The sequence below is a fragment of the Ruegeria meonggei genome (assembly GCF_900172215.1).
Taxonomy (GTDB): domain Bacteria; phylum Pseudomonadota; class Alphaproteobacteria; order Rhodobacterales; family Rhodobacteraceae; genus Ruegeria; species Ruegeria meonggei.
This window is the reverse complement of the sequence record NZ_FWFP01000002.1, coordinates 393,667-450,627: the sequence shown is the minus strand read 5'-3', so window position 1 is coordinate 450,627 and position 56,961 is coordinate 393,667. Positions and strand designations below refer to the sequence as shown.

At 58.5% G+C, this 56,961-nt stretch carries 53 protein-coding genes (2 of these 53 cut by a window edge); 34 read left to right on the top strand and 19 right to left on the bottom strand.

Annotated features, from left to right (window positions below; genetic code table 11):
• Positions 1-159, bottom strand: partial view of a membrane dipeptidase gene (locus RUM8411_RS04885; RefSeq protein ID WP_085821512.1) — the beginning only. 819 nt of this gene lie to the left of the window's left edge; 159 of the gene's 978 nt are visible here — the first part of the coding sequence; the start codon lies at positions 157-159; its stop codon lies off the left edge, out of view.
• Positions 159-1,604, bottom strand: a complete 1,446-nt coding sequence (locus RUM8411_RS04880; RefSeq protein ID WP_085821607.1) for an aldehyde dehydrogenase family protein — start codon at positions 1,602-1,604, stop codon at positions 159-161. Before RUM8411_RS04880 ends, RUM8411_RS04885 begins: the two co-directional genes overlap by 1 nt.
• 103 nt (positions 1,605-1,707) lie before the next feature.
• Here RUM8411_RS04880 and RUM8411_RS04875 point away from each other — a divergent pair, with 103 nt between their 5' ends.
• Positions 1,708-2,580, top strand: a complete 873-nt coding sequence (locus RUM8411_RS04875) for a LysR family transcriptional regulator (RefSeq protein ID WP_085821511.1) — start codon at positions 1,708-1,710, stop codon at positions 2,578-2,580.
• Between the two features lie 128 nt (positions 2,581-2,708).
• Here RUM8411_RS04875 and RUM8411_RS04870 read toward each other — a convergent pair whose 3' ends face one another.
• A complete protein-coding gene (locus tag RUM8411_RS04870; RefSeq protein ID WP_085821510.1) occupies positions 2,709-3,317 on the bottom strand; it encodes an NAD(P)H-dependent oxidoreductase in 609 nt (202 codons plus the stop codon).
• Positions 3,318-3,442: 125 nt separating this feature from the next.
• On the opposite strand from RUM8411_RS04870, the gene RUM8411_RS04865 reads away from it, so the two are divergent.
• From RUM8411_RS04865 to RUM8411_RS04845, 5 genes are all read left to right on the top strand, one after another.
• Positions 3,443-3,817 (top strand): winged helix-turn-helix transcriptional regulator, encoded by a 375-nt coding sequence (locus RUM8411_RS04865; RefSeq protein WP_085821509.1) that lies wholly within the window; start codon positions 3,443-3,445, stop codon positions 3,815-3,817.
• A 236-nt stretch (positions 3,818-4,053) separates the two neighbouring features.
• Positions 4,054-5,004 (top strand): ABC transporter substrate-binding protein, encoded by a 951-nt coding sequence (locus RUM8411_RS04860; protein ID WP_085821508.1) that lies wholly within the window; start codon positions 4,054-4,056, stop codon positions 5,002-5,004.
• A 77-nt stretch (positions 5,005-5,081) separates the two neighbouring features.
• A complete protein-coding gene (locus tag RUM8411_RS04855; protein WP_085821507.1) occupies positions 5,082-6,119 on the top strand; it encodes a quaternary amine ABC transporter ATP-binding protein in 1,038 nt (345 codons plus the stop codon).
• Positions 6,112-7,701, top strand: coding sequence for an ABC transporter permease (locus RUM8411_RS04850; protein WP_085821506.1), 1,590 nt, complete (start codon positions 6,112-6,114; stop codon positions 7,699-7,701). Before RUM8411_RS04855 ends, RUM8411_RS04850 begins: the two co-directional genes overlap by 8 nt.
• Before the next feature lie 54 nt (positions 7,702-7,755).
• A complete protein-coding gene (locus RUM8411_RS04845) occupies positions 7,756-8,730 on the top strand; it encodes an arginase family protein (RefSeq protein WP_085821505.1) in 975 nt (324 codons plus the stop codon).
• Here the strand turns inward: RUM8411_RS04845 and RUM8411_RS04840 are convergent.
• Both RUM8411_RS04840 and RUM8411_RS04835 read right to left on the bottom strand, forming a co-directional pair.
• Positions 8,727-9,695 carry an agmatinase gene (locus tag RUM8411_RS04840; RefSeq protein ID WP_085821504.1) on the bottom strand — a complete coding sequence of 323 codons (969 nt, stop codon included), beginning with the start codon at positions 9,693-9,695 and terminating at the stop codon, positions 8,727-8,729. The two genes, RUM8411_RS04845 and RUM8411_RS04840, sit on opposite strands and share 4 nt — an antisense overlap.
• A 73-nt stretch (positions 9,696-9,768) precedes the next feature.
• Positions 9,769-11,289 carry a trimethylamine methyltransferase family protein gene (locus RUM8411_RS04835; RefSeq protein ID WP_085821503.1) on the bottom strand — a complete coding sequence of 507 codons (1,521 nt, stop codon included), beginning with the start codon at positions 11,287-11,289 and terminating at the stop codon, positions 9,769-9,771.
• A gap of 185 nt (positions 11,290-11,474) precedes the next feature.
• Here RUM8411_RS04835 and RUM8411_RS04830 point away from each other — a divergent pair, with 185 nt between their 5' ends.
• Positions 11,475-13,910, top strand: coding sequence for a GcvT family protein (locus RUM8411_RS04830; RefSeq protein WP_085821502.1), 2,436 nt, complete (start codon positions 11,475-11,477; stop codon positions 13,908-13,910).
• Positions 13,911-14,000: 90 nt separating this feature from the next.
• Positions 14,001-14,972, top strand: coding sequence for a LysR family transcriptional regulator (locus tag RUM8411_RS04825; RefSeq protein ID WP_085821501.1), 972 nt, complete (start codon positions 14,001-14,003; stop codon positions 14,970-14,972).
• On the opposite strand, the gene RUM8411_RS04820 is transcribed toward RUM8411_RS04825, so the two are convergent.
• Positions 14,969-15,994 carry a LacI family DNA-binding transcriptional regulator gene (locus RUM8411_RS04820; RefSeq protein WP_085821500.1) on the bottom strand — a complete coding sequence of 342 codons (1,026 nt, stop codon included), beginning with the start codon at positions 15,992-15,994 and terminating at the stop codon, positions 14,969-14,971. The genes RUM8411_RS04825 and RUM8411_RS04820 overlap by 4 nt on opposite strands.
• Positions 15,995-16,132: 138 nt before the next feature.
• Here RUM8411_RS04820 and RUM8411_RS04815 point away from each other — a divergent pair, with 138 nt between their 5' ends.
• From RUM8411_RS04815 to RUM8411_RS04765, 11 genes are all read left to right on the top strand, one after another.
• A complete protein-coding gene (locus RUM8411_RS04815) occupies positions 16,133-16,318 on the top strand; it encodes a hypothetical protein (RefSeq protein WP_085821499.1) in 186 nt (61 codons plus the stop codon).
• Between the two features lie 24 nt (positions 16,319-16,342).
• The gene (locus RUM8411_RS04810; protein WP_085821498.1) at positions 16,343-17,488 is read left to right on the top strand and encodes a TRAP transporter substrate-binding protein; all 1,146 of its coding nucleotides are present in this window, start codon (positions 16,343-16,345) and stop codon (positions 17,486-17,488) included.
• A gap of 111 nt (positions 17,489-17,599) precedes the next feature.
• Positions 17,600-18,112: a TRAP transporter small permease gene (locus RUM8411_RS04805; RefSeq protein WP_085821497.1), complete on the top strand. Its 513-nt coding sequence runs from the start codon at positions 17,600-17,602 to the stop codon at positions 18,110-18,112.
• An 11-nt stretch (positions 18,113-18,123) separates the two neighbouring features.
• Positions 18,124-19,452, top strand: a complete 1,329-nt coding sequence (locus RUM8411_RS04800) for a TRAP transporter large permease (RefSeq protein ID WP_085821496.1) — start codon at positions 18,124-18,126, stop codon at positions 19,450-19,452.
• 12 nt (positions 19,453-19,464) lie between these two features.
• Positions 19,465-20,772 (top strand): histidinol dehydrogenase, encoded by a 1,308-nt coding sequence (gene hisD, locus RUM8411_RS04795; RefSeq protein ID WP_085821495.1) that lies wholly within the window; start codon positions 19,465-19,467, stop codon positions 20,770-20,772.
• On the top strand, positions 20,765-21,526 hold the full coding sequence (locus tag RUM8411_RS04790; RefSeq protein WP_085821494.1) for an SDR family NAD(P)-dependent oxidoreductase: 762 nt from the start codon (positions 20,765-20,767) through the stop codon (positions 21,524-21,526). The genes hisD and RUM8411_RS04790 overlap by 8 nt, the downstream gene beginning before the upstream one ends.
• Positions 21,523-22,503, top strand: a complete 981-nt coding sequence (locus tag RUM8411_RS04785) for a zinc-dependent alcohol dehydrogenase (RefSeq protein ID WP_085821493.1) — start codon at positions 21,523-21,525, stop codon at positions 22,501-22,503. The genes RUM8411_RS04790 and RUM8411_RS04785 overlap by 4 nt, the downstream gene beginning before the upstream one ends.
• A gap of 23 nt (positions 22,504-22,526) precedes the next feature.
• Positions 22,527-22,937: a universal stress protein gene (locus RUM8411_RS04780; RefSeq protein WP_085821492.1), complete on the top strand. Its 411-nt coding sequence runs from the start codon at positions 22,527-22,529 to the stop codon at positions 22,935-22,937.
• A gap of 48 nt (positions 22,938-22,985) precedes the next feature.
• Entirely contained in the window at positions 22,986-23,492 is a 507-nt protein-coding gene (locus tag RUM8411_RS04775; RefSeq protein WP_085821491.1) for a decarboxylase, read from the top strand.
• Positions 23,489-24,043, top strand: a complete 555-nt coding sequence (gene comE / locus RUM8411_RS04770) for a sulfopyruvate decarboxylase subunit beta (protein WP_085821490.1) — start codon at positions 23,489-23,491, stop codon at positions 24,041-24,043. Before RUM8411_RS04775 ends, comE begins: the two co-directional genes overlap by 4 nt.
• A complete protein-coding gene (locus RUM8411_RS04765) occupies positions 24,043-25,143 on the top strand; it encodes an alpha-hydroxy acid oxidase (RefSeq protein WP_085821489.1) in 1,101 nt (366 codons plus the stop codon). The genes comE and RUM8411_RS04765 overlap by 1 nt, the downstream gene beginning before the upstream one ends.
• 15 nt (positions 25,144-25,158) lie before the next feature.
• On the opposite strand, the gene RUM8411_RS04760 is transcribed toward RUM8411_RS04765, so the two are convergent.
• The 5 genes from RUM8411_RS04760 to RUM8411_RS04740 form a co-directional block, all read right to left on the bottom strand.
• Positions 25,159-25,899 carry a maleate cis-trans isomerase family protein gene (locus RUM8411_RS04760; protein ID WP_085821488.1) on the bottom strand — a complete coding sequence of 247 codons (741 nt, stop codon included), beginning with the start codon at positions 25,897-25,899 and terminating at the stop codon, positions 25,159-25,161.
• The gene (locus RUM8411_RS04755) at positions 25,896-26,978 is read right to left on the bottom strand and encodes a pyridoxal phosphate-dependent aminotransferase (protein ID WP_085821487.1); all 1,083 of its coding nucleotides are present in this window, start codon (positions 26,976-26,978) and stop codon (positions 25,896-25,898) included. The genes RUM8411_RS04760 and RUM8411_RS04755 overlap by 4 nt, the downstream gene beginning before the upstream one ends.
• Positions 26,975-28,624: a hydantoinase B/oxoprolinase family protein gene (locus RUM8411_RS04750; protein WP_085821486.1), complete on the bottom strand. Its 1,650-nt coding sequence runs from the start codon at positions 28,622-28,624 to the stop codon at positions 26,975-26,977. The genes RUM8411_RS04755 and RUM8411_RS04750 overlap by 4 nt, the downstream gene beginning before the upstream one ends.
• Complete coding sequence (locus RUM8411_RS04745) at positions 28,621-30,720, bottom strand: hydantoinase/oxoprolinase family protein (RefSeq protein ID WP_085821485.1); 2,100 nt, start codon at positions 30,718-30,720, stop codon at positions 28,621-28,623. The genes RUM8411_RS04750 and RUM8411_RS04745 overlap by 4 nt, the downstream gene beginning before the upstream one ends.
• 272 nt (positions 30,721-30,992) lie before the next feature.
• Positions 30,993-32,957: a 3-hydroxyacyl-CoA dehydrogenase NAD-binding domain-containing protein gene (locus RUM8411_RS04740; RefSeq protein WP_085821484.1), complete on the bottom strand. Its 1,965-nt coding sequence runs from the start codon at positions 32,955-32,957 to the stop codon at positions 30,993-30,995.
• 145 nt (positions 32,958-33,102) lie between these two features.
• Here RUM8411_RS04740 and RUM8411_RS04735 point away from each other — a divergent pair, with 145 nt between their 5' ends.
• The 14 genes from RUM8411_RS04735 to pcaF all read left to right on the top strand — a co-directional run bounded on the left by RUM8411_RS04735 (position 33,103) and on the right by pcaF (position 46,799).
• On the top strand, positions 33,103-35,397 hold the full coding sequence (locus RUM8411_RS04735) for a bifunctional salicylyl-CoA 5-hydroxylase/oxidoreductase (protein ID WP_085821483.1): 2,295 nt from the start codon (positions 33,103-33,105) through the stop codon (positions 35,395-35,397).
• The gene (locus RUM8411_RS04730; protein WP_085821482.1) at positions 35,394-36,125 is read left to right on the top strand and encodes an SDR family NAD(P)-dependent oxidoreductase; all 732 of its coding nucleotides are present in this window, start codon (positions 35,394-35,396) and stop codon (positions 36,123-36,125) included. Before RUM8411_RS04735 ends, RUM8411_RS04730 begins: the two co-directional genes overlap by 4 nt.
• Positions 36,122-36,589: a MarR family winged helix-turn-helix transcriptional regulator gene (locus RUM8411_RS04725; RefSeq protein ID WP_085821481.1), complete on the top strand. Its 468-nt coding sequence runs from the start codon at positions 36,122-36,124 to the stop codon at positions 36,587-36,589. Before RUM8411_RS04730 ends, RUM8411_RS04725 begins: the two co-directional genes overlap by 4 nt.
• Complete coding sequence (locus RUM8411_RS04720; protein WP_085821480.1) at positions 36,579-37,379, top strand: enoyl-CoA hydratase family protein; 801 nt, start codon at positions 36,579-36,581, stop codon at positions 37,377-37,379. The genes RUM8411_RS04725 and RUM8411_RS04720 overlap by 11 nt, the downstream gene beginning before the upstream one ends.
• A complete protein-coding gene (locus RUM8411_RS04715; RefSeq protein WP_085821479.1) occupies positions 37,379-38,533 on the top strand; it encodes an acyl-CoA dehydrogenase family protein in 1,155 nt (384 codons plus the stop codon). Before RUM8411_RS04720 ends, RUM8411_RS04715 begins: the two co-directional genes overlap by 1 nt.
• Positions 38,533-40,164, top strand: coding sequence for an AMP-binding protein (locus RUM8411_RS04710; RefSeq protein WP_085821478.1), 1,632 nt, complete (start codon positions 38,533-38,535; stop codon positions 40,162-40,164). The genes RUM8411_RS04715 and RUM8411_RS04710 overlap by 1 nt, the downstream gene beginning before the upstream one ends.
• Positions 40,165-40,284: 120 nt before the next feature.
• Positions 40,285-41,415 (top strand): ABC transporter substrate-binding protein, encoded by a 1,131-nt coding sequence (locus tag RUM8411_RS04705; RefSeq protein ID WP_234995132.1) that lies wholly within the window; start codon positions 40,285-40,287, stop codon positions 41,413-41,415.
• 51 nt (positions 41,416-41,466) lie between these two features.
• Positions 41,467-42,387, top strand: coding sequence for a branched-chain amino acid ABC transporter permease (locus RUM8411_RS04700; protein ID WP_085821475.1), 921 nt, complete (start codon positions 41,467-41,469; stop codon positions 42,385-42,387).
• Positions 42,384-43,370 carry a branched-chain amino acid ABC transporter permease gene (locus RUM8411_RS04695; RefSeq protein ID WP_085821474.1) on the top strand — a complete coding sequence of 329 codons (987 nt, stop codon included), beginning with the start codon at positions 42,384-42,386 and terminating at the stop codon, positions 43,368-43,370. Before RUM8411_RS04700 ends, RUM8411_RS04695 begins: the two co-directional genes overlap by 4 nt.
• Entirely contained in the window at positions 43,363-44,112 is a 750-nt protein-coding gene (locus RUM8411_RS04690) for an ABC transporter ATP-binding protein (RefSeq protein ID WP_085821473.1), read from the top strand. Before RUM8411_RS04695 ends, RUM8411_RS04690 begins: the two co-directional genes overlap by 8 nt.
• Positions 44,109-44,795 (top strand): ABC transporter ATP-binding protein, encoded by a 687-nt coding sequence (locus RUM8411_RS04685; protein ID WP_085821472.1) that lies wholly within the window; start codon positions 44,109-44,111, stop codon positions 44,793-44,795. Before RUM8411_RS04690 ends, RUM8411_RS04685 begins: the two co-directional genes overlap by 4 nt.
• Positions 44,795-45,202 carry an acyl-CoA thioesterase gene (locus RUM8411_RS04680; protein ID WP_085821471.1) on the top strand — a complete coding sequence of 136 codons (408 nt, stop codon included), beginning with the start codon at positions 44,795-44,797 and terminating at the stop codon, positions 45,200-45,202. Before RUM8411_RS04685 ends, RUM8411_RS04680 begins: the two co-directional genes overlap by 1 nt.
• Entirely contained in the window at positions 45,199-45,594 is a 396-nt protein-coding gene (locus RUM8411_RS04675; RefSeq protein ID WP_085821469.1) for a RidA family protein, read from the top strand. The genes RUM8411_RS04680 and RUM8411_RS04675 overlap by 4 nt, the downstream gene beginning before the upstream one ends.
• Entirely contained in the window at positions 45,591-46,799 is a 1,209-nt protein-coding gene (pcaF, locus tag RUM8411_RS04670) for a 3-oxoadipyl-CoA thiolase (RefSeq protein ID WP_085821468.1), read from the top strand. Before RUM8411_RS04675 ends, pcaF begins: the two co-directional genes overlap by 4 nt.
• A 47-nt stretch (positions 46,800-46,846) precedes the next feature.
• Here pcaF and RUM8411_RS04665 read toward each other — a convergent pair whose 3' ends face one another.
• The 5 genes from RUM8411_RS04665 to RUM8411_RS04645 all read right to left on the bottom strand — a co-directional run bounded on the left by RUM8411_RS04665 (position 46,847) and on the right by RUM8411_RS04645 (position 52,629).
• Positions 46,847-47,596 carry an outer membrane protein gene (locus tag RUM8411_RS04665; RefSeq protein WP_234995131.1) on the bottom strand — a complete coding sequence of 250 codons (750 nt, stop codon included), beginning with the start codon at positions 47,594-47,596 and terminating at the stop codon, positions 46,847-46,849.
• Between the two features lie 63 nt (positions 47,597-47,659).
• On the bottom strand, positions 47,660-48,904 hold the full coding sequence (locus RUM8411_RS04660) for a DUF3179 domain-containing (seleno)protein (RefSeq protein ID WP_085821467.1): 1,245 nt from the start codon (positions 48,902-48,904) through the stop codon (positions 47,660-47,662).
• Positions 48,905-48,950: 46 nt separating this feature from the next.
• Positions 48,951-50,618 (bottom strand): sulfatase-like hydrolase/transferase, encoded by a 1,668-nt coding sequence (locus RUM8411_RS04655; RefSeq protein ID WP_085821466.1) that lies wholly within the window; start codon positions 50,616-50,618, stop codon positions 48,951-48,953.
• A 105-nt stretch (positions 50,619-50,723) separates the two neighbouring features.
• The gene (locus tag RUM8411_RS04650) at positions 50,724-52,361 is read right to left on the bottom strand and encodes a sulfatase-like hydrolase/transferase (RefSeq protein ID WP_085821465.1); all 1,638 of its coding nucleotides are present in this window, start codon (positions 52,359-52,361) and stop codon (positions 50,724-50,726) included.
• Positions 52,362-52,371: 10 nt separating this feature from the next.
• Positions 52,372-52,629: a hypothetical protein gene (locus tag RUM8411_RS04645; protein WP_085821464.1), complete on the bottom strand. Its 258-nt coding sequence runs from the start codon at positions 52,627-52,629 to the stop codon at positions 52,372-52,374.
• Positions 52,630-52,868: 239 nt separating this feature from the next.
• Here RUM8411_RS04645 and RUM8411_RS04640 point away from each other — a divergent pair, with 239 nt between their 5' ends.
• Positions 52,869-54,080 (top strand): tetratricopeptide repeat protein, encoded by a 1,212-nt coding sequence (locus RUM8411_RS04640; RefSeq protein ID WP_234995130.1) that lies wholly within the window; start codon positions 52,869-52,871, stop codon positions 54,078-54,080.
• Positions 54,081-54,224: 144 nt separating this feature from the next.
• Here RUM8411_RS04640 and RUM8411_RS04635 read toward each other — a convergent pair whose 3' ends face one another.
• The 3 genes in view from RUM8411_RS04635 to RUM8411_RS04625 are tightly spaced (each overlapping or abutting the next) and all read right to left on the bottom strand, a layout consistent with a single transcriptional unit that may run on beyond the window.
• Positions 54,225-55,199, bottom strand: coding sequence for a sensor histidine kinase (locus RUM8411_RS04635; protein WP_085821462.1), 975 nt, complete (start codon positions 55,197-55,199; stop codon positions 54,225-54,227).
• Positions 55,196-55,873 (bottom strand): response regulator transcription factor, encoded by a 678-nt coding sequence (locus tag RUM8411_RS04630; RefSeq protein ID WP_085821461.1) that lies wholly within the window; start codon positions 55,871-55,873, stop codon positions 55,196-55,198. The genes RUM8411_RS04635 and RUM8411_RS04630 overlap by 4 nt, the downstream gene beginning before the upstream one ends.
• Positions 55,870-56,961: the 3' portion of a DUF4153 domain-containing protein gene (locus tag RUM8411_RS04625; protein WP_085821460.1), read on the bottom strand. It continues 474 nt past the right edge of the window; 1,092 of the gene's 1,566 nt are visible here — the last part of the coding sequence; its start codon lies off the right edge, out of view — the gene reads right to left on this strand; its stop codon occupies positions 55,870-55,872. The genes RUM8411_RS04630 and RUM8411_RS04625 overlap by 4 nt, the downstream gene beginning before the upstream one ends.

Genomic DNA, 56,961 nt, shown 5'->3' with positions numbered 1-56,961 from the left:
TTGTTCAAACCAGCGGTTCCATTTCTCAAAGTTCAGAACCGTTTCCCGAAAGTTCTCGTGATAGGCGATGGTGACGTGGATCGCGTCCACGCCGCCTTCGCGCAGTTGCCGGAAAATCTTTTCCGACCAGTTGGCATATTGCAGCCCGTCGATGCGCATCAGACCGGGTTCCCCGCGCTGATATATGCGGTTTTGACGGTGGTGTAGAATTCAGCCGCCGCTTTACCCTGTTCGCGCGGACCGTACGAGCTGTCGCCACGTCCACCAAAGGGCACGTGGTAATCAGTGCCTGCAGTGGGCAAGTTCACGGTGACTACGCCAGTGCGCGCGTTACGGCGGAAATGCGTGGCCCGGGCGAGGCTTTGTGTGACGATGCCCGAGGTCAGGCCAAAGTTGGTGTCATTCACGACGCTCAGCGCCTCGTCATAGCTGTCGACCTTGATGACCGAAGTGAGCGGCGCAAACATCTCTTCTCGGTTGATGCGCATATCGTTGGTAGAGTTCAGGAACACACCGGGCGACATGTAATAGCCGTCATGCGGCATATCCAGACGCAGCCCGCCACAGGCCAGTTCAGCCCCTTCGGATTTGCCCAGATCAACGTAGGCGAGGTTTTCGCTCAGCTGCTGTTGGCTGACGATCGGGCCCAACTGAACGCCTTCTTCCAGTGCGTGGCCCACTTTCATGGCTTGTGCGCCCGCGACGAGTTTCTCGACAAAGGCATCATGTACGCCCGCGTGGACCACAAGCCGCGACGACGCAGTACATTTCTGACCCGAGCCGCCAAAGGCACCGCCAAGCGCCAGTGTCACGGCCAAGTCCAGATCGGCGTCGTCCATCACGGCCAGCGCGTTTTTCGAGCCCATCTCCATCTGAACCTTGGTCAGGTTCTGGATCGCGGCTGCGGCGATGCCTTTGCCCACAGGAACCGAGCCGGTAAAAGAAATTGCGTTGACCTTGGGGCTTTCAACCAAACGCTGACCAATCGACCGGCCCGAGCCCATCACCAGGCTGAACAGGCCTTTGGGGATGTCCTGACGTTCAATGATCTCGGCCAACGCCACGGCGGATGCAGGGGTGATGTTTGCCGGTTTCCAGACCACCGCGTTGCCGTAACACAGCGCTGGCGCGATTTTCCAGGATGCGGTGGCTGTGGGGAAGTTCCACGGGCTGATGATAGCCACTACGCCCACAGCCTCGCGCCGAACGTCGACCTCAACGCCGGGGCGGACGCTGTCGGCATTCTCACCCAGTTGGCGGAGGCATTCGGCAGCGTAATAAGTAAAGAACTGACCGGCGCGATACACCTCGCCCTTGCCTTCGGCCAACGGTTTGCCTTCCTCGCGGGACAGCAGAGTGCCCAGCTCTTCGGCGCGGGACATCAACTCGTTGCCGATATTCATCAGAACGGCTTGTTTGCGCTCCATCCCGTAGGCGGCCCATTCCGCCTGAGCCACTTGCGCCTGATCCAGTGTCGCGTCCAGCTGATCAGCGCCGGCCTGCGCAAACATGCCAACCAAGTCGCTCAGGTCCGATGGGTTGCGGTTTTCAATCTCGGCTTCGCCTGCCAGCCATTCGCCAGCGATCAGGTTCAGTTTGGTCACGGTGCCCCCCAAAGGTTCACAAAAGGATTTGGCACAGGATGGCCTTTTTGGGCAATATCAGTCAAACTCAATTAAATTGATTTGACTTCAAAAGGATTGAAGTATGGCCTTGAAGATCGAAACCCTGCGCTGCTTTTGTGTGGTCGCACAAACCGGCAATCTGGTCGAAGCGGCAGACCGGCTGGGGCGCACGCAGTCCGCCGTGTCCATGACTCTCAAGCAGTTAGAGGATCATCTGGGTAAAAAGCTGTTCGAGGGAGAGCGTAAAAACCGCCTTTCGGCTTTGGGTCAGCAGGTTTTTGAAACGGCCCTGAAGCAAGTGCGCCAGTTTGATCAATCTGTTCTGGATATCGAAGCAGCGGCCAGTGCCGAGCAGGGGTTGTTGCGTATCGTGTCTGTCCCCTCGGTCGCGGCGCTGGTGTTTCCAAGAGTGCTCGCCCATATGACTCGGTCCCATCCCGGGTTGAAGATCGAACTGCGCGATACCGATACCCAGCAGGTGCTGGATGCGCTGGTCGAAGGCAAGGCGGATATCGGGATCGCATCGGGGCACCAAGCCCTGAACAATGTGCGGGCGGTGCCGCTGTTGCAGGACCGGTTCGGCCTTGTTTGCGCCGCGGACCACCCCTTGATCGCGCGGCCTGATCCGCCGAGCTTGGCGGATGTGACATCGGTACCGTTCATCCGGAACGCGCTGTGCGATCTTATTCAGTCACAGCGGTTTCTGGATGCCATCGCCCGGGCTGATGTCACGGTACACAACACGCATTCGCTGATCACGATGGTACGCACCGGGGACTGGGTGACCGTTTTACCGCAAACGGTGGCCGAGTTTATCCCTGAAGCCACCGCCTTTCGCCCGATTTCCGATCTGAGCCATCAACGACAGGTCTATCTGTATGTCAGCGAGAGAACCCGGTTCCAGTCCCTCGCAGACGAAGCCGCGGAGTTCATTCTGTCGCAAAGCCTGGGCTAGCCTTGAGGGGTGAATACCCGTCAGCCCTTTTTCACGTCATCCTATACGTCATGGCCACTGGGGCAGCGATCTGCGGAAAGAAAACTCGGCCCGCTCTTTCGCTGCCCTCGCGGTCAAAGGCGTGAACTTCAGGCAGCGACGGTTTCCACTTCTGTAAACGCGTTTTTCAGATGGGCTTCAAACCGGTTGAAATCAGTCTCGATGGTCGGGTTCTTCATAACGTCAAATACTGTGAAAGTAGGCAGGGGCTGCAGGCCAATGAACTTGGCCGTCAGGTGCAGCGGGCGCATCAGGTCATCTACGCTGCTGCCTGCAAAGAACGGCTCGGCCTTGTTGTCAAAGGCCTCTTTTGGCGCGTTGAATGTGACCGATAGCATGTACTTCTTGGTGTTCAGCTTGCCGCCCATGCCGTAATTCTGCTTGGGGGCATCAGATGTCCGGCCGTCCCCGTCGGCAAACCGTCCGTCCATTGCCGAGGTATAGACCTCGTCCATGTACTTTTTGAAAGGCCACGGCACGCCCATCCAATTCACAGGGAACTGCATCAGAATTGTGTCTGCCCACAAATGCGCGTCGACCTCAGTCTTTGGGTCATACCCGTCGGCTACGGTGGTGATGCGGACCTCGTGACCCAGGTCAGTCAAGATGCTGCGCGCCTGTTCGGTTAGGCTGGCATTCAGTTTTCCGGGAGCACCTTCATAGGGTTGCGTGCCGTTCAAAATCAGGATGTTGCTCATGTCCGTGTCCTATATGTTGCGTGAATCCCTTGACGTGTCGCGGGTTCGAGGTGAAATTGTGTACTTAGGTTTCGAAAATCAACCAGTATACTTTTGGTAACCTTCAAACTCATGAGGGGTATGTGATGTCTGCAAGGCTCAAGTCGGATGAAGCACAGAAAAAACAGGCTGACCGCGGGTGTTTCCAGCCATGCTCGATTGAAACTGGAATGCGCATTCTGGGCGGTAAATGGACCGGATCCATTCTGTGGCACCTGAAAGACGGGCCGGTCCGGTTCAATGACCTGTCACGAATGATTGGCGGGGCCAGTAAGAAGATGATCACTGAACGGCTTCGCCAACTCGAGGCTCAAGGCCTGGTGGATCGAAAAGTCATGCAAACCTCGCCAGTGTCCGTGGAGTACTCCCTAACCGACTTTGGATGCTCTGCGCTGGGCTTTCTTGAGAAACTGCGTCAATGGAGCGAAACTCTGCCTGACCAGTTTTCAGTCGCCGACTGACGGTGTTTTGCAAAAAACCGAAACTAAACTATGATGATATCGCATACTTGGTTTTGTCTAAGGTAAGCCTTGATGGCCGATATGATCACATGCTTCAATTTTCTGGCCAAACCAGCGCAACGGGCCGCTGGCCGAAAGCTTGGGAAGCATCGCCTTCTCGACACTATTTGTAAGGTGCACACTGCCCCAGGGGTAAGAAAAACATGCGCCACAAATGCCCAACATGGAGATACAAAATGAAAAAACTAGCTACATTACTGGGAGGCGCATCAATGGTGATCGCCGGGCCGGCAATGGCTGCGGACATCGTGATTGGTGTGCCGAATTGGCCGTCGGTCAATGCGACGGCGCATATTCTCAAAGTAGCAATTGAACAGAACCTTGGGCTTGAGGTCGAACTGCAAAACGGGACCAACCCGATCGTGTTCGAGGCCATGGATTCTGGTGCCATGCACGTCCACCCCGAGGTTTGGATGCCGAACCAGCAGAATCTGCATGACACTTATGTCACTGACAAAGGCACTGTGACATTCAACGCCAATGGCGTCGAAGCGTTTCAGGGTATGTGCGTCGACAAGGCGACGGCAGAGGCCAATGACATCAAGTCGATCGAAGATTTGACCAACCCCGACAACGCCGCGCTGTTTGACAGCAATGGCGACGGACAGGGTGAGCTGTGGATTGGTGCGCCGGGTTGGGCCTCGACCAATGTCGAGAAAATCCGCGCGAAATCCTATGGCTATGATCAGGTTTTTGAGCTGACCGAGATTGACGAGACTGTTGCCTACGCAAACCTCGACAACGCGATCAAAGCCGGTGAGCCATGGGTCGGGTTCTGCTATACGCCGCATTACGTGTTTGCCTTGCATGATATGCAGATCCTGGAAGAACCGGCTTATGACGCAGCCAAATGGAATGTTCTTCAGCCCACGGACGATCCGGACTGGCTCGAGAAATCCGATGCTGGGGTTGCATGGGATCTTGCCTACCTTCACCTGCATTTCGCCAAGTCGTTGGAAGACGAGCATCCCGAAGTGGCCACCCTGTTGTCCAACATGAAACTGGACACTGATACAGTGTCGGCCATGACCTATGCGCTGGTGATCGAAGGCAAAGAACCAGAGGCCTATGCGCAAGAATGGGTTGGTGCGAACGAAGATGCCGTTCTGGGCTGGATGTCCGAGTGATTGACATCGACCGGAACTGAAACTCGGGCAGGCCGTCGGGATCACCCGGCGGCCTGTTTTGCATCAAAGGGACAAGTATGACCGAAACAGTCGTTAAACTGACGGATGTCTGGAAGATCTTTGGCGCACGTGCCGAAGAAGCCATGACCGCAGTACGGGACGAGGGGATAGGAAAACCCGAAGTCCTTGAGAGATTTGGTTGCGTAGTCGGCGTGCAGGGCGCGACCTTCGACGTGCCTCGGGGCGAGATTTTCTGCATCATGGGCCTGTCGGGGTCCGGCAAGTCGACACTGGTGCGCCATGTGAATCGCCTGATCGAACCCACCGCCGGAAAGATCGAGATCCTGGGCCATGACGTGTCCAAGATATCCGAGGCTGAACTGCGGCGCATTCGGGCGCAACAGATCGGGATGGTGTTTCAGCACATGGCACTGATGCCGCACCGCTCGGTCCGCGATAACGTGGCTTATCCGCTGGAGATTCGCAAAGTCTCGAAATCCAAACGTTGGGCGGTGTCCGACCACGCGCTGGGTTTGGTAGACCTGACCGGGTATGAGGATCGTTTGCCCAAGGAACTGTCAGGCGGGATGCAACAGCGGGTCGGGATCGCCCGTGCGCTGGCCTCTGATCCGGAAATCCTGTTGATGGACGAACCGTTCTCGGCCCTTGACCCTTTGATCCGGCTGCAATTGCAGGATCAGTTCAAGGCACTGGTGGCCCAGTTGCAGAAAACAACACTGTTCATTACCCATGACCTGGACGAAGCCATTCGCATCGGTCACCGGATTGCGATCATGAAAGACGGTGTGATCGTGCAGATCGGAACCCCGGAAGACATCGTCATGAACCCCGCCGACGACTATGTGCGCGAATTTGTGCAGGGGATTTCCAAGCTGAAGTTGGTCAAGGCGCATTCGATCATGGAGCCTTTGGAAAGCTATTCCGGCCCAACCGAGGGCGCACTGCGCGCAGATGAGGGCGCTGATCTGGACCAGTTGATTGACCTTGCCGTCAATACGGATTTGCCGGTCATCATCACCGATTCAGGCAACGACATTGGTGTCGTCACAAAGCCGCGTCTGCTGCGTGGTATTCAGGGGGGCAAAAATGACTGATGCAACCACAGAAGTGAAAGTAACCGCCGCCTCGGATATCGAAGTTGATCACGAGGCGCTGGACCGTTCGATCCACGAGTTTGCAGGTCCAAACGGCGAGTACTATGTCAAATCGTTTCACAAAATCCACGATGCCACCAGCGGTTTGCCCAACACATTCAACCACTGGGCGGCAATTCTGGGCCCGTTCTGGTCCGCTTCCCGCGCAATCTGGGGGATGTTCTGGGCCTTCCTGATCCTCGAAATCATTGCCTGGGTGCAGATCGGACGCGGCGCGTGGGGCAACCCCGGCGCCGATCTGGCGGAACGCGCCACCCGTCAGCAGGACCGCGCAAACGAATTGCTGGGTCGGGCAGCTGATGCCACCGAAAAGGCGGATATCGACCGGTTCACCAAACTGGCTGAGAACATCCAAAAGGCGGCAGATTCCAGTTTCGAAAAAGCGGCTGCGGCGCAGTCCGAGGCTGTGGGCATCATGATCACCGGCTTGCTGATGCTGCTGGTGTTCAAACTGGTGCAGGGGTTTTATGCGGACCGGGTCTATGAAAAGCAGTACTCGAACTGGCGAACGGATCCGGCCACTACCGAAAGCGGACGATCCACGCGCAACACCGTGCTAGGCGCCGTATTGATCGCTGCGATTGGGCCTTTGATTGTCTACAAGTTTACGGTCAACGCCTCTTTGGCCATGCTGGACGCCTTCCCTGAAAAAGAAGTGTCGGCGCTGTTTCTGGGTGAGGATGGCGGCACGCTGTTCTCCGCTCTTGCAAGCTGGATGGAGGCGCAGATTGACGCCGCAGCCGCAGCCGGTGGTGACGTCTTTGACGGCATTGTCGGCGGGGTCCGGACGGTTCTGGACGGGCTGACCATTGCGCTGATCGGGTCGCCCTGGCCTGTTGTCATGCTGGTGATCTGTGTCACCGCGTGGCGTGCTGCGGGGCCGCGTGTCGCGATTTTCACCGCGTCTTCCTTGGCCTATATCGCGCTGCTGGGATACTGGGATGTCGCAATGGAGACCGTGGCGCTTGTGGGTGCCGCGGTGCTGCTTTGCGTTGTATTCGGTATCCCGCTGGGCATCTGGTTTGGGAAATCCGCGCGCGCCTATCGCGGGGCGGAACCAGTACTGGATCTGATGCAGACGCTTCCGGCCTTCGTGTACCTGATCCCGATCATCGCCTTTTTTGGCACTGGTAACCCGCCGGGCATTCTGGCCACGATCATCTTTGGCATGCCGCCGGTTATCCGACTGACGGCGCTTGGGATGCGCGGGGTGCCCGACAGTATCAAAGAGGCTGCTGTGGCCTTTGGAGCTTCGAAATGGCAGTTGCTGAAGGACGTGGAAATACCTCTGGCCTTGCCGTCGATCATGACCGGGGTGAACCAGACCATCCTGATGTGCCTGTCGATGGTTGTGATCATCTCGCTGATTGGCGGCGGTGGTCTGGGCAAGGAAATCCTTGAAGCGCTGCAATACGCGGCCAAGGGCCCCGGCCTGCTAGGGGGCTTTGCGATCCTGTTCCTGGCTATGGTCATGGACCGGATTGTTCAGGGCGCCTTCCGTCGAGAAGACGAGAAACTCTAAAATCCGACGCCCCCGGTTCTGATCGGGGGCGTTTTTCTTTGAACGGGGCAAGAAATGGCCGACCGCTACGAACAGTCCATGATGGAAAACCTATACTGGTGGGGCGTGCCCACCTTGTTTCGCTGTCCCAATGTCGGGCCGCAGGATCAGGATATCGCGCTGGTCGGGGTGCCACATTCTACCGGCAATGGTACCACTGAACGGGATCAGCATCTGGGTCCGCGCGCCCTGCGCCATGTCTCGGCCGTACAGCGCCGGGTGCATTCGCTGTTCGAAATCGACCCTTGGAATAGCGCAAAGATTGCCGATGTGGGCGATGTGCCGTTTCCAAAAGCCAATGACAACGAAGACTGTATCGAACGCATCACCACCTTTTTCAAAGACATCGACGCGGCAGGCGCACGCCCCGTCTCGGTTGGCGGGGATCACTCAATCACCGGAGGGATCGTACAGGCGCTGGGCGGTGGAAAATTGGCCGGCGGTGAGCCGATCAGCCTTCTGCATCTCGACGCGCATACGGATGTGTTCACCAAGGTTGACCACTTTCTGGGTGCGAAGAAATCAGCGGCCCATTGGGGGGCCTATCTGGCAGATCAGGGACAGGTCGATCCGACCCGGTCAATGCAGATCGGGCTGCGGGGGCATCCGCGCAGTCTGGACTGGCTGCAACCCTCTTATGATTATGGTTACAACATCGTCACCATGCGTGAGTTCCGCCAGCGCGGGCTTGCGGATGTGGTGGCGCAGACCAAAGAGGTTCTGGGCGATCGCCCGGTCTATATCACCTTTGATCTGGATTGCCTCGACCCGAGCATCGCACCCGCGGTTTCAAATCTGGAGCCCGGCGAAAAGGGGTTCGACATTGATGAGGCCGTGGGCATCCTGCGCGCCGCGCGCGGGCTGAATATCGTGGGCGGAGACGTCGTCTGCATGATGCCCACCAAGGACAGCCCCAACAACATCACCGCCCTGACAGCGGCTGCGGTGATGTTCGAGATGATCTCAATGATTGCTGAAAACGTTCGCTAGCGCCGCGCCTCCACCGCCTGTGCCAGAACACAAAGCAGTTCGAACATCAGCGAGATGCCCAGCCAGGCGGTGCCACCACTGGCGTCAAAGGGCGGAGAGACCTCGACCAGATCGGCCCCGACAAGGTTCAGGCCGCCCATCTTGCGAATAACCTGCTGGGCCTGGAAACTGTTGGGGCCGCCAATCTCTGGCGTCCCGGTGCCTGGGGCATAGGTCGGATCGACAAAGTCGATGTCATAGGTGCAATAGGTCGGAGCCGTGCCGACAATCTGCCGGACCTCGGCCATGACATCATCGATGCCGCGGTCAAACAGCTCTTCAATGCGGATGATGCGAATGCCTTGGGCCTCACCCCACTCGATATCCTCGGTGTTGTACGCGGTGCCACGGATGCCGACCTGAACAAAGCGTTTGGGGTCGATCAGACCTTCTTCGACCGCGCGGCGGAAGGGGGTGCCATGGGTGAATTTGTGGCCGCCAAAGTAATCGTCGAACAGATCAGTATGGCTGTCAAACTGGATCAGCCCCAATGGCCCTGATGCGGCCAACGCGCGCAGAACGGGTAGGGTGGTCAGGTGATCACCCCCGGCCGTCAGCGGCGTGATGCTTCGGGCCAGTAAGTCCGAGTAGAACGTTGTGACCCGGTCAAGCGTATCGTGGATATCCACCGGGTTCGGCGCGACATCCCCAAGATCCGCGCAATTGACCAGCGAGAAGGGCGCAACACCGGTGACTGGGTTCATCGCCCGGATCATGGTGGAAAAGTCGCGCAACTGGCGCGGACCATGCCGTGCACCGGGGCGATTGGTCGTGCCGCCGTCCCATGGGATGCCGATCAGACCCAGCTCAACCTCGCTAATACGGTCATGATCCAACGGCATGTTTGGCAAGCGCATAAATGTCGGGACACCGGCGAACCGGGCAAGCTCCATCGCTGATACCGGCTGAAAAAACGAATTGGTCATAAGTGCCCCATCATTTTCAGGTTTCTCAGAGGACCCTAGCGGCTGATCCACGGCGAGGGAATGCCTGATGCATTCAGCTTAGGATGCGGAACCGTTTGCGGATTTCCGCGTCCTGTTCTGCGGTCAGGTATCGGGGGTGATGTGTCTCCAGAACTTCTTTCGCGGCCTGACGGGCCGAGGACCAGGCATCTTTTGCACCCTCTATCTGCCACGTTCTGGGTTCTTGCCGGTCGGCGAGTTCGGGGTAGAAATAGTCACGCTCCATCGCCGCATAAGTATGGGCGCTGCCTAGAAAATGCCCGTCACCCAGAACCGACTGGCAGATCGCGTCAAAGCCAAGGTTCTCTTCGCTGACTTCAATCCCGCGCAGGGCGCGATAGGTGTGAGAGTGCATTTCGTTGTCCAGAACAAAGGCCTCAAAACTTGCCCCCAACAGCGAGGCCGTCATGCCCGAACTTTCATAGATCAGGTTCGCGCCGGCCAGTGCAGCAGCCAGTGAGGTGATGCCTTTTTCGGCCCCATATTGTGCGTCGATCGCCTTGGCGTCGGTCATCGACGCCGCCACGCCCGAAGGCAGGCCCAACCAGTTTGTGATCTGAGCAGAAGCCGCGTTCAGGATGGCGGTTTCCCCACTACCTCCGGCAAAGGACCCGGTGCGCAAGTCCACGATGAAGGGCCAGTTTGAAAACACCATCGGAAAGCCCGGCTTGATCGTGTTGACCATAACCAGGCTTGCCAATGTCTCGGCCAGGGACTGTGCCAAAAATCCGGCCATCGTCGCTGGTGCTGTCGCGCCCGCCTGCGCGGCGGTGATGCAGGACATAGGGATGTTGTGGGCAACGCATTCGTAAACCACGTCCACCGCATCCTCACCATAGCGCAGCGGGGAAATCACCGGGCTGATATGGGCTTTCAGAAAGGGTCGTTTGGCAAACTCGCCCGGACCTCCGGCCACGATATCCAGCATCTCTACAATCGGCGCGACATGTTCGGCCAACGTGAACGAGGTCGCAACCGGCTTGGTTGTGTTGCGCACCAGTGCGTAGACCGTGTTGATATCCAGGTCGCTCACATCCGGCACGTCGGTTGCCACGCAACAGCGTGTGAACCAGCTGACATTTGCCAGTGTATCCTGCAACCGGGTGAAGTCATGCAAGTCGGTCAGGGTAGACGGGCGATAGAGCCCGCTGTCGATATCCAACGTCTGAACGGCTGCCCCGCCGGTGCCAAAATACACGCGGTCGCCGCCCACATCGATAGACCGGCCCGCATCCCGCCCGTGAAAGGTAAAGGTCTTGGCAGCGGTCGCAATAGCGCGTTCGACCATAGCAGGCGGGAAAAGCAGCCGATCTTGTGTGCCCGGTAACGCGCCTGCCGCCCGCAGGTCCGCGGCAAGCCGATCAGGGACATTGCCCATACCGAGGGTTTCCAACAGGCGTAGGGCGGTGTCGTAAATCTGATCGATCTCGGACGGGGTCAAGGGCTTGAACGCACCACCGCTCTGGCCCGGTGGGCAAGGGTCCACCACAGGCTTGGCCGCACGTTGCGCGTGACGGGCCTGGCGGCCGCTGCGTCTTACACCCTCAGATGGCATCCAGTCTCTTTCCCATGGTTTCGTGTGTTGCACCGTAAGATGCAATTCGCACCTATCGCAAAGGCGAAGTTTGAATATCAGAATCCTCAATCGCAGTTTCGTTTTTCTAACACAGGCCACAGCTTTCTTGTCCGCCTGTCCCATTTTTCCGCAAGACTTGTGCCGAACCAAAAGGAGCAGGGTCAATGAAGTCGCGCACCCAAGTTGTTGTGATCGGTGGCGGGATCGCCGGATGTTCGACACTGTACCACCTGACGCAGGAAGGCTGGACCGATGTGGTTTTGGTCGAACGGAACGAGCTGACCTCGGGCACCACCTGGCACTCGGCAGCGCAGGTGACCAATTTCGGGATGAACCAGACGATGGTGGGCCTGAAGACCCACTCGATCCAATTGTACAAGGAACTGGCCGAGGATCCGGACTATCCGATCAATTACCACCACGGGGATGGTGGTATCCGCCTGGCCAATACCGAGGCGCAGATGCAGGGCTATCGCCACTTCGCCTCGATGGCCCAGGGTATGGATGTACAGTTTGAGGTGATTGATGCCGCAGAATGCGCCCGCCGCCATCCTCTGATCTCGACCGAGAACCTGATCGGCGGGCTGTGGGACCCGATGGATGGGGATATCGATCCGGCGCAGCTGTGCCAGGCATTGGCGCGTCGGGCAAGAAAAGCAGGGGCCGAGGTCTATCGCAACACGCCGGTGACCGCCCTGACACAGCACAGCGATGACACCTGGACCGTGCATACTGAACACGGTGATATCGATTGTGACATCGTCGTGAATGCCTGCGGTTACAGGGTAAACGAGGTCAGCGCGATGATGGGCGTGCATCACCCGGTCGCGTCGATGGAGCATCAGTATTTCCTGACCGAAGAGATCCCGGCCATTCGGGATGCGGGTCACAGAATGCCGCTGCTGCGCTGTCCGATCAGCGACTATTACTGCCGTCAGGAAAAGAACGGGCTGTTGCTGGGGTTCTATGAACAGGATTGCAAAACCTGGGGTATGAACGGGATCGACCCGAACTTTGTCAATGCGCTGTGCCCCGACGATCTGGACCGGGTGACGGATGTGCTTGAGGGAGCCTTTGCCCGCATGCCCGCATTGATGGACGTTGGGGTTCATACCATCGTCAACGGCCCGATCACCTATACGATCGACGGTGCACCGTTGGTGGGGCCGATCCCGGGTAAGCGCAACGCGTTTTGCATCATAGGCCTGCGCGCAGGCCTGGGCGAAGGCGGTGGTCACGGGTGGTTGCTGGCCCAACAGATCGTGCATGGTGAGGCCTGCTATGATACTTGGTGCATCGACCCGCGGCGGTTCGCGGGCCACGCCAATGTAGAGCTGACAGCGCTGAAGGCGATTGAGGACTATCAAAATGAATTCCGGTTCCACTTTCCGCACGAACACCGCCCGGCTGGCCGACCGGCAAAGACGACGCCTTTGACACCGGTGCTTGCGGCAGAGGGGGCTGAGTTTACCGTGGTCAACGGGTGGGAGCGTGTGGACTACATCAAGCCCTCGCCCGATTTCTCCCCCACGCTCAGTTTCGATTTTGACGAAACCTTCGATATTATCGCAGCCGAAGTGGCCAACGTGCAAACCGGCGTCGGGCTGGCCGAGGTCAACGGGTTCAACCGGATTGAGATCACGGGTGCCGACCGCCACAGCTTTTTGGACTGGATGTTCTGTGGCACTGTCACGCGGCGGGATGGACGGGTCGGGCTGGGCTACCTTCTGAACCGTCACGGGATGGTCAAAGGAGAGGCAACTGTCGCCAATCTGGCGGCCAGCGACCGAGGACCTTCCCGAGTATGGTACGGCTCTGCCGCGGCGAGTGAGCTTCATGACATGGACTGGTTGAGCCAGCATGTGCGGCGGGGCGAGGATGTCCATCTGCGCAGTCTGACCAACGATCAGACCATTCTGGTTCTTGCAGGGCCTAAGGCACGGGACGTTCTGTCTGCCTGTACGCGGGGCGACTGGTCAGCGGCAGCATTCCCCTGGCTCAGCGTGCGCGAATGCTTCATCGGGATTGCCCCCGCCACGGTGATGGGTGTGAGTTTCTCAGGTGAGCTGGCCTATGAAATCCATATACCGAACGCCTCGCTTTATGCGGCATATCTGGTGCTGCGGCAGGCTGGTGACACCCATGGGCTAAAGCTGTTCGGCGCACGCGCGGTGGATTCGATGCGAATGGAGAAGAGCTTTTTGCACTGGAAAGCTGATCTGATAACCGAGTTTGATCCTTTCGAGACCGGGTTGGACCGGTTTGTGAAACTGAACAAAGGCGCATTCATCGGGCGTGAGGCCCTGCAGAAACGACAGGCAGGCAGGCCACATAAGAAACTGGTCGCGTTGCAAATCGATTCAGCCACCAGACCCGCACATCCGGGCGCTTCTTTGATACACGGTGAACATGTCGTCGGTACGATCACGTCAGGCGACTGGGGACACCGCACCGGAATGAACCTGGCGTATGCGTTTGTCGACCCTGAATTGGCAGAGATCGGGACGGGGATGGAGTTGGACTCCTGCGGGCAGACTGTGCCTGCGACGGTCATCGCACCCTCGCCCTATGACCCGGAATTCAGGCGGATGAGGGGGTAAACTCGGCGCGGCTTCTACATTTCTTCATTGCCGCACGGGCAAATCTTTGCTTCGATAGTTTCGAAGTAATCGAAACAGCGGTTGTGTACGGTGTCGAAATCTCTGAGCCTTCGTTGGCTGGAAGTCTTTCAGCTGGTTGCCAAGTCAGGCTCGATCCAACAGGTCGCGTCTGAAACCGGGCTGTCGATCAGCACCGTGTCGAACCACCTGCGCAGCCTCGAAGGTGCCCTGGGTCTTGATCTTGTTGACCATGGGCGCCGCCCGATGGGCCTTACCCCTGCCGGTGAAGTCTTTGCGCGCTATGTGCGCGACGGGCTGACAGTACTCAAACGTGGTGAGGCTGAGATTCGGTCCGGGAACTGGCGGCACGCAACGGATTTGCGTCTGGCTCTGATCGACGATTTCGACAACCAGATTGCTCCTGATCTGTTCCGCTTTCTGGCGCAGGCTCTGCCGCGTTGCAACTTTCGCCACTTCACGCGGCCCAGCCACGAGATCATTGCCAAGCTGCAGGAACACAAACTGGATGCCGGGGTCGCTACACGCCCGTCCGAGCGGACCGTAGGGCTGATCGAATACCCGCTGATGCGCGACCCGTTCATCGTGATTCTGCCAAAATCCTACGAAGATGCACCCGAAGACTTGTTTACCCCCGATGCTAGCCTGCCACTGCTGCGGTATTCGCGGGACTATATGATCGGGAAGCAAATCGAAATTCAGCTGGCCCGCAGCAAACACAACCTACCAAATCGGTTCGAGCTGGAATGCAACCAATCCATAATGGGTCTGGTTGCCGAAGGCAGTGGTTGGGCGATTACAACAGCCGCTTGTTTTCACCGCGCCCAAAAATTCCATGACAGCGTTCAGGCCATTCCGTTCCCGGGCAGGAACTTTGTGCGGACCGTCTCGCTTTTCACAACGGAAGTATACCCAGAGACGACCTCGGCCCTGATCCAGAAGGTTATGACAAAGCTGATCCGGCAGCATTTCACCGACCCGATGTGCGCAACCCATGCCTGGTTGAGGAACGATTTTCGAACGATGGACACGGATGCGGCCTAAGGTTTGGCGGGGCGTCCAAGGGATTGACGTTCAACAATTGTTGTCGGCAGCCGCAGCGCCGTGCCGTCCGCCGTTTTTTCCACCATCCCAACCAGCTCTAACGCGGCCTTCCGGCCCATGTCCCGATGCGGCACATGCACTGTCGTCAGGGCGGGGGTGGCGATCCGGGCCAATTCGATATCATCAAACCCGGTGATCGAGACATCCTGGGGCACCCTGAGGCCCATCTCTTGCGCTCGGCGAATTGCACCTACCGCCAGTACATCGTTCCCGCACAAAACGGCTGTCGGTCGGGTGCCCTTGGACATCAGGTTGGAAAACGCCGCTGCTCCGTTTTCGATCTCATAAGGGGTTTCGATGATCCGCAGGTCCGATACGGCCAGTTCGTTCTGCGCCACCGCATCACGCACACCTTCGACCCTTAGGCGGGCACGATCATTGCCCGCACTGATGCCGGAAATCATACCGATCCGTTTGTGACCCAACCCGATCACGCGGTTTGTCAGCTCGAACATAGCTGCGCGGTTGTCAAAGCCGATCGACGGAACCTGAGCGTCAGGCAAGTATGACCAGGCCACAAGCACCGGGATTTTCCGCCGATCCAGATATTCATAGATTTTTGGATCGCGATCATGCCCGATCAGCAACAGCCCGTCCGCGCCGCGTGCGACCAGGGTGCGAATCTGTTCTTCTTCTAGGTCGGGCTTGTAGGCAGAACTTGAGACCAGCAGCGTATAGCCGCGCTGGTGCAGCTCTTCCTGAAACGCCTGTAGCCCGCGGGCGAAAATCGCGTTCTCCATTGTGGGGATGATCGCGCCTATGGTGAAAGTGCGTTTCGCCGCCATCACTTGCGCAGCAAAGTTCGGAGTATAGCCCAGCGTGTCAACTGCGGACAAAACCCGTTGGCGCGTCGCTTTGACCACTCTGTCAGGACTGTTGAGGCAACGCGACACAGTTGCTGTCGAAACCCCAGCCATCCTGGCCACATCCTCCAGCGTCGGCGCGGACCGAAGTTTCGACATTTTCAAACTCGCAATTCGCTTTTGCCTATAAGTTTAGACTTTACCAAGCGCCAATGGAAGTGGCTCATGTAAGCGCTTGCATTTTTTATGTAAGCGCTTACAAATGGGATTGAGCCGAATCCAAAGGGAATCCCTGAAATGTTTTTGACTGCATCCGCCATCGTGTTTGCCATCTACTTTGCGAACGTGGCCTTGGGCGCTTTTGCAGCCAGTGCATTCCTTGGGGACGTAGGAGAGATGTTGGTTCTGTTCGCGGCCTCGATCCTATTCGTTGTCGCAATTTTGAAAAAAGAAGCTGACCGCGACGCAGAAAGCGACGGCTGACTTTTCTGCTTGGGAGGGCACTAAATGAACAACGACAGAAACAAGCTTGCGTCAGAAGAACGCCGCAACTTCCTGAAGCTGAGCGCCGGGGGTGCGTTCACTGCTGCTCTGGTTGCCGGGGCTGGCGGCGTGTTGTGGTCATCCGAGGCCGCGGCGCAGACAGCCAAGGAAGAAAGCGAGCGCGAGAAGGCCGCTGATCACGTCATGACGATTGCGACCGCTTATGTTCTGGGGGCGTCGCGCAGCTATCCGATCATGCAGCTGGATCTGAAGGAAAACATCCAGAACGCCAGCAACGGCAAGGTCTATGTCAAGCTGGCCCCGGGCGGGCAGCTGGGCGCGGGTGGCGCGTTGGTGCAGAAGGTTCAGGGTGGCACCATTCAGGCCGCACAGCACTCGCTGTCGAATTTCGCGCCGTTTGCGTCAACCGTTGATCTGATCAACATGCCCTATCTGTGTGGTTCGAACCAGCGGTTCACAAACCTTGTCCATTCCGACACATGGAAAAGCGAAGTACACCCCAAGGTCGAGGCCGCAGGGTTCAAAGCACTGTTTTACGTGGTGATCGACCCGCGTGTTGTGGCCGTGCGTCAGGGGGGTAACCCCATTGTCACGCCGGGCGACATGAGCGGTGTGAAATTCCGCGTGCCGGGATCAAAAATGCTGCAGCAGTATTACCGCATGGTCGGCGCGAATCCGACACCTGTGGCCTGGGGCGAGACACCTTCGGCAATCAAACAGGGTGTCGCAGATGCGCTGGATCCCTCAGTAGGTGCGCTTTATGTCTTTGGCTTCAAGGACATCCTCAGCAATGTCACCTTCACGCAGGCGGTGCCGGACAGTCAGGTTTATTCCTGTAACCTTGAATGGTTCAATTCGATGCCTGCCGATGTGCAGGAAGGCATCATGTGGGGCGCGGAAATGACCAGCCACCAGAACCTGTCCAAAGTGCCATCAGCCCGTGCTTATGCCATGGCCGAGCTGAACAAGGCCGGTGTGCAATTCCAGTCGCTGACAGATGATCAACTGGCGGAATGGCAAGATGTTGGTGGCTATCAGCGGTCTGAATGGGATCCGTTCAAGACTGAACTGGCCGGATCGATGGATAAGTTCGACAAACTGGTCGAAGCGGCTGGAACGCAGGGCAAATACTACGTTCACGACGCCTAAAGCTGCCGTGACGGGCGCCGATCGGGCACCCGGTTTTACCACTCACAGCCAGGCCTGAAAGGGCCCGAACCAGAAGGCTTTGGCCTGGCTGTTCTATCGTCGAGGGACGTGATGACCATTTTTCAGAATATAGACCGAAACGCAGAGCGTTGGTTGCTGCTGGTGTTCTACACGATGCTGGTCATCACCATGGCTATTGAGGTTCTGAGGCGGGAGATCTTTGCCTTTTCCTCAATTTGGGGCGAAGAAATCGTCCGTTATTCCTTTATCTACCTTGCCTGGATCGGGGCCGCTGCGGCGGTCAAGGAACGGGCACATATTCGCATCGACGTGATCATGCATTACCTTGGGCCGCGCCCCAAGGCGTTGCTGTATATCTTCGGTGATCTGGTGATGTTTGGCGTGGCAGTCATTGCGCTCTACTGGTCGTATGAGGCGGTGCATGTCTCGGCCAAGTTTGGGTCTGTAACGGATGGTTTACGGATCTCCAAGGTCTGGTTCCTGATGGCCGTTCCCACCGGATTTGCCCTGATGATCTGGCGTTTAATCCAGTCCTTCATGCGTGATTTGAAATCCCTTCGTGACGGCACCCCCGTCTTCGAAGGTGACAAGCTGTTTGACTGAGGAGAAACAGAATGCTCTGGGGTACCCTCAATCAATCCGTTGAACTGGGCTGGGATTTTTACCTGCCTGTCATCCTGTTCGTTGCCCTGATTGCGATGGCGGTTCCTGTTTGGGCCGCGATTGGAACGGCTGCGATCGTCATGCTGGTCATGTCCGGCGATCTGCCGCTTAGCCTTGTCGGAGAAAGCCTGTTTACCGGCATCGACGCCTTTGCCTTAACCGCTGTCCCGCTGTTCATCCTGACCGGAGACGTTCTGGTCCGAACGGGACTGTCCCGAAAATTCCTGGACGTGGCCGAGGCATTGACCTGTTTCACCAAAGGTGGCTTTGGGTCGGCGACCGTTCTCGTTTGTGGTATGTTTGCCGCGATCTCGGGCTCAGACGCTGCGGGGGCTGCTGCTGTGGGGCGTATGACCATCAACCGGCTGGTCGAAAGCGGCTATCCACGCCCCTATGCCTGCGCGTTGGTGGCTGCAGGTGCCTGTACCGGCATTCTGATCCCGCCGTCTATTGCCTATATTATCATCGGCCTTGTTCTGGGGATTTCCGCCTCGACCTTGTTTCTGGCAGCTCTTATTCCCGGCCTGGCCATTTTGCTGTCGATCCTGATCACCAACCTTATCGTGAACCGCATTTATCTGTACGAGGGCGGCGGGGTGATGACGTTTGGTGAATGGCTGGCCAATCTGGGCAAAGCGCTGAAGTCCGGATGGTACGCGTTTATCGTCCCCGGGATCATCTTCTACGGTATCTTCTCGGGTCGCCTAACACCGACCGAGGCCGGTGCGACCGCCGTTGTCGTCACCATCGTCATGGGCTTTATCATGCGCACTCTGACGCTGGCGGATTTCCCGTCGATGCTGGTCAGCTCGGCCAAAGTGAACGGTGTGATCCTGCCGATCATCGCCTTCTCGGCGCCGCTGGCCGAGGCGCTGGCGATCATGGGCGTGCCGCAGGGGTTCGTAGCGTCGATCACGGCGCTGACGGACGATCCTTACGTTTTGATCCTGTTGATGATCGGCATTCTGATTGCGGCTGGCTGTGTGATGGAAACAACGCCCAACATCGTGATCCTTGCACCAATCCTCAAACCGCTCGCGGATAATATCGGCATGAACGAAATCCAGTTCTGCATCATGATGATCACCGCGCTGGGCGTGGGGTTCATTACGCCGCCGCTGGGACTGAACCTGTTTGTCGTATCTGGCATTACCGGTGAGTCCATTCTGAAGATTGCAGCCCGTGCGGTGCCCTTTGTATTGACGATGCTGATCGTCGTTCTTCTGATCGCTTATGTTCCAGCGGTTTCAACAACCCTACTTCCTGCAATTTACCAATAGGACTTGCTGACTATGCCTCGTGACTATTTGAAAAAGGCGACCCTGACCGCTCAATCCCATGCCACCGAGGTGCATGATACGGTCAAAACCATCCTTGCTGATATCGAAGTAGGCGGTGACGCCAAGGCGCTGGAATACGCGGTCAAGTTCGACAAGTTCGAAGGCAACGTCTTGATGACACAGGCCGAAATAGACGCCGCAATTGCTCTGGTTCCAGAAAAGCTGAAGGCTGATATTCGGTTTGCTCATGATAATGTGCGCCGCTTTGCGGAAACCCAAAAAGCAACGGTGTCGGATGTCGAGATGGAGATCGTGCCCGGCTTTGTCGCTGGTCAAAAGGCGATCCCGGTCGATGCGGCGGGCTGCTACGTTCCTGGCGGGCGATATAGCCATATCGCCAGCGCGATCATGACTGTGACGACGGCCAAGGTTGCTGGGTGCCGCCACATCACCGCCTGTTCTCCGCCGCGCCCTGGCGAAGGGGTTGCACCTGCGATTGTCTATGCTGCGCATATCTGTGGCGCTGACAGCATTCTGGCTATGGGCGGCGTGCAGGGCGTTGCCGCGATGACCTACGGCCTGTTCGGCCTGCCGAGTGCCAATATTCTTGTGGGCCCGGGCAACCAGTTTGTAGCCGAAGCAAAACGCATTCTTTACGGCACAGTTGGCATCGATATGATCGCGGGTCCGACGGATAGCCTGGTGCTTGCCGATGCCACTTCGGACGCGCTTGTGGTGGCGACCGATTTGGTCAGCCAGGCCGAGCATGGCTATAACTCGCCCGTTTGGCTAATCACGGATGATCGCGCGCTGGCGCAAAAGGTGATGGATCTGGTGCCAACACTGATCGAGGATCTGCCCGAGTTGAATCGCGAAAACGCCTCGGCCGCGTGGCGCGACTATGCCGAGGTGATCGTCTGTTCGGACCGCGAAGAGATGGCGGCCTGTTCGGACGAATACGCCCCCGAACATTTGACCGTTCAGGCCGAGGATCTGGATTGGTGGTTGAGCCGGCTAACCTGCTACGGCTCATTGTTTCTTGGAGAAGAAACGACGGTATCTTACGGCGACAAAGCGACGGGTACCAACCACGTGCTGCCGACCTCTGGTGCGGCCAGTTACACAGGTGGGTTGAGTGTCCACAAATACATGAAGATCGTGACATGGCAGCGGGCCACGCGGGAAGGGTCCAAGTCTATTGCTGTGGCCACTGCCCGCATATCGCGCCTGGAAGGAATGGAAGGTCACGCCCGCGCGGCAGATGTGCGTCTGGCCAAGTATTTCCCGGATGAACAGTTCGACCTGACCGCAGATGGATGACCCCCGTACGCTATTTGACCTGACTGGGCGGGTGGCTTGTATAACCGGGGCAAGCTCTGGCCTTGGTCGCAGGGTTGCCAAAGCGCTGGCTGCCGCTGGTGCGCAGGTGGTCGGTGTTGCCCGCAGGGCCGAGGCGTTGGATGATCTGAAGGCTGAAATCGGTGACAAAGCCGGTACCGTCGTGGCAGACATCGCTGAACGCGCACAGATCGGAACGCTGGTAGACGAGGTCAACGCTAAATTCGGCGCGCCTGACATTGTGATCCATGCGGCCGGGGTTAATACACGCGAAGCGGCGGACGATGTGACACCACAAGGGTGGGACAGGACCCTGTCTCTGAACCTCAGCGCGCCGTTCTTTCTAAGTCAGGCCATGGTGCCTGCAATGAAAAAGCGCGGATGGGGGAGGATCGTTAACTTTGCCTCACTGCAGACGACCCGGGCGTTTCCCGGGGGGATTGCCTATGGCGCCACTAAGGCCGGGATCGGGCAATTGACCCGCGCAATGGCCGAAGCGTGGTCGCCGCATGGCATTACCGCCAACGCCATCGGGCCAGGGTTTTTTCCCACGGAACTGACACAGGCTGTCTTTGATGACCCTGAGCGTGCCGCACGCAACGCCGACCAGACCTGTATCCGGCGCAATGGCCGGATGGAGGATATCGACGGGCCGATCCTGTTTCTGTGCTCTAAGGCGTCGGATTACGTAACAGGTCAGGTCCTGATGGTCGACGGGGGGTTCACCGCAAAATGAAAGCGCTGGTCTATGAGGGTGTTGAACAGGTGGCATTTCGGGACGTTCCGGACGCATCCCCGCGCGAGGGTGAGCATCTGATCCGCATTGAGGCCGTTGGTATCTGCGGATCGGACATGCACGCGTATCTGGGTCATGATGCGCGCCGTCCCGCGCCCTTGATCCTGGGCCACGAGGCTGCAGGTGTGATAACAGGTGGTTCGCGGGATGGGGCCCGGGTGACGATCAACCCTTTGGTCAGTTGCGGCGCCTGTACGGCCTGTTCCGAGGGGCGCGAGAACCTGTGCCCTGACCGCCAGATCATCTCGATGCCGCCGCGCGAAGGGGCCTTTGCCCAATACGTTGCCATGCCTGAGACCAATCTGGTTACGGTGCCGGATCATGTGAGCTTTGCCCGGGCTGCGTTGGCCGAGCCCTTGGCTGTCAGCTGGCACGCGGCGCGTCTGGGCCTTGAGGCGCTGCATCCGGGAATGGACAAAACGGCTTTGGTGATTGGCGGCGGCGCCATCGGTGTGGCTGCTGCCCTGGCATTGATGGCCATGGGGTCGGGCGATGTTGTGATCGTTGAACCCAGCGAATTGCGGCGCAACTACCTACAGGGCGTTGGCGGTTTCAATGTGGCCGCAGAAACAGAGGATACGTTTCCCTTGGTGGTCGACGCAGTTGGATTTGCGGCAACCCGGGCATTGGCCTCTGCACGGGTTCAACCGGGCGGCGTGATCGCACATGTTGGGCTGGGCGAGGACACCAGAGGGTTGGATATCCGCCGTATGACCTTGCAAGAAATCACATTTGTCGGCACCTATACTTACACGGCCGAGGATTTCCGCCAGACAGCACGGGCCATATTCGATGGTCGCCTGGGCCGTCTGGACTGGATCGAAGAACGGGCGTTGTCCGATGGGGCTGAGGCGTTCCGGGACTTGCGCAAGGGGGCTGTCGCGGCCCCGAAAATCATCCTCGCACCATGGGTCTAGGCCCGGCAATAACGGAGGTATTCATGTATAAGAAAATTCTGGTTCCCATGGCATTGGATCACGGTATTTCGCAGCACACGTTGCAGGTGGCCCGAGCTTTGTCAGCGGATGGTGCCGAGATCGTTGCACTGCACGTCTATGAGATGCCGCAGGGCTCGGTCAGTGCGTATCTTGACAAGGACACGGTGGCCGAAGGCTTTCGCGCGGCGGGCAACCTGCTGCGGGAAAAGGTCTCGGGGCTGGATGGCATCAAGCCTGAAATTACTCGTGGGCACACCGCGCGGACCATTATCGACTACGCCAACGACAACGATGTGGATTGCATCGTTATCGGCTCGCACAAGCCGGGCCTCAGCGATTACTTCCTGGGATCAACTGCGTCACGGGTTGTGCGCCATGCCGGCTGTGCCGTGCATGTGCATCGCAGGGTTTAATCAATTAATCGCGCCGCGGGCGCCCCAAACAGGACAGACAGACCAGATATGAATATCGACAAGAAGATCACTGACGATCTGGCCGCAAACGATGTCTCGTTTGTGACCACCGTGCCGTGTAAGCAATTGGCAGGAGTGATAGAGGAAATCGACCAGCGCGACGGCATCTTTCACATCCCCTCGAACAAGGAAGACGAAGGCATGGGCCTGTGTGCCGGTGCCTGGATGGGCGGCAAACGCCCGGCCATTATCATGCAGAACACGGCCATCGGTGTGACTATTAATACGCTGGCGACGCTGATCCAGTATTACCGGATGCCGCTGCCTATGCTGATCTCGTACCGGGGTGAGCTGCGCGAGCCGATTGCCTGTCAGGTGGAAATGGCAGTGCATACCAAGGCCCTGTTGGCGCAGCTGAACATCCCGACCTACCATTTTCATCATCAGGCCGATGTCGAAGAGTTCGACGCGATCCTGAAATACACGTTCATGTGCAACAAGCCGGTCGCCATCCTGACCGACGCCAATTTCTGGGGAGGCTACGGCGACCAATGATCCGTTCTGAAATCCTGAAGGAAATCGCCCCGATCCTGCGTGATCAACTTGTCGTCTGCAACATCGGCATCCCCAGCCAGGAGTTGCACGCTATCGACGACCAGTCGTCCAATTTCTACATGCTGGGGACGATGGGTCTGGCCTCGTCCATCGGTCTTGGGCTGGCGCTGTCGCAGCCGAAACCGGTGATCACGATTGATGGGGATGGGTCAGTTCTGACCAATCTGGGTACGTTGCCAACCATCGCCAATAACGTGGCTGACAATTACATCCTACTGATCGTCGACAATGGCTCTTACGGGTCCACCGGGGATCAACCAACCTATGCGGGGCAGAAAACCTCGCTGACGAAAATGGCGCAGGCCGCAGGGTGTGAGCGCGTGATCGAATGTCAGGCCGAAGACACCGGGCGCGTGCTGCAAGAGGCGCTGGACGCCAAACAGATGACGATCATTGTCAGCAAGTGTGAAAGCGGCAATGCCAAAATGCCCCCGATCACGATGGATCCGGTGGTGATCCGCGACCGCTTTATGAAGGCCGTTCAGGCCTGATGGGTCCATCCGCCATTCACAGCGCAGAAGACGCCCGCCGATTGGCGCGGCGTCGTTTGCCCTGGATGGTGTTTGATTACATTGACGGGGCGGCGGGGGCAGAGGTTGGTGCCGCCCGCAACCGCGCCGCGCTGGCCGCAATGACGTTGCGCCCGCGGGTGCTGCGGGATGTAAGCGAGCGGTCTTTGTCCACGGATCTCTTTGGCAAACAGGCACGACGGCCTTTTGGCATTGCACCTATGGGCATGTGCAACCTGTCCACCCCCGGGGCGGATCTGATGCTGGCTAGGCTGGCCGCACGCAATTTGGTGCCGCTGGGCGTGTCGACCGTGGCATCGACGCCGATGGAACAGTTGATCGAAGCTGCCGAGGGCAACGCCTGGTTTCAACTGTATTTCAGCGGAGACGGGGCAGGAACCTTCAAACTGGTCGAACGCGCGCAGGCTGCAGGGTATGAAACGCTGGTGCTGACCGTAGACGTTCCTGAGGTCGGGCGACGCCCCAGAGAGCTGCGCCATGGCTTCAAGATGCCCTTCCGGATTGGTCCGCGCCAGTTTGTGGATTTCGCCCTGCATCCCCGCTGGTCATTGGCGACGTTGTTTCGCGGAAAGCCACAAATGGCCAACTTTCAAATGGATGGGTATGACTTTGACCGCACCGAAAGCCGGGCGCGGGCGACATGGGATACGCTGTCCCGTCTGCGCGATACATGGGGCGGAAAACTTGTTGTCAAAGGCGTGCTGGACCCCGAAGACGCGCGGGCCGTCAAGGCGGCGGGCGTCGACGCGGTGCAGGTTTCAAGCCACGGCGCGCGACAGCTGGACAGTGCCCCGTCTGCGTTTGAGGCGCTGTCGGCGATCCGGGCCGCTGTTGGGCCCGAATATCCGGTTTTCTATGACAGTGGGCTGCGATCGGGTGAGGATGTCGCCAAAGCGCTGAAACAAGGCGCGGATTTCGTGTTCTTCGGTCGGGTCATGCAGTTTGCCATGGCCGCAGCAGGAGAGGCCGGGCTGCAGCAGCTGTGGGAGGTACTGAGTGATGAGTTCAGTATTGCGATGGCTCAGATCGGGGTGACCACGATCAGTGAGCTGAAGGCCTGAAACCGTCCGGGACATTTACCGCGACTGTTCCAAAAGTCGACCAAACCCGGGAATCGGATCGGGTATTTTCAACACCTGCAGCGCTTGAAACAGCATCGCCTGATTTGAGCTGATCACCGGCTTTCCAACTGTGTCCTCGATCCGGGCCAGAGCTTCGACGCTGCGCATGTCGGTGCACGACAGGACTAGCGCATCGGCCTTGGGGTGGTCCGCAGCGATACCCATTTGGTACACCGCATCAGGGTCCAGTGCCCCTTGCCCTGCATTGCCCAATCGTTGCGACACTTCGGACCGTTGGACCGTTTCGACGCCCAGTTCGGCCAGAAACTCAATCGCCATGTCGTTGATGGCCGGCACATAGGGCGAAGCAAATCCGATGCGCTTGGCGTCGAGCACTGTCAGCGCATGTACCAGCGCTCCGGCGGCGGTGACCGTGTGCGCCCTGCTTCCTGCACTGATCCGCGCGGCCAAGTCGCGGTCAAATGCGGGGCCATGTGTCAGTGTGGCCGAGGTGCAGCCGTAAATGACGACATCCGGCTTTGCCCCCATCAACAGGTGCAGGGGCCCATCAAGATCGGCGGCCCCCAGACCATGCATCTGGGCTTCGTCGGGAACTTCATCCTCGTCATATCCACCCATCCGCGCCACATGCAGGGAAATGCCTGCCGGGCTAATAAGTGCCAGATCGGGTTCCAGATTGGTGTTGGTGAACGGAACCAAAACGCCGAACCGGGCGCGGCCTCTGGAAGGGGTCATGTCTGTTCCTCCTGTTTCCACTGCTTCAGGATGGTAACGGCTGAGTCCGTCGTCTCTGACGAACCTATGGTCATGCGCAGAGCGTTGGGCAAGCCTGCGCCGCTTTGCGGGCGCAGGAACACGCCTTCGGCCCGCAGCGCCTCGTCGGCTTGCCGCGCCTTTTCAGCGCTGCCCAGGTTCAGCAGCAGAAAATTGGTGAAGCTGGGTGAGAGGTCAAATCCAGCTTTCCGCAACTCGGCTGCGGATTTGTCCCGCAAACTGGCCGTCATCTCACAGGTGTCGCGCATATAGGCTGCGTCCTGCACAGCTGCGGTGGCCACCACTTGGGCTACCGCCGGGATGTTGTTTGGGTTCATAACCTTGCGCGTCTCGGTGGCAATTGCAGGCGGGAACAGGCCCCAGCCAACGCGGAAACCGGCCATTCCGTAGGCTTTTGAAAACGTGCGCGACACAACAGTGTTACCACGTTGAACCAGATCAAAGCACCGCTCGCCCAGATGATCCGCGAACTCTCCATAGGCCTCGTCAATTACCAGCAGAATGTCCGGTCGCAGGCCCTCTCGCAGGCGGGAAAGCTCGGACTTCGGGATGCGTGTTCCGGTTGGGTTGCCGGGATTGGCGACAAAGACCAGCCCCGTGTCTGACCGAACCGCACCCAGCAGGGAGTCAACGCTGACGACGGTATCCTCTTCTCGGGCGGTGTCGAACCGTGCGTTTGCGACCTGTGCCGCGGTTCGAAAGAAAGGGTATGCATGGGCGGGCGCCAATACAGCCCGCTCCGGCCCTGCAAACACGCGGGCCAAACAGCCGATCAGGTCGAGCGACCCGCTGCCGCACAAGATGCCTTCGGGGTCAATTTCGTGCCGGTCTGCCAGGGCATTGCGCAACCCAGTCCAGTCCGGATCAGGGTAGAGCATCGATGTGCTCATCGCCCTTGCCGCGGCCTCGATCGCCATGGGGCTGGGTGGGCGCAGGCTTTCGTTCTGGGACAATGAAATCAGCGGTTTCCCCCTTGGTGCGCTCAGGTCAGCCAGCGCATAGGGGGACATTTGGGCGATATGGGTCTGAGGTAGGGTCATGTCTTCCTCACATACTGGGTCTCCGCCGCGTTGCGAGTAATGAGACCGGACCGAATGTCAGTGTCCACTTCATCATCGGCACGGTCAGAGGGGGGGCCATACCCGCCGCCACCGGGGGTTTCAAAGATCAACCTCTCACCTGCCTTTATCCGAACCTCGCCTTTGCCCGGTAGAGTGCGGTTGCCGGGCTCAACCGTGATACAGCCGGGCGCGCCATCCTGTCCGCCGTTGCGGCCACTGGCGGGGTTGCGGATGCGTTCAACTGACAGAAACAGCATCAGATCCTGATCCTGTGACGCGCTGAGTTCGATGTGTTGACCGAGGCCGCCCCGAAACCGCCCCGCGCCGCCAGAATCGGTGCGTAATTCGCGTCGGTGAAACAGGATCGGTGCCACGGCCTCGGTCGTCTCAACCTGACTGCCCCAGACCCCGCTTGGAAAGGCGGTGGCGGATAGGCCGTCCAACCGCGGCCGCGCGCCCGTTCCACCGTTGAACACAAGTTCCAGCGCGAAAAGATCATCGCCCCGGTCCACGGCCTCGGGGGCGTGGCGAAGGGGCAGGTCGTACATACAGGACGCACCCTCGGCCGGGACCTTGTCAGGCAGTGCCTGCGACAGGCAGCCATAAACCAGATCGGGCGTCATCTGTCCCAGTGTATGCCGCATTGCGACGGGCGCGGGGCGCTGTGCGTTAAGGATGCAGCCTTTAGGGCCCGTGACCCGAAACGGATCAAGCGATCCCGCATTGTTGGGGATATCCGCCCCGATGATGCAGCGCAGGGCAAAGACCGAATAGGCCGTAGCATAATTCAGCGGCACGTTGATCCCCTTGCCGACGCAGGCTGCGGTACCATCGAAATCCAGCAGCAGGTGATCCTCGGCTATGGTCAGGGCGGCGTGCAAGCCGATGTCCTGATCATAGCCATCTACAGTCAGCACATGCCGCCATGTGCCCTTGGGTAAAGCAGCGATGGCGTCAAGCGTGCCACGCCGCGACGTCTCGATGATGTAATCGGAAAGGGTGTTCAGGTCGGCGAGGCCAAATTCCTGCATCATTTGGATCAGCCTGCTGGACCCCGCCTCACAACAGGCAATCAGAGCGTAGATGTCGCCCTCATTGGCAATCGGTTCGCGCGAATTGGCTTTGACGATCTCCAGCAACAACGCGTTGACAGTGCCCGCGCTGACCAGTTTGCAGGGCGGGATCAGCAGACCTTCGTCATAGATGTCCGAGCCTTCAGGCCCCATGCCAAGACCACCCAGATCCACCAGATGCGAGGTACAGGCCGTATATCCGATGACGGTGCCACAATAGAAAACCGGCATCATCAGCAGAAAGTCGTTTAGATGACCCGAGGCGATCCACGGGTCGTTCGTCAAATAAATATCGCCAGGCTTCATGTCGCTTTGGGCAAAGCGCGACCGCAGGGTTTTGACGGCTTCGGCCATTGTGTTGATGTGACCGGGGGTGCCGGTGACCGCTTGCGCCAGCATCCGCCCTTGTGCATCGAATATACCGGCCGAGATATCACCGCATTCCCGCACGATCGGGCTGAAGGCGGCACGAATAAGCGCCTGCCCTTGTTCCTCGACCACGGCCAGAAGGCGGTTCCACATCACTTGCAGGCGTGTGTCTGGTTGGATCATCGCGATGCCTCCTTGTGCCGTGTCAGCCAGATGTTGCCCTGGCCGTCCACATCAGCGCTGAAATCTGCGCTGACGAATGTGGTTGTCTGCGCCTCAACGATCAGGGCCGGGCCGGTGAGTGTTGCCCCTGCCGTCAGGTCCGCCCGGTCAAACACCTGCGCTGGCCGCCATTCCCCGCTGACATCACACAGGACTTGCCGGGTTTCGTCGGACATCACGGCGTGCTGGGGCGGCGTTTCCGAAAACGCGCCTTGCGCTGGCGCAGGCGATGAGACCGACAGGCCCCAGTTCAAAATCTCGATAGTCATGCCTGGAACGATCCGGCTGAATTGTCGGCTGTATTCTGCTTCAAATGCCTGTTCCAATACAGGTATGTCCGACACGTCCAGCGCCCGGTCGGGCATTCGGATTTCAATCTCATGACCCTGCCCGTGATAGCGCATATAAGCGATCCGACGCTGCTGCAGTTGGCCGTGGGGCGCTCCGGCCCGCACGACCTGTTCCGCTTCGGCCTGCATCGACGCGAAGAACGAGTTCAGCCCGTCGATGTCCAGACTGTCCAGACGGGCATAGCGCGAGCGGATGACCTCATACGACACGGGTGCAAACAGGAACCCAACCGCCGAGCCGACGCCGGGGTCGCGTGGGATCAGAACCCGGCGCATCTGTGCCCGTCGTGCGACGCGGGTGGCGTGCAGCGGCCCGTTGCCGCCGAAGGCGATCATCAACCGGTTGCCAAGGTCTTTGCCGGATTCAACCGCATGCATCCGACCCGCACTGGCCATGCTTTCGTCGACAATCTCGCTGACCGAGAAAGCCGCCTGATCCGGCGGCAGGCCCAGCGGTTCACCAATGTCCAGTGCCAGTGCCCTTTGGGCAGCATCCGGGTCGATCCGCAAGCGCCCTTCTGCGAACCGGCCCGGTTCGATCAGGCCCAGTGTCAGGTCGGCATCGGTGACGGTGGGTTTGTCCCCGCCCTTGCCAAAGGCGGCGGGGCCGGGATCGGATCCGGCGCTGTATGGGCCGACCTGAATACGGCCCAGCCTGTCGACGCTGGCAATTGATCCGCCACCGGCCCCGATTTCGATCATCTCGATGACCGGGATTCGAACCGGCATGCCCGAGCCTTTGATGAACCTTTCGGCGCGCGAGATCTCGAACTTGCGCGCCGTCTGTGGGCGAAAATCGTCGATCAGACACAACTTGGCGGTGGTGCCGCCCATATCAAAGGACAGCACATCCGTTTCATCCGTTGCCTCAGCGATACGCGCGGCCAGAACGGCCCCACCGGCCGGGCCGGATTCGACCAGACGGATCGGCAGCCGGGTCGCGGTGTCCAGCGTGGTCATGCCACCGCCCGCAGTCATCATCAGGATCGGGCAGGACAGACCCTTTTGTCGAAACCGTGCCTCAAAATCCTGCAGATAGCTCGCCATGAGCGGCTGGACATAGGCGTTGGCAATCGTGGTGCATAGCCGATCGAACTCACGGGCTTCGGGGCTAACCTCGTGGCTCAGCGAGATGACGAGATCGGGTAAGTGGTCGGTCAACAATTCGCGCAACCGACATTCATGCGCGGGGTTGGCGTAGGCATGTAGCAGGCAAATCGCAACAGCGTCGACTTGCAGAGACTTTAGTGCATCGACCACCGGCTCAATGCCTGTTTCTTCCAACGGCTCAAGCTCTCGCCCGTTGGCATTCATGCGTCCACCGATGGTCAGGGCATGCGTGCGCGGAACGATCAGGTTGGGTTTAACCAGATCGATGGCATATTGGCTGTGGCGCCGCTCATACGCAATCTCAAGTATATCGCGAAAGCCGTGGGTGGTGATGGTCGCGGTTTCGGCGCCCCGACGCTCAATCAACGCGTTGGTGGCCAGGGTTGTGCCGTGAATGAACCCGGTCACCTGGTGCCATTCGGCGCTTGCGACCTGCAGAACGTGTTCGGCGCCTGCGACGGCGCCCAGAGCAGGGCGGTTCGGTGTCGTGGGCGTCTTGGCGGTCGCGACCACTTGCGACGCATTGTTCACCAAAACGGTGTCGGTGAAGGTCCCACCAATGTCGATTGCCATACGCAATCCATCTGTATGGATCATTTGAGTATCAGCCTGAAAAGAGGAAACAAACCCGATGTCGGGTCAAGAATGCGCGGTTCGTTTCCAGCGGGTCAGGCGACCAGATCGCACCCGGTGTCGCGACGCATCATTGGGTGTCGAACGTTGGCTGTCACAGCTGTAGGTTCCTATCGTCTGGCTGTGCATGACCTTGGGCGACAGGATGTGCTTCCGTCAACAATTCTTTCGCAAGCCGCGTTGGTTTTGTTCAACCCATTCCGCAATCAGGTTCGCGCCGGTCTAGTGAGACGTCGTCAGTTAGCGGTCAAAGGATGCGCGTGCAAGTACATCGGACCGCCCAGCCATCTTGGAAAGCCATAGCCGTTGACCATCACCACATCCACATCTTCAGGCCGCCGTGCTATGCCCTCGGCAAGCAAAGCCTGTGCTTCGGTTTGAATGGTGGACAGGATGCGCTGGTTGATTTCTTCGTCCGTAATGAGTCCGCGCGTGATCCCTTTTCGCGCAGATTCTGACAGCACAAGATCTTGAACCCAACCGGAGGGCGTTGCTTTGCCATCGTTGTATTCGTACCAACCCTTGTTGGTCTTGCGCCCGAACCGTCCGGCCTCGCACAGCTTGTCGGCAATATGGACATAGCGCTCAGTTGAGTCTCGGGTCACAGCACGGTTTTTGCGCCTGGCCCATCCGATGTCGAGCCCCGCAAGGTCCTGCATTTCAAATAGCCCCATGGGAAAGCCAAAGCTGCGCATGGCTCGGTCAATATCCCAGGGTAGGGCACCGTCCTCAATCATGTAATCGCATTCGCGCCGGTAGGCCGACATGATGCGATTGCCGATAAACCCGTCGCACACACCCGCAGGGACAGCGATCTTGCCAAGACGCTTGGCCAGCGCAAAGCCACTGGAAATCGCGGACGCGGCGGCGTGGCTGGGGATCACGACCTCAAGCAGTTTCATGATATGGGCAGGAGAGAAAAAGTGCAGACCGATTACCCTCTCGGGGTGGCGGGTCTGATTGGCGATGGCTTGTATATCAAGGTACGAAGTATTGCTTGCCAGAATTGACTCGGGCCGCACGACCCCGTCCAACGCTTGAAACACGTGGGTTTTCAGCGCCATGTCTTCGAACACGGCCTCAATGACCAAGTCGGTCTTTGCAAGGGCGTCATAGGTGATGGCTGTTGTCAGGTTCGCGCTTAGGGCCTCGTGCTTGTTCTGGTCAATCAAACCACGGTTCAGACTGTCCGTCAGAATACCCATGACCCGATCTTGCCCAGCAGTCCGGGCCGCATCATCCCTTTCAACCAAGGTGACCGGAATACCAGACAGCAGACAGGCCGCGGCAATGCCTGCTCCCATCGTGCCGCCACCGATCACACCTAGTGAAGAGATTGATCTGGGCTTTACACTGTCCAATTCCGGCAGTTTCGATGCAGACCGTTCGGCGAAAAATATGTAACGGAGGGCCGCGCTTTGAGGGTCAGATTTGAGGCTCATGAAAGCGTTGCGTTCCGATTTCAGCGCTTCTGTTGCAGGCAGGTCGAGCGCCCTTTGAATTGCCAGCACTGCTGCGGCCGGTGCGTGCGCGCCGCGTGCTCTGGCGATGCTCTTCGACTTCAGCGCCTCCCACTGCAGCGTGTCTTGGACAGCCGGTGCGCCCCTGCGACCCAAGGGTATTCTGCTTGGGGCGTCGGCGGCCTTTTGCGCCATTGCACAGGCACATCTTGTCAGATCGCCGTCTGCAATGTCGTCAATCAACCCAAGTTCAAGCGCTTTTTCCGCAGAAACCGGTTTGCCGCTGACCACCATATTCAACGCTGCAACGGGGTCGATCAGGCGCGGCAGTCGAACGGTTCCTCCGGCGCCGGGGATCAGGCCCAAAGTCACCTCAGGCAGACCCAGCTTGGTGCCAGGCTGTGCTATGCGGTGCGAACATCCAAGTGCAATTTCAAGCCCACCGCCCAGAACGGTTCCATGCAGGGCAGCGATCCAGGGTTTTGTTACATCTTCAAGCGCCAGAATAACGTCCGGCAAATGCGGCTCCTGCAGGAGGCTATCGAATTCTCGTACATCCGCGCCTGCGGTAAAAGTCCGGCCATCGGCACGCAGTACGACGGCCCGGACAGCGCCGCTACTTTCCGTATCAGCAATGGCGGCCATTAACCCTGCCCGAACCGCATGGCTGGCTGCGTTCACGGGCGGGTTGTTGATCGTCACAACCGCCAGATCGCCCTTCGTTTCGACATTCACCACCATCAGACACCTGTTCCGCCGCTGTGGAAGATTTTGGGAAGCCTACTCTCACATCAATAAACTTCAAGCATAAAATATTTTAACTTGAAGGGATGGCCGACTCGGTCTAGCGTTTCAACTACGATGACGGATGAGGGGAAGGGTAACGATGCGCGTTGCATGCCTCGGCGGCGGACCTGCCGGTCTTTACTTTGGGATTTCGCTGAAGCTGCGTGATCCCGGGGCAGAGGTTGTGGTGATCGAACGTAACCGACCCGATGATACCTTTGGTTGGGGTGTGGTCCTGTCGGATGAAACGCTGGACAATCTGGCAATCAATGATCCTGACAGCGCCGCACGTATTCGCGACCACTTTGCCTATTGGGATGACGTCGCACTGGTTCACAATGGTCAGCGCACCGTGTCCAGCGGCCACGGCTTCTGCGGCATCGGGCGCAAGCAATTGCTGCTGATCCTGCAGGACCGGGCCCGGGACCTTGGCGTTGAAATGCGGTTTGAGACCGAGGCGATGTCGGCCTCAGGCTATATGCGCGACTATGACGTTGTGATCGCTGCGGACGGATTGAACTCAAACACACGCACCGAATTTTCCAAGGTTTTCCAGCCGGATATCGACCAGCGCCTGTGTCAGTTCGTTTGGCTGGGTACGCACCAGAAATTCGACGACGCCTTCACCTTTATTTTTGAGAATGCGGACAAGGGCTGGGTCTGGGCGCATGCCTATCAGTTCGACCCAGATACCGCGACGTTCATCGTCGAATGCACGCAAGAGACATTTGAGGCCTATGGGTTTGCGGGCATGTCTCAGCAGGAGTCGATTGCCGCCTGCGAGCGGATTTTCAAAGATCATCTGGGCGGTCATGCGCTGATGACAAACGCCAAGCATATCCGCGGATCGGCCTGGCTGCGGTTTCCAAGGGTGTTGTGCGAAAAGTGGAGCCACAAGAACGTTGTCCTGCTGGGCGATGCTGCAGCCACGGCGCATTTTTCGATCGGATCTGGCACCAAGCTGGCGTTGGAAAGCGCCATTGCGCTGGCCGAATACATCACCTCGGAACAGACGCTTGAGGTCGCTTTTGCCCGCTATGAAGATGAGCGCCGGTTAGAGGTTCTACGCCTGCAATCCGCGGCCCGGAACTCGGTCGAGTGGTTCGAGGATGTTGAGCGGTATCTGGATCTGGACTCGGTGCAGCTGAACTATTCCATGCTGACCCGGTCGCAGCGGATCAGCCATGAAAACCTGCGTGAACGCGATGCGGATTGGCTGGGCCGGGCAGAGGCCTGGTTCATGCAGCAGGCCGGCGGTGACATCAACGCGCCAGGCCGCGCGCCTATGTTTGCACCCTATCGCTTGCGGGACATGGTGCTGAAAAACCGGATCGTGGTGTCGCCCATGGCGCAATACAAAGCTGTCGATGGCTGCCCGACCGATTGGCATCTGATCCACTATGGCGAACGCGCCAAGGGTGGGGCGGGGTTGGTCTATACGGAAATGACATGTGTCAGCGCCGAGGGACGGATCACACCCGGCTGCCCCGGGCTTTACGCACCCGAGCATGAGGCGGCGTGGCACCGTTTGACCGATTTTGTTCATGCGGAAACAGAGGCCATGATTTGCTGTCAGATCGGCCACGCGGGCCGCAAAGGATCGACCCGCATCGGGTGGGAGGGCATGGATCAGCCGCTGGAGACGGGAAACTGGCCGCTGATATCAGCCGCAGCGATCCCGTGGTCTGGTGAAAACGCGGTGCCAAAGGCGATGGACCGCGCGGAGATGGACCGGGTCAAGGCCCAGTTCGTTTCTGCCGCCCAAATGGCGGACCGGGCGGGGTTTGACATGATCGAGTTGCACGCCGCCCACGGCTACCTGATCTCTTCCTTCATTTCACCGCTATCGAATACACGCACGGATGCATATGGCGGAAGTTTGGAAAACCGGATGCGCTATCCGCTTGAAGTCTTTGCGGCGATGCGGGCCGTCTGGCCCGAAAATAAGCCGATGGCCGTGCGCATTTCGGCCAATGATTGGGCAGGCGATGATGGCGTCACGCCGGAAGACGCGGTTGAAATCGCCGCGATGTTCGATGTGGCTGGGGCCGATATCGTGGATGTCTCTGCCGGGCAGACCTCGGCCCTTGCGCAACCGGTGTATGGCCGGATGTTCCAGACCCCGTTTTCGGATCGTATACGCAATGAACGGGGCATCAGCACAATGGCGGTCGGTAATATCTATGAGGCGGACCACGTCAATTCGATCCTGATGGCAGGACGGGCTGACCTTGTCTGTCTGGCGCGGCCGCACCTGAACGACCCGTACTGGACGCTGCATGCCGCGACCGCACTGGGTGACCGGCAGGAAATCTGGCCAAGGCCCTATGAGGCCGGGCGCGATCAGGCCTGGCGTTTGGCCGACCGTGAGGCAGAAATGGCGGGAAAAGTATGAGCCACGTAGTGATATCAGGCGGCGGTACCGGGGTCGGTGCGGCGATCGCGCAGAGCTTTGTCAAAAGCGGCGCCGAGGTTACCCTTTTGGGCCGGACCGAGGAAACCCTGGCCGCACAAGGCCTGCCCTATGAGGTCTGCGACGTCACCGACACGCAGCAGGTACAAGCCGCGTTCGATGCCGCCCGCGCAGCGCGTGGGTCGGTTACGGCGGTCATCGCCAATGCGGGCGCGGCCAGCTCGATATCCTTTCGCAAAATGACCGCAGATAACCTGCGCGCCATGACCGAGGTCAATCTTGTGGGTGTTTTCAATGTCTGGCAGGCGGGACTGGCGGATATGCAGGCCGCCGGAACCGGGCGGCTGATCGCCATCGCCTCGATCGCGGGGCTAAAGGGCGGGGCCTATATCTCGGGCTATTGTGCGGCGAAACACGGTGTTGTTGGTCTGACCCGCGCCCTGGCCGTGGAACTGGCCCCGACGGGGATCACCGTTAACGCGGTCTGTCCTGGGTTTGTTGATACGCCCATGCTGGATCGTTCGATTGCAAACATCGTCGAAAAGACAGGCATGAGCGCGAAGGACGCCGCGAAATCCTTGAACCAGAACAACCCCCAGCGCCGCTTTATCGATGTTGACGAGGTTGCGGGTACGGTGATGTGGCTGTGTTCAGACGCGGCAAGATCGGTCAATGGCCATGCGCTCAGCATCTCCGGGGGGGAAATATGACCCGGACCATGGCCCAGACCCCGCTTGAGGACGCCTCGAAAGAGAGGCTGCGCCTGTGGCTGCGGCTGCTCAAGACCACACGCGGGATCGAGGCGCAGCTACGCGAGAACTTCCGCACAGAATTCGACACGACTTTGCCCCGGTTCGACGTGATGGCCGCCTTGTCCCGGTTCGAGGATGGTCTGAAGATGAGCCAAATCTCCGGTGTGCTGCGGGTCTCAAATGGTAATGTCACCGGCATCGTTGACCGCCTGGCCGAGGACGGGCTGCTGGTGCGCGTACCTGTGCCCGGGGATCGCCGTGCCCACCGCGTGCGGATGACGCGGAAAGGGCGTGAAGAGTTCGCTCGCCAGGCCGCCGCACATGAGGCCTGGATCGCAGAGATGCTGGGTCAGTTCTCAGCCCAAGAGGCCCGAACGCTGACCACGGAATTCAGCCTGCCAGAGGACCTACATGACACATGATGCCAAGCACTTTCGATGCAAAGTCAAAGACCGCATTGCCACGATCGCCCTGGACCGGCCGGAGCGCAAGAACCCGTTGACGTTTGATAGCTATGCCGAGCTGCGCGACTGGTTTCGCGCGTTGGTGTATTCCGATGACATTGACGTTGTCGTGTTTGCGTCGAACGGAGAAAATTTCAGCTCGGGCGGGGATGTGCATGATATTATCGAGCCCCTGACCCGGATGAATATGAAACAGCTATTGGCCTTTACCCGCATGACCGGTGATCTGGTCAAAGCGATGGTGAATTGCGGCAAGCCGGTGATTGCTGCTATTGACGGCGTCTGCGTTGGGGCGGGGGCGATCATTGCCATGGCCTCGGATTTGCGCATCGCGACACCGCGTGCAAAATGTGCATTTCTGTTTACCCGGGTTGGGCTGGCTGGGTGCGACATGGGTGCCTGCGCCATTCTGCCCCGGATCATCGGGCAGGGGCGGGCGGCCGAGCTGCTGTATACTGGCCGGTCCATGAATGCTGAAGAGGGCTTGGGTTGGGGGTTCTACAACCGCGTGGTTGATGCGGATCACTTGGACGCAACCACGCGGGATATGGCTCGGCGCATCGCAGCGGGGCCAAATTTCGCCCATATGATGACCAAGACCATGCTGGCGCAGGAATGGTCGATGTCTATTGAGCAGGCCATCGAAGCCGAAGCACAGGCGCAGGCCATTTGCATGCAGACCGGAGATTTCGAACGGGCCTACAGCGCCTTTGTCGCAAAAGAAAAACCAGTGTTCGAGGGCGAGTGATGGCAGATCAGAGCTTCCTGTCCTGGCCGTTTTTTGAGCCGCACCACCGTGAATGGGCCGCGCGCGTCGAAGAGGTCGCGATCGGGCTAGAGGTCGACCACGGGGACACTGACGCTGCTTGCAGTCATTTGGTCCAAATGCTGGGCGCAGCCGGGCTGTTGCATCCCACGGCAAACGAGGCCGGGCAGTTGGATGTGCGGACGTTGTGTCTGACCCGGGAAATTCTGGCCCGTCATAATGGATTGGCGGATTTTGCGTTTGCGATGCAGGGTCTTGGAACCGGGGCAATCTCGCTGTTTGGAACACCCGAACAAAAAGCTGCCTGGCTGCCGAAAACCCGCAGCGGGCAGGCAATCTCGGCCTTTGCGCTGACAGAGCCGCAATCGGGGTCGGACGTTGCCAATTCCACCATGTCCGCCACGCTGGACGGGGATCATTACGTTCTGCGCGGGGAAAAGACCTGGATTTCTAACGGTGGGATCGCGGATGTCTACACGATGTTCGCCCGCACCGGCGAAGGGCCCGGCTCCAGGGGTTTATCAGCATTCATCGTCACGCCCGACCTGCCGGGGTTCGAAGTAACCGAACGTTTGCAGACCATTGCCCCACATCCATTGGCGACGCTGCGGTTCAACGATGTGCGCGTTCCCGCGCAGGCGATGATCGGTGAGCCCGGGGAAGGGTTCCGAATTGCAATGTCCGTGCTGGATGTTTTCCGCTCGACCGTGGCGGCGGCGGCGCTGGGTTTCGCCCGGCGGGCGCTGGATGAAGCTCTGACCCGGGTCGGTGCCCGACACGTGCAGGGCGCGCCGCTGTTCGACCTGCAGATGGTTCAGGGCCAAATTGCTGACATGGCACTGGATGTGGATGCAGCGGCACTGCTGGTCTATCGCGCGGCGTGGGCAAAAGACCGTGGCGCAGCCCGTGTCACGCGTGAGGCGGCGATGGCCAAGCTTTTTGCCACCGATCAGGCGCAACAGGTGATTGACAAGGCGGTGCAGCTGTTTGGCGGCGACGGCGTGCGTTCTGGCACGACAGTAGAGTCACTGTACCGCGAAATCCGGGCGCTGCGCATTTATGAGGGCGCATCAGACGTGCAAAAGGTCGTCATAGCACGTCAAACCATGGCTGCGCATCAGGAGGACGGACAGTGATGCTGGGTCCTTCTGCGCATACAGACACGTTCAGCCGCGATAGCCTGCCGCCCCTGGGCCAGTGGCCGGAATTCCTGTTGGAGGGGTTCAACTATCCCGATTTTCTGAACGCCGCCTATGAGCTGACGGATGCAATGGTCACCAAAGGGTTTGGGGACAACATCGCGTTGATCGGCAACGGGCGGCAGCGGACGTATAAAGAGCTCAGCGATTGGACCAATCGGCTGGCCCATGTGCTGGTCGAAGATCTGGGCGTGCAGCCGGGAAACCGGGTGCTGATCCGGTCGGCCAACAACCCGGCTATGGTTGCTTGCTGGCTGGCTGCAACCAAGGCCGGCGCTGTGGTCGTCAACACCATGCCAATGTTGCGCGCCGGTGAGCTGGCAAAACATGTCGATAAGGCAGAAATCCAGTTTGCCTTGTGTGACACCCGCCTGATGGAAGAAATGCAGGCCTGCGCCGAGGGCAGCCATTTTCTGAAACGCGTTGTTGGGTTTGACGGAACCTCGAACCACGATGCAGAGCTTGACCGACTGGCCCTTGAAAAACCTGTCCAATTCGATTGCGTGCAGACGGGGAGGGACGATGTGGCTCTGCTGGGGTTCACCTCGGGCTCGACCGGAGAGCCAAAGGCCACCATGCATTTCCACCGTGACCTGATGATCATCGCCGATGGTTACGCGCGCGAGGTGCTGGACGTACAGCCCGAGGACGTTTTTGTCGGCTCGCCCCCCCTGGCGTTTACCTTCGGGTTGGGTGGGCTGGCAGTGTTCCCGCTGCGTTTCGGGGCGACGGCAACCTTGCTGGAACAGGCCTCGCCGCCCGGCATGATCGAGATCATCGAAAAGTACAAAGCTACCGTTTGCTTTACCGCCCCGACGGCCTATCGCGTGATGCTGCAAGCGATTGAGGATGGGGCCGATCTGTCCAGCCTGCGCGCTGCGGTGTCTGCGGGTGAAACCCTGCCCAAACCCGTCTATGACCACTGGATGGAACGCACTGGCAAGCCGATGCTTGATGGCATCGGGGCCACGGAATTGCTGCATATCTTCATCTCGAACCGGTTTGACGACCACAGACCGGCCTGCACGGGACGACCGGTGAAAGGATATGAGGCCAAAGTTTTGAACAGTGACGGGTCCGAGGCCGAGGTTGATCAGGTCGGACGGCTGGCTGTGCGTGGCCCCACTGGATGCCGATACCTGAACGATGACCAGCAGGCAGGGTATGTCTGCGACGGGTGGAACATCACTGGCGACAGTTTTTATAAGGATGCCGACGGTTATTTCCATTTTGCCGCCCGCAAGGACGATATGATCCTGTCCGCCGGATACAACATTGCTGGCCCCGAGGTCGAAGCCGCATTGCTGGGACATGAGTCCGTGTCGGAATGCGCCGTGATCGGGGCCCCCGATCCTGAACGTGGGCATATTGTTCAGGCACATGTTGTCCTGATCGACGGTGCGAACGCAGGTGACGAACTAAGCGCCGCTCTTCAAGCCCATGTGAAGTCTGTCATCGCGCCTTACAAATATCCGCGCTCTGTCGTGTTTTGTGACTCTTTGCCTAAGACCGCGACGGGAAAAATTCAACGGTTCCGGCTGAAATCCTCCTCGTCGGGCAAGGCGTGATCAGTGTTAGTTTGGGCAACTGGTGCAAGGATGAAAAACTTTGCCCTGTCAGGGGCATAGACCGAACGATGAGAAAAATGACATAAGTTGCGTTCTAAAGACCAACGAAGGGAGATGAAGATGAAAAAGTTTCTAACGGCCGCCGCATTTTCTGCGCTTTGCGCCACCGGCGCATTGGCCGAGGTCAAGGTTGGCATGATCACTACCCTGTCGGGCGGTGGTGCCGGGTTGGGGATCGATGTGCGCGATGGGTTCATGTTGGCGATTGCTCAATCGGGCCGTGACGACATCGAGGTTGTGATCGAGGACGACCAACGTAAGCCGGACATCGCGGTGCAATTGTCCGACAAGATGATCCAGTCCGAGCGCGTCGATGTAATGACCGGCATCATCTGGTCAAACCTTGCAATGGCCGTTGTCCCTGCCGCCGTAAACCAGAACGTGTTCTACCTGTCGCCCAACGCTGGCCCTTCGCCTTTGGCTGGTAAGGGGTGCCATCAAAACTACTTCAACGTCGCCTGGCAGAACGACAACCTGCACGAGGCGGCAGGGGCCTATGCCAATGGTGCGGATTACAAGAAAAGTTTTATCATGGCACCGAACTATCCGGCGGGTGTGGATGCCCTAACCGGTTACAAGCGCTTTTTCGAAGGGGAGCTGGCCGGTGAGGTCTATACCGAACTGGGCCAGACGGATTATGCTGCCGAGATCGCGCAGATCCGTGCCAGCGATGCCGACAGCGTGTTCTTTTTTCTTCCGGGCGGCATGGGGATATCCTTTCTCAAGCAATATGCCGACAGTGGGATCGACCTGCCTGTGGTCGGGCCGGCCTTCAGCTTTGATCAGGGCATCCTGCAGGCGGTGGGCGACGCGGCGATGGGTGTTGTGAACACCTCGCAGTGGAACAAGGATATCGATAACCCGACCAACACGGCGTTTGTCGAAAGCTTCCAGGCCGAATATGGTCGTCTGCCGTCGCTGTATGCCAGCCAAGGGTTCGATACCGCAAACCTGTTGCTGTCAGCACTGGACAAAGCTGACCCGTCTGATGCTGATGCCTTCCGCGAGGCGCTGCGGGCCGCTGAGTTTGACAGCACTCGTGGCGATTTCAGCTTTGGGCCGAACCATCATCCGGTTCAGACGATCTATGCGCGCGAAGTGATAAAAGAAGGTGACGTTTTCACCAACAAAATCCTCGGCGTTGCGCTTGAAAACCACTCGGATGCTTATGCGGCTGAGTGCAAAATGTAACTGAGCTTCTGCCTGCCCTGATTGCGGGGCGGGCAGATCACCGGAGTTTCCATGTCCTCGATCCTGATTATCGAGCAGATTCTGAACGGGCTGCAGTTCGGTGTCATGCTGTTTTTGATGGCGGCTGGCCTGACGCTGATATTTGGCGTGATGGGTCTGATCAATCTGGCCCATGGCTCGCTCTATATGATCGGGGCCTTTGCTGCCGCAGCTGTTGCCGGGGTTACGGGGTCGTTCCTGCTGGCGCTGATCGCCGCGCTGGCTGCTGCTGCGCTGGCTGGCGCGATTGTCGAGATGGTCGTAATCCGGCGATTGTATAGCGCCCCGCATCTTGATCAGGTTCTGGCGACTTTTGCGCTGATCCTGATCTTTTCGGAAGGCACCCGCTGGTTGTTTGGGTCTTTCCCGCTGTTTCTGGATATCCCCGATGCGCTGTCCGGGCCTGTGACGCTGCCCGGCGGTATCGAATACCCGTTTTACCGCCTGACCTTGATCGGCATCGGGCTGGCGGTCGCGGTGGGTCTCTGGGCCCTGATTGAGCGCACGCGCCTGGGAATCCAGATCCGCGCCGGAGAGAACGACCGCGAGATGATCGCCGCACTGGGCGTCGACATCTCCAAACTCTATACGCTGGTTTTTGCTTTGGGTGCTGCGCTGGCGGGGCTGGCGGGTGCCTTGGTGGGCGCAATCCAGTCGGTGCAGGTCGGTATGGGAGAGCCGGTTCTGATCCTGGCTTTTGTCGTCATCGTCATCGGCGGAATTGGCTCGGTGCGTGGCGCTCTTATAGGAGCGCTGCTGGTCGGGCTGACCGACACGCTGGGCGGTGTGTTCCTGCCTGAACTTTTCAAGCTGTTCATGGAAAACGGTGCTGCGCAAAAGACGGGATCGGCACTGGCGTCGATGGGTATCTATGTGCTGATGGGGCTAGTGCTGATCTGGCGACCCACCGGCCTGTTCGGAGCACGCGCATGAGGCTGGACGAGAAATACCTGAATGGCCTGATGATCGCTGGCCTGCTGGCGTTGCCGCTTTGGGCGGTGATGGCAGATCAGCCCTTTACGATCACTCTGGTGACGCGCGCCGTGATCCTGGCGCTAGCGGCAGTTGGGTTGAACATCGTCCTTGGGATCGGCGGCATGGTCAGTTTCGGACATGCCGTGTTCTTCGGGATCGGCGGCTATGCGATGGGCATCCTGGCCTTTCACGCTCAGACCTATACAGCGCTTGAACTGGGTTTGTTCACCACTGACGGCACCAAATTCATGCCGGTAATCTGGCTGGTCGCTATGATAACCTCGGGGTTGGTGGCGTTTTTTATCGGGCTGCTGTCTTTGCGCACATCCGGTGTCTATTTCATCATGATCACGCTTGCTTTTGGGCAGATGTTTTTCTACTTCGCCATTTCCTGGGCGCAATATGGCGGTGAGGACGGGCTGTCGATCTATGTCCGTAACGACTTTCCGGGCCTGAACACGCTGATACCGATCCAGTTCTACGCGATCTGTTTCACACTGCTATGCGTGGTGCTGTTTCTGTTTGCCCGCCTTCAGGCCTCACCTTTTGGGCTGGCCCTGAACGCCGCACGCCAGGCAGGAACGCGGGTTGAAACCGTTGGCTTGAACCCAATGCGACTAAAGTTGTTGGCCTTTGTGATTTCGGGTGCCATCACCGGGTTGGCGGGGGCGCTGTTTGCAGATCTGAACCGTTTCGTCTCGCCTACGATGTTCAGCTGGCAATTGTCGGGAGAGCTGATCGTTCTGATCATCATTGGCGGTGTCGGTCGGCTGATGGGGCCGGTGATCGGCGCCTGTGTTTTCGTAGCGCTCGAGCATTTTCTGGGCGAACTCACAGATTTCTGGCACGTCTATCTTGGGGTGATACTGCTGTGCATCGTGCTGTTCGGACGCGGCGGATTGATCGGTCTGCTGACCGGAAAAGAGGGCGCACATGTCTGATCCCGTTCTCGCAACGCTTAACCTGAACAAAAGCTTTGGCGCATTGAAGGCCACGGACAATGTCTCGATCGATCTGAAGCCCGGAGAGATTCACGCCATTATCGGCCCGAACGGTGCCGGAAAATCGACGTTGATCCAACAGATTTGTGGTGGGTTGAGGCCGGATTCCGGGCAGGTCCTGCTGTGTGGTCAGGATGTCTCGGGGCACAGCACGCAAGCGCGGGCGCAGGCGGGCCTGGGGCGTACGTTCCAGATTTCTCAATTGTGCATGGAAGACACGGTGCTGGAAAACGCCATTTTGGGCGCGATGGGGGCCGAAGGTTTGGCCTGGCGGTTCTGGCAGCCCGCCTTGAAACGGCCCGAACTGCGCGACAGGGCCGAGGCCGCGTTGGAACGCGTCGGCCTAAGTGATGATCGTGACATATGTTGCGCCAACCTCAGCCATGGCCAGCGGCGTCAGCTGGAGGTCGCGGTGGCCCTGACATTGTCGCCTCGGGTTTTCGTCATGGACGAGCCGATGGCGGGTCTTGGCGCAGGCGGATCCAAGCGGCTGACCGGGTTTCTTGACGGGTTGCGGGTTGAGGCGCCTATTCTACTTGTCGAACATGACATGGATGCGGTGTTTGCGTTGGCCGACCGGATCAGCGTGCTGGTCTATGGCAAGGTGATTGCCACTGGCACAGCGGATGAAATCCGCGCCAGCACTGAAGTGCGCGATGCGTATCTGGGGGATGCGGCATGACCCTGCTTCGGATCGAAAATCTATCGGCCAGTTACGGCGTCAGCCAAGCGCTGTTTGGTGTCGATCTGCAGATGCGCCAGGGCGAAGTGACCGCCCTGATGGGGCGCAATGGGATGGGCAAAACAACCACAGTAAAGGCCATCTGCCGGACGATCCGGTCGGAGGGCACTCTGGTGCTGGACGGTCAGGACCTGCATGTGCTGGCCAGCCACAAGGTTGCCCGTAAAGGGGTGGGCCTTGTGCCCGAAGGGCGGCGCTGTTTTGCGGACCTGACCGTGCGCGAGAACCTGATTGCCGCCGCGCGCCCCGGCGATTGGACTTTGCGCCGGGTGACCGAATTGTTCCCCCGCTTGGGTGAACGGCAAGGGCAGAGGGCCGCCTCGCTGTCGGGCGGTGAGCAACAGATGCTGGCCATTGGCCGGGCGCTGATGACGAACCCTCGGTTGCTGATTCTGGATGAGGCCACCGAAGGTCTGGCCCCGATCGTCAGACAGGAAATCTGGGCCGCTCTGCACCGCCTGAAACAAGAGACCAACGTTGCTATCCTGCTGATCGACAAATCGCTGAAAGAGCTGGCGGGGGTGTCGGACAAGGCGGTTATTCTGGAACGGGGCCGCACGGTCTGGTCCGGCGTAATGGCGGACGTGACACAAGACATCTCGGAAAGATATGTGGGGGTCTGATGGCATTTGAGTTCCCACAAAAGGTGTTGTTCAAGCATTGCGACCCCGCCGGTATCGTTTTCTTTCCCCGCTATTTTGAGATGATAAATGATTGCGTCGAAGCGTTCTTTGATCAGGGGTTGGGCGTTCCGTTCCACGATCTGCACCGCGTAAGCGCGGTGCCGACAGCGCAGATCAAGACCCAGTTTCCGGCTCCCAGTCGGCATGGCGATCATTTGCTTTTCCAGTTGGATATTACGAAGATCGGACGCAGCTCGGCGGATTACTCGATGACTGCGCGCTGTGGAAACGAAACCCGACTGATAACATCCGCGACGTTGGTTCACGTTGATGCCAACGGCCGCCCTACGGCATGGCCTGACCAAATTCGCAACAAGTTACAGACATTTAGGGGCGACACATCATGACCCACAAGATCATCCAGCCAGACAATTGGTTGCCCGCCAAGGGCTATGCAAATGGGGTGCTGACCAAGGACGGGACATTGCATATCGGTGGCCAGATCGGCTGGGACGCGAACAAGAAATTTGTCAGCGGCGATTTTGTCGGGCAGATGAAACAGGCCCTTCGAAACATTGCAGAGATTGTCGAAGCCGCAGGCGGTCAGGTGACTGACGTGACCCGGCTGACATGGTTTGTCACCGACAAACGCGAATACCTGGCCAAACAGCCCGAGGTCGGCGCCGCCTATCGCGAGGTGTTCGGCAGGCATTTTCCAGCAATGTCGATGATCATTGTCGCGGGTCTGGTCGAGGATGATGCCGTCGTCGAAATCGAAGCCACCGCGCATCTGACATGACAGCGCGAGACGTCTTTATCTGCGACTATGTCCGCACCCCCATTGGGCGCTATGGCGGGGCGTTGTCGCAAGTGCGGGCGGACGATCTGGCCGCGTTGCCGGTCAAAGCCCTGATGAAACGATCCGCACAAGCAGATTGGGCTGCGGTGGATGAGGTCATCCTAGGGGCCACAAATCAGGCTGGAGAGGACAATCGAAACCTCGCCCGCATGGTGGTGTTGTTGTCAGGTCTTCCGGAAGCCGTACCAGCCTTTACGGTCAACCGACTATGCGCGTCGGGCATGGATGCGGTGATCGCCGGGGCGCGGATGATCCAGGCAGGTGATGCAGACCTGATAATCGCAGGCGGGTCTGAAAGCATGAGCCGCGCACCATTGGTAATGCCGAAACCCGACGCGGCCTTTTCGCGCCGGGCAGAGGTCTTTGACACCACTATCGGATGGCGGTTCGTCAATCCGGACATTGAACGGGCATGGGGCATCGAGACCATGCCGGAAACGGCAGAAAATGTGGCGTCCGAGTGGAGTATCTCGCGTGCGGATCAGGACGCCTTTGCCCTGCAAAGCCAGCGCCGCGCGTTGAGCGCACAGCAATCGGGTCGGTTGGCGCGCGAGGTCATTCCTGTCGAGGTCTCAGATCCGAAGGGCAACGTCACCTTGGTTAAGGAGGACGAGCACCCCCGAGAAACCACTCAGGACCGGCTTGCCGCCCTGAAAACACCATTTCGCCGAGATGGAACGGTCACGGCTGGAAACGCCTCGGGCATCAATGACGGCGCAGCAGCGCTATTGCTGGCCAGTGACGCGGGCGTGCGGTTGCATGGGCTTATACCGTTGGCCAGGATCGAAGGAGCAGCCAGTGCAGGCGTGCCCCCTCGGATTATGGGGATCGGACCCGTGCCTGCAACGCAAAAGCTGTGTGACCGGCTTAAGATATCACCCGCAAACTTTGATCTGGTCGAGTTGAACGAAGCGTTTGCGGCCCAGGCGATTGCCGTGGCGCGGGGGCTGGGACTTGACCCTATGGCGGATCACCTCAACCCCAATGGTGGGGCGATTGCGTTGGGCCACCCACTGGGTATGACCGGGGCGCGACTTGTTGGAACGGCGGCATTGGAGCTATCACTCAGCGGTCAGACCCGTGCCCTGTGCAGCATGTGCGTCGGGATCGGGCAGGGGGTATCGCTGGCCCTGCACGGTGTATGACCAAGCGCAGAGGAACCGCGACCCGTAAGAGCCGTACTTCCTGCCAATTAAAACCGGTATGTGGCACCGAACAACGGTCCGGACTGGCTGAATTCATAGTCCCTACCGTCAATCTCGTGATCAAATGAGATATACCTGTACCCGCCCCGCAGCATCCATCTGTCGTTGATGGCATAATCCGCCGTGACCAAAACCGACCAAGTCTGGCTGCCACTGCGGAACCCGCCATAGTCGACATAAGTTGTGCTGGTCCATTTGTCGGACAGGGTGAACCGCGCCCGCGCGCCAATAATCGGGTCAACCCAGCTGTCGTCTGCGGTATTGGTACGGCCGGGCATTGTTCCGGGTGTAAGGGTGAATTCAGTTTCCGTGCTGTACCATCTGAAACCGCCTGTCAGATCTACTGAGACCAGCGGATCCTGACGCACCCGGTACCCAACCGCTGCCGTCAGAAACTGGGTCTTTACCGACGTATCCAGATCCGAGTTGGCCGGGCCGGGGGCTGTGTTGCCGAAGGACAGGTTTGTGTAATTGTAATCCGCCAAAACGCTCCAGCGCCCGTTTGTTGCGGCCAGCGCGCCCATAAAGGCAAAGTCCAGATTTTCTAACGCGTCCGAAAAACTGAGCGTCCCATCCACCTGTCCCAAAGCCGTTTCAAAGCTGGTATCTGTTTCCGGCATGAACAGATAAATGGTCGCCTCATAGGACCAATCCGATTGCTGGGCCGAGGCGGCGGTCGCCATTGTAGCAAACAGCGCCATCCCCACAGCACTGCTTTTCAATCCTTGCTTCAACACTATTGAGTCCCTCCAATTACTGGGTTGTATCATTATCTCTAAGACGGTTCGGGCGGGTCATAATCATGCCGCCGCTTTGTTGGTTGTCCGCACGTCCGAACCGACGCGGTTTATGTCGGTGTCCGGGAAGAATTCGGACCATACATGCCAGAAAACACCTGCGCGCAAGGTTTCGACCCGTTGCAACTGACCCTGATCCGACGCGCCCCAGAAATCGCAGCGCGTAACCGGCTTGCCGCTGTCATTGTACCAGACACCAAGGCTTTCATATCTCGGGTCCAGGCTTATAACAATGTCGCGTCCACCGGCAGTGGCGTTGACGATCCAATTGTTTTCGATGACAAAATCATCCGTCCAGCACGCGGCGTCCTGGCCGATCGTGACACCCCAGACATAGGTTTTGTTCGGCAGCCGGTCATCCGAGTGGTCCATATTGTCCATCACTGGTGCATCTTCCTGATGCTGGCGGCTGATGCCCCAGCCAAAGGTGATTTCGGTCACCATGTCCAGCAGTCGAAGCAAGGGATTTGGGGACGGTTTGTTCAAAAACACCTCACCCTCTGGAAACGCCTTTTGAAAGCCGCGAAAACTCATGCGATAGGTCGGCCACGGTTTCATCTGCGCCTCAGGGCGCACAGGGCAGGCGGGGCCAGTTGCAGACGAGTCGCGGTCAGCCTCGCGAAAGCCATAGATGTGCTGGATCGGCTCGCCGGTTTCGTTGTCGCGAAGGATCAGGTTGTTGCCATGCTGGGCCAGAACCTCAAGGTTCAGGCGCTTGCCTTCGATCCGGGGCGCATAGCCCTGGCCAAGATTTGCCATCGCACAATAGGTCATCACGACGTCTTCGCCACCCAAGCCGGTCGCGTCGCCCGCTAGATGCGGCCGCATGATCTGAGCATCCGGATGCGCACGGGCGTGGCCGTTGTTGTCAATGACGATGACCGGGGCGGTGGGGCCGACATATTTCTGTGCCTCGCTGATAGGAAAAAAGGCTGCATCGTTCAACTGATTGCGCAGCCCCAGATGCACCCAGACATAGGGAAACCCATATAGTAAAACCGTCAGCACTGTTCCAAGGCCCCAGGCCCAGAACGGCCCGCCGCCAATCAGAAAATGCGCTATAGTCGCGACCCCGTACCCGCCCAGACCGATGGCGATCAGACGATATTCGTGGCGAATAAAGCGCACCATGTTTTTGCGCTTTACCTTCAATACCATCTGCGAAATATCCCCCAGGTCCCGAAAGTAGACAAAGCCGATCCCAAGCGAAACGGTAAAGCCAAGAGCGAAGAGTACGTTTCCTGCCATTTGGACCTCCTGATGTTTGAGTTCGGATACCGTGGACTGCGACCAATTATTGCTGTGGTGACGCACGCTTGATCATAAATGCCTCAACAGCTTGCTGCGTTTCCGGACGAACGTTCTCAATCCCTTCATAAGGCACGCCGTAAGCCGGAGGGGTGTCGGGGTACTTTTCCTTTCGCGCCATGTGTCGCGCTAGTATGCGCACGAACTCCTGTCCACCCCACGCGCCTACTTCGGTTGAGACAGAGAATTCTTCGCGGGTATCACGATAGAGATCGAAGAATTTGGCCGCGATTGGGTTTTTACCCGGCGGGGGCAAGATGAGTTTGAGCTGATCTTTGACGATCGCTTCGGGTTTCTTGTCTGAATAGATGATCACATGATCGCGGCGTGATTTGGATTCATCGTCCAAAAGCAGCGCGGCGGACTGATCAACTCCGTCGATTAGGCGGTCGCGCGGAATAAACTGATCGGCGCCGGCAAATCGGGACAGCGTTGTATAGAGATCAGAGACATGAATGATGCTGTTCAGCAACCCGTCTGCCTCGATCATGCCTGGCCACCGGATAAAGGCATCCACTCGCACGCCACCTTCGGTAGTGTCGGCCTTTCCACCACGGAAGATCATTGGAGTGAACCCGGATTGCGGGGAATACTTGGTGAAATGGCCATTGTCGCCCATCACGACAATGATGGTGTTATCGGCTAGTCCAAGTTCGTCTACTTTAACGAACAGATCACCAAGCCATTGGTCCAGAAGCTGCATCTTGTCAACGTAGAGACCACCATTGGCGCTCTTGGGGCCTGTGCGACCTGTACGAGTGTTGTCCAGTGGGATCATCGGCCAGTATTGCAGGAAGAACTGTGCTTCACCTCCTGCCAGACGTTCCAATTCTTCCATAGTTTTGTCTTGGAAGGCTTGGTTCATCTCGTCGTACTTGGCGGCATTCCAGCGTTCGGCGGTTTCCATCCGGATTTCGCGAATTGGACCGTCAGGATCGCCTTCGATGACAGTCATCATAGCAGAGGCATCAGGGCGAAACCATTGGTCGACGGTGTACTTGTCGTCGTAGTCCCGAATTGCTACCGAAACCTGCTCTTTGATCGCGTCGTCATGGAAAATCGTTAACTGACCTTGCTGGTGGATTGCGTGCTGGGCATAGTCAAACCCCTGATTCATCGCCCAACTTTCCGGAATATCACCCATGTGCCATTTGCCGACATGGCTGGTTGCGTAACCGGCCTGCTTCAGTACTTCTGCCAGAGTCACTTCTTGACCCGGAAGGCCTTCTCCGGCGATGTCGACTTGCGTATTACCCATGCCCATCCGCACCGGCAAACGCCCAGTCATCTGTGCCACCCGCGTTGGTGTGCATGAAGGTTCGGTGTACATCCGAACCATGCGCATGGCCTGATCCGAAAAGTCGTTAATGTTGGGGGTTTCATACCCGCGTACGGCGTTAAGTTCAGGTATGCCCATATCGCCGAAACCCAGATCGTCGATCAACACGCTTATGATGTTGGGTGGATTGCCGTCGTTTGCTTCCCGAAATGCCGCTAGAGCGTCATCAACCGCAGCATCATCATGCTCCCATTGCTCTTCGTGCTGAGCTTTTAGTATGTAAAACTCGGCGTCGTGCTGAATTGGGTTTTCTTGAGCATGGGCCGATGGGGTCATAAACCCGATCGTCAGAATAGTCGACCATGTCAGTTTCATTCCATTCTCCCACGTGTCTGCGTGATGTGATCAGTGACTAATCCGCAAAATCATTGTCATATATAAATATTACAATATCAGACAGAAGATTTCTACGGGCCTGTCTCATTGCCAGCTCATGAACACCTCACGCGTCAGTTCCGTTTCCGGGCGCAGGTTGTCGATGCCGTCATAGGGCAGGCCTTTGCCAATTTCAGAATGCGGATACTTCGCGATCATTTTTTGGTGGCGTTTGACCATGTCCTGAAAAGACGCCCCAGCCCAAAGCGAGTACCCGACCAAAGGGTGTTCCTCGCGCGGGTCGCGATAGATGTTGTAAGTCGGCGCGGCCGCGCCGGGCTGTCCGGGGGCGGGCAGGTGCATCTTGAACTCTTGCTTGACCACCGACCGCAGCACCGGGCCTTCGTAGACATACACATAGTCGCGCCGCCCGTTGCCTTCCCCGTTCAGCAACAGGGCCGTCTGGTCGATGCCGTCAATCACACGGTCGCGGGGGATATGATCGGTTGCCCCGGCGATACGGGCCATGGTGGTAAAGATATCGGACACATGAAAGATGTCGCCTGCGGCGCTGTTGGGTTCGATAACGTTTGGCCAGCGGATGAAGGCATCGGTGCGGACGCCGCCTTCAAGATGCTGGGTCTTGCCACCACGGTAAATCAGTTGGTTCAGACCCGAGGTACCCTCGTAATGGTACATCAGGCCATTGTCGGCCATCAGGATGACAATCGTGTTGTCGGCCTCTCCGGTTTGGTCCAGCTTGACCAGAAGATCACCGATCCAGCCGTCTAGCAACTGCAGCTTGTCCGCATGAAACCCGCCGTTCCGCGACAGCGCCTGATCGGGATAGACAAAGTTCAGCGGGTAAAGCGGCCAGTATTGCAGGAAGAAGGGCGCGTCCTCGGCTGCGACCCGTTCCAGCTGTTCCAATGCCTGCTGCTGATATCGCAGGTTCATGTCCTCGTACTTGGCCTGGGTCCAGACCTCACCCGCAGACATGTCGATTTCGCTCGCCGGGCCGCCGGTGCTGCCTTCAACCCCGGCAACCAGACCAAAAGGTTTAAAGCGTTCGTCCAGCAGGAACTGGTTATTCTGCCCCTCGGGCGTATAGCCGAGCATGTTATTGGCCCGCATCGCCTCGGTCGTCATCAGGCTAAGTTGGACTTGCTGATGCAGAGGGAAGGCGGCCCAGTCAAAGCCCTGATTATGTGGATAGGATTGCTCGATATCGCCCTGATGCCACTTGCCGATATGGGCTGTGTTGTAGCCGACCTCTTTCAGGATCTCGGCCAGGGTGACCTCGCTCGCCGGAAGGCCTTCGCCCACCAGGGCAACCTTGACCTCTTCGACCCCTGCGCGAACCGGATGGCGGCCGGTCAGCATGGCCGTTCGTGTGGGTGTGCAGGAGGGTTCGGTATACATCCGCATCAACGACAGGCCTTCAGTGGCCAGTTGATTGATCTGAGGTGTTTCGATCCCCATGACATAGTTCATCTTGCGGTCACCCATCTGACCAAAGCTTACGTCATCAATCAGGATGTACAGAAAGTTGGGCGGCTGACCATCGTTTGCGCTGCGGATTTCGGCCAGTCGGGCGTCGATCTCGGCATCCTGCGTGTCCCAAACCTTGCCGAATTGCGCGCGCAGGAACTCATACTCGCCGTCGTGAACGATCGGGGTTTGCTGGGCCAGTGCAGAACCGGCACTGAACAGCAGAACGGGCAGAATGCTAAGTGGTCTCATCTTAATCCTTTCATTCGTGAACGCGCGTTGCCGGCTGGGCCGGCAAACGCTTTTCGATACTGGTGCGCAAATCCGAGAGGCTTTCGGCCAAATCCGCCAGATACCGGGTTTGCGACATCGCCGCTTCAGTCCGGGCCAACGTCAGTTCGGAGTACACCTCGTGGTAATCCGCGCAGATTTGGTCGAACTCTGAGTCGCCAGCTCTCAGGGCACGCAGTTGTTTGGCCGCGCCTGGGAACTGTGCTGCAAAGAAACGGTCATCTGTCATTGCTGCGGGGTCCGTTAGATTTGTCGCCCAATCATGCCCATATGCGAATGTGACTTGAACGTATTAGGCCGCGTGTTACCGTAGCAACATACCGCCAAGTCCTTACCTGGAAGGGATAGTTCCTGACTGACCCACCCGCCAACGATCAGCAATCTGAACCGCGGTCGCCTTCCCGGGATCAGGTTGAAGCAGCGCTCGAGAGAGTTCTGGCCTCGAAGGAGTTCAACGGTGCGGCCCGAATGCAGTCGTTCCTGTCCTATGTCGTGACCGAGGCGCTGGCTGGTCGGACGGAAGAGATCCGCGCAAAGACCATCGCGATGGATGTCTACGGCTACGAAGTGGATGACTTGACCAAACGCGAAGGGGTGGTGCGTGTCGATGCAGGGCGGGTCCGGCGTAAGCTACAAGCCTATTACGAAAACGACGGTTCGGCGGATGAGGTCGTGATTTCTCTGCCCGTCGGCCGCTATGCGCCCGAGTTTCGGTCGGGTGGGGATATTGGTCGAAACCCGAAGCAGAACCGCAAATTATGGGTGGCAATTGCCGTTGCCGGCGCGTTTGTACTCGGTGGGATTGGGATCGTGACGACGCAGGTCTTGTGGAATTCCGCGTCACATGTGCCCGGGCGCGAGCAGACGACGATCTATGATGTCTCACCAACCCGCGTTGAGGCGATGAACCTGTGCAGTACCGGGCGTGATCTGATATTCCCGATTGTCGACTTGTCGCGTCTGCAACCGGGATTGCTGGTGTTTGAAACCGCGATCCAGCGCGACCCGTTGTATTTCTGCGGTTTTGCGGGTGCGGCGCAAGTTGAAACCATGCTGGCTATTCTTCAGTTTCAACTTCCAGTTGCGGATAAGCTGTTCAAGGCTGCCGACGGTAACAGTGCCCACGCGTTAGAGTTGGCACCGGATGCTCCCTGGGCCCTATCAGCGCGGGCGTGGTATGAGTACGGTGTCGGTAATTTCAGCCGGGCTACCAGCTTGTCTGCACGCGCAACGGATCTGGCACCCGACGACCCGCATGTTGCCGAGTTTGACGCGTTGATTTCCCTCTATACATCTGATTTTCAACGCATCCTTTCGCATGCGGAGCGGTATCAAAACCTGCGTGGGGATGGTGGCGGGCTGGTTTTAGGCAATGCTTTGGGTGCGGCGCAGTTCCATACCGGTGACTATGTGTCCGCGATTGAAACGTTTGAAAACGCCATTGCAGAAGGGGGCGCATTTGGTCCGATCTCGACCGCATATCTGATGGCAGCACGCTGGAACAACGACCAACCCGCCGAGGCGCGTCGTCTGGCGCGGATGTTCGCGAAGACGTGGCCTGATTTCCCTCTGGAAGCCGTGAAACGCCGGGTCTTTGTGGACCCGCAACCGGTTCTGGATTTGACCAAAGCCATGCGAGCGGCAGGGTGGAAGGGTAAGTCGCCGCAAATCACAGAGTAACCATTCTTGTGTGCGAATGAGCATCTAGAAAAAGAGGTTCGTCAGTCTTTGGTAGAAACAAAGAGCCTTGCTGTTTTCAACTCGGATGGTCGCGACCGCCGGCCGGGTGATACTCTGGCCGTTGAACCTCTTGGGTGTAGACAATCAATACACGTCGAACCGGATGGAAAACACTGTTCCAGTTGCTACAGAATCCAGGGTGATATCCGCATTATGCGCGCGCAATGTGTTTCGCACGATTGCTAGTCCCATACCGGTTCCGCCCTGATCCCGTTTCGTTGTGAAGAACGGATCAAAAACACGTTCTGCGTTGCCAACGGAAACACCTTGCCCATCATCCCCAACCTGCACGCAAACCTGCCCGTCGCGTACCTTAGCCACAAGGTGCACGACCTGTCCGCCATGCTCCAGCGCGTTGTTCAGCATTTGGCGCAGGACCACCAGCAGGCCTTCGGGGCCGATCGGAAGGTCAACTTGGCCGCCCTCCAGGTTAAACGCCAGAGCCGGAAAGTCGCTCCGTAAAGTGTCGGCGACATTGTCTAGTGTAGCCGAGCCTTCGTGGCGGGCTTCGCGGGCGCGGGCCACCTGTCGCATCGCTTCGATCTGCTGCTCCATTTGATGGGTGGCGCTGGCGATCTGGTCAACAAGACGCAGGTTCTCGTCAGATAGCGCAACATCGTCACGCAGCAGTTCCGCGGCGGCTTTCAACGTTGCGACCGGGGTTTTCAGCTCATGCGTGACATGGTCGGAAAAGCTGCGGATTGTAGTCTCGCGGTTGCGCAGCGTGTCTGCCATGTCGATCACGCTTTGGGCGGTGATCCGGAGCTCTTGCGTGCCGAAATGAGCCGGTGGCTGCGATGGTTCGGCTGGGTAGCGGGCAACCTGTGTAGCAAAGCGTTCCAGGGCGGTTATCGGCCGCAACAAAAGTCGGACCAGAAGCCAGCCCAGAATGGCCGTCACTACGGTAATGATCAGCCCCAAAAGAAAGGCCGCATTGCGGTATCCAAGATCGGGCCCAAGGTATCGAAACACCACAAGCCCTGTTAGCGACAAAAGCAGGGTGCCGCACAATGCACCGCCCAGAACAAAGGCAAGGCTTGGGCGCCACCTGCGCCTCATGCGGTGATGTCCTGAATCCGAATGCCGACCCCGTGCACCGTTTCAATCGCATTTGCGCAACCAGCCTGCGCCAGCTTGCCCCGGAGGTTGCGCAAGTGGCTGTCCAGCGTCCTGTCAGACACTTGTGATGAGGTCCCCCAGACGGTGCCGATCAACTGGGCTCGGCTGTGAATCTGGGACGGGCGCTCAACCAATGCGGCGAGCAGCGTAAACTCGGTTGCTGTCAGGGGAATGCTTTGACCGTCCAGTCGGCAGATATGCGCCCCGGGGTCCAATGTGATCCGACCATGGGACATGACGAACGTTGGGCGCGGGCCCGAAGTGCGTTTCAGAATGGCCCGCACCCGCGCTACCAATTCACGCGGGCTGAACGGTTTGGTGACGTAGTCATCGGCCCCCATTTCCAGGCCCAGAATAAGGTCGATCTCATCATCGCGGGCGGTCAGGAACAGGATCGGGACCTCGGATCGGGTCCGGATGCGGCGACAGACCTCAAACCCGTCCAGTTCCGGCAATCCGATATCCAGCACGATCAGGTCGGGTGTTTCGCGGGCTGCGTGGGTCAGGGCGATCTGGCCATCGCTGGCGGTCACCACCCTAAACCCCGCGCGTTCCAGAGCCAGACCAACCAGATCCCGCAGGCCGGGGTCATCATCAACCAACAGGATCTTCATTGCGCCTCGCTATATGTATTTGTCGCAAGATAGCCATTCACACGCGCAGTGCGAAAGTCCCATTCGCGCCAGTTTAATTGTGTTGGCTCCGGATGCACACAGTCAAAAGCCCAGCCGGGTATATGCAGAAGCGGTTGGCGTTTGGTCTGCGCAACGATTGCCGTGGCCGCTGTGTGCCCGAGGCTGCACACATATACCCAGTCAGTGCGGTCAGTTTTTCCCGAATGCGCCGCACGCGACAGAGTGTCTGTCGCGATCAGCGCCGCGAAATTGACAAAGGTGCACACGTATAGGGTGCCGACACCAAGGGCCGCTATCCGTAACACCAACCAACCTGAGGATCGCTCGCGCAGAACCTGCCAGGTCACCATTGCCAGACCCAGCGCCACCAAACCCATCCAGATCAAGGCATAAACACGCAAGTAGGTCAGGCCGAATGCGCCAATGTAAAGGTTCAGACGGAAGGCTGCCGATAGGGTCAGCAAGACATTCTGCGTCAGCCACAGCAGTAGCAAAGGTTTCAGAGCAGGGTTTTGATTCAGGAACGGGCGCGCGGCCAGGGCAAAGGTGCCAGCCAGCAAGGCTGTGGCCAGCAGGGGATAGGCCCCGCGATGCGCGTAAGTGGCGTGGCTCATGCCCTCGGGTAAGGCAGCGCGCCCAGACAAGATCGAGATATCCATCACACTTTGCAAAGCCAGCATCAGGTTGAACAGCACCAGCGCCCGAAACACTGACCCGGCATTCAACACGCGAGAGCTATCCCAACTGGGCACCGACAGGTTGACGGCGGAGCTTGGGGCGGTGGCCGACAGGAATGGCCAGATCAAAAGTCCCAACCCAACCCAAAGCAAGCAGCGCCACACCAACGTGAAGACATCGATATCCACGTGCAGCATCCTGATCAACATATGTTCCAGCACAGGGTTGGCGCTGATGAGCAACGTGCTCAGCACCAGAACACCACCCAGAGGAAAAGCCCAGTTGCGGATAAAGGCCCTGACCGATGATTGGCTGGTTTGATCAGACAGGCGGTGGCGATTGCGCCAAATCCGCATCTGCGCTGCACAATCCAGAAGACCCGCAGTTGG

Bases quoted from the DNA above. Each gene is read 5' to 3' on its own strand.
- RUM8411_RS04875 (WP_085821511.1), top strand. From the start codon at position 1,708: ATGGCCTTGAAGATCGAAACCCTGCGCTGCTTTTGTGTGGTCGCACAA.
- RUM8411_RS04870 (WP_085821510.1), bottom strand. From the start codon at position 3,317: ATGAGCAACATCCTGATTTTGAACGGCACGCAACCCTATGAAGGTGCT.
- RUM8411_RS04865 (WP_085821509.1), top strand. From the start codon at position 3,443: ATGTCTGCAAGGCTCAAGTCGGATGAAGCACAGAAAAAACAGGCTGAC.
- RUM8411_RS04860 (WP_085821508.1), top strand. From the start codon at position 4,054: ATGAAAAAACTAGCTACATTACTGGGAGGCGCATCAATGGTGATCGCC.
- RUM8411_RS04855 (WP_085821507.1), top strand. From the start codon at position 5,082: ATGACCGAAACAGTCGTTAAACTGACGGATGTCTGGAAGATCTTTGGC.
- RUM8411_RS04850 (WP_085821506.1), top strand. From the start codon at position 6,112: ATGACTGATGCAACCACAGAAGTGAAAGTAACCGCCGCCTCGGATATC.
- RUM8411_RS04845 (WP_085821505.1), top strand. From the start codon at position 7,756: ATGGCCGACCGCTACGAACAGTCCATGATGGAAAACCTATACTGGTGG.
- RUM8411_RS04840 (WP_085821504.1), bottom strand. From the start codon at position 9,695: ATGACCAATTCGTTTTTTCAGCCGGTATCAGCGATGGAGCTTGCCCGG.
- RUM8411_RS04835 (WP_085821503.1), bottom strand. From the start codon at position 11,289: ATGCCATCTGAGGGTGTAAGACGCAGCGGCCGCCAGGCCCGTCACGCG.
- RUM8411_RS04830 (WP_085821502.1), top strand. From the start codon at position 11,475: ATGAAGTCGCGCACCCAAGTTGTTGTGATCGGTGGCGGGATCGCCGGA.
- RUM8411_RS04820 (WP_085821500.1), bottom strand. From the start codon at position 15,994: ATGTCGAAACTTCGGTCCGCGCCGACGCTGGAGGATGTGGCCAGGATG.
- RUM8411_RS04815 (WP_085821499.1), top strand. From the start codon at position 16,133: ATGTTTTTGACTGCATCCGCCATCGTGTTTGCCATCTACTTTGCGAAC.
- RUM8411_RS04810 (WP_085821498.1), top strand. From the start codon at position 16,343: ATGAACAACGACAGAAACAAGCTTGCGTCAGAAGAACGCCGCAACTTC.
- RUM8411_RS04805 (WP_085821497.1), top strand. From the start codon at position 17,600: ATGACCATTTTTCAGAATATAGACCGAAACGCAGAGCGTTGGTTGCTG.
- RUM8411_RS04800 (WP_085821496.1), top strand. From the start codon at position 18,124: ATGCTCTGGGGTACCCTCAATCAATCCGTTGAACTGGGCTGGGATTTT.
- hisD (WP_085821495.1), top strand. From the start codon at position 19,465: ATGCCTCGTGACTATTTGAAAAAGGCGACCCTGACCGCTCAATCCCAT.
- RUM8411_RS04790 (WP_085821494.1), top strand. From the start codon at position 20,765: ATGGATGACCCCCGTACGCTATTTGACCTGACTGGGCGGGTGGCTTGT.
- RUM8411_RS04785 (WP_085821493.1), top strand. From the start codon at position 21,523: ATGAAAGCGCTGGTCTATGAGGGTGTTGAACAGGTGGCATTTCGGGAC.
- RUM8411_RS04780 (WP_085821492.1), top strand. From the start codon at position 22,527: ATGTATAAGAAAATTCTGGTTCCCATGGCATTGGATCACGGTATTTCG.
- RUM8411_RS04775 (WP_085821491.1), top strand. From the start codon at position 22,986: ATGAATATCGACAAGAAGATCACTGACGATCTGGCCGCAAACGATGTC.
- comE (WP_085821490.1), top strand. From the start codon at position 23,489: ATGATCCGTTCTGAAATCCTGAAGGAAATCGCCCCGATCCTGCGTGAT.
- RUM8411_RS04765 (WP_085821489.1), top strand. From the start codon at position 24,043: ATGGGTCCATCCGCCATTCACAGCGCAGAAGACGCCCGCCGATTGGCG.
- RUM8411_RS04760 (WP_085821488.1), bottom strand. From the start codon at position 25,899: ATGACCCCTTCCAGAGGCCGCGCCCGGTTCGGCGTTTTGGTTCCGTTC.
- RUM8411_RS04755 (WP_085821487.1), bottom strand. From the start codon at position 26,978: ATGACCCTACCTCAGACCCATATCGCCCAAATGTCCCCCTATGCGCTG.
- RUM8411_RS04750 (WP_085821486.1), bottom strand. From the start codon at position 28,624: ATGATCCAACCAGACACACGCCTGCAAGTGATGTGGAACCGCCTTCTG.
- RUM8411_RS04745 (WP_085821485.1), bottom strand. From the start codon at position 30,720: ATGATCCATACAGATGGATTGCGTATGGCAATCGACATTGGTGGGACC.
- RUM8411_RS04740 (WP_085821484.1), bottom strand. From the start codon at position 32,957: ATGGTGGTGAATGTCGAAACGAAGGGCGATCTGGCGGTTGTGACGATC.
- RUM8411_RS04735 (WP_085821483.1), top strand. From the start codon at position 33,103: ATGCGCGTTGCATGCCTCGGCGGCGGACCTGCCGGTCTTTACTTTGGG.
- RUM8411_RS04730 (WP_085821482.1), top strand. From the start codon at position 35,394: ATGAGCCACGTAGTGATATCAGGCGGCGGTACCGGGGTCGGTGCGGCG.
- RUM8411_RS04725 (WP_085821481.1), top strand. From the start codon at position 36,122: ATGACCCGGACCATGGCCCAGACCCCGCTTGAGGACGCCTCGAAAGAG.
- RUM8411_RS04720 (WP_085821480.1), top strand. From the start codon at position 36,579: ATGACACATGATGCCAAGCACTTTCGATGCAAAGTCAAAGACCGCATT.
- RUM8411_RS04715 (WP_085821479.1), top strand. From the start codon at position 37,379: ATGGCAGATCAGAGCTTCCTGTCCTGGCCGTTTTTTGAGCCGCACCAC.
- RUM8411_RS04710 (WP_085821478.1), top strand. From the start codon at position 38,533: ATGCTGGGTCCTTCTGCGCATACAGACACGTTCAGCCGCGATAGCCTG.
- RUM8411_RS04705 (WP_234995132.1), top strand. From the start codon at position 40,285: ATGAAAAAGTTTCTAACGGCCGCCGCATTTTCTGCGCTTTGCGCCACC.
- RUM8411_RS04700 (WP_085821475.1), top strand. From the start codon at position 41,467: ATGTCCTCGATCCTGATTATCGAGCAGATTCTGAACGGGCTGCAGTTC.
- RUM8411_RS04695 (WP_085821474.1), top strand. From the start codon at position 42,384: ATGAGGCTGGACGAGAAATACCTGAATGGCCTGATGATCGCTGGCCTG.
- RUM8411_RS04690 (WP_085821473.1), top strand. From the start codon at position 43,363: ATGTCTGATCCCGTTCTCGCAACGCTTAACCTGAACAAAAGCTTTGGC.
- RUM8411_RS04685 (WP_085821472.1), top strand. From the start codon at position 44,109: ATGACCCTGCTTCGGATCGAAAATCTATCGGCCAGTTACGGCGTCAGC.
- RUM8411_RS04680 (WP_085821471.1), top strand. From the start codon at position 44,795: ATGGCATTTGAGTTCCCACAAAAGGTGTTGTTCAAGCATTGCGACCCC.
- RUM8411_RS04675 (WP_085821469.1), top strand. From the start codon at position 45,199: ATGACCCACAAGATCATCCAGCCAGACAATTGGTTGCCCGCCAAGGGC.
- pcaF (WP_085821468.1), top strand. From the start codon at position 45,591: ATGACAGCGCGAGACGTCTTTATCTGCGACTATGTCCGCACCCCCATT.
- RUM8411_RS04660 (WP_085821467.1), bottom strand. From the start codon at position 48,904: ATGGCAGGAAACGTACTCTTCGCTCTTGGCTTTACCGTTTCGCTTGGG.
- RUM8411_RS04655 (WP_085821466.1), bottom strand. From the start codon at position 50,618: ATGAAACTGACATGGTCGACTATTCTGACGATCGGGTTTATGACCCCA.
- RUM8411_RS04650 (WP_085821465.1), bottom strand. From the start codon at position 52,361: ATGAGACCACTTAGCATTCTGCCCGTTCTGCTGTTCAGTGCCGGTTCT.
- RUM8411_RS04645 (WP_085821464.1), bottom strand. From the start codon at position 52,629: ATGACAGATGACCGTTTCTTTGCAGCACAGTTCCCAGGCGCGGCCAAA.
- RUM8411_RS04640 (WP_234995130.1), top strand. From the start codon at position 52,869: ATGCAGTCGTTCCTGTCCTATGTCGTGACCGAGGCGCTGGCTGGTCGG.
- RUM8411_RS04635 (WP_085821462.1), bottom strand. From the start codon at position 55,199: ATGAGGCGCAGGTGGCGCCCAAGCCTTGCCTTTGTTCTGGGCGGTGCA.
- RUM8411_RS04630 (WP_085821461.1), bottom strand. From the start codon at position 55,873: ATGAAGATCCTGTTGGTTGATGATGACCCCGGCCTGCGGGATCTGGTT.